General features: G+C 56.7%; 46 protein-coding genes and 5 pseudogenes (1 of these 51 running past the window's edge). 19 read left to right on the forward strand and 32 right to left on the reverse strand.

All coding sequences use genetic code 11. The annotated features are described in order from the left end of the window. The 9 genes and pseudogenes from COO59_RS18155 to COO59_RS18195 form a co-directional block, all read right to left on the reverse strand. On the reverse strand, positions 1-463 hold a 463-nt coding region (locus COO59_RS18155), incomplete at its 3' end, for a contractile injection system protein, VgrG/Pvc8 family (protein WP_276308279.1). 400 nt (positions 464-863) lie between these two features. Continuing rightward, positions 864-2,296: pseudogene (locus tag COO59_RS18160) on the reverse strand (YchO/YchP family invasin). A 117-nt stretch (positions 2,297-2,413) separates the two neighbouring features. Continuing rightward, entirely contained in the window at positions 2,414-3,238 is an 825-nt protein-coding gene (cobA, locus tag COO59_RS18165) for a uroporphyrinogen-III C-methyltransferase (protein ID WP_103061135.1), read from the reverse strand. Beyond that, positions 3,235-5,877, reverse strand: a complete 2,643-nt coding sequence (locus COO59_RS18170; protein ID WP_103061136.1) for a nitrate reductase — start codon at positions 5,875-5,877, stop codon at positions 3,235-3,237. The genes cobA and COO59_RS18170 overlap by 4 nt, the downstream gene beginning before the upstream one ends. Further along, entirely contained in the window at positions 5,874-9,962 is a 4,089-nt protein-coding gene (gene nirB / locus COO59_RS18175) for a nitrite reductase large subunit NirB (RefSeq protein ID WP_103061137.1), read from the reverse strand. The genes COO59_RS18170 and nirB overlap by 4 nt, the downstream gene beginning before the upstream one ends. Before the next feature lie 10 nt (positions 9,963-9,972). Continuing rightward, positions 9,973-10,761: an ABC transporter ATP-binding protein gene (locus COO59_RS18180; RefSeq protein WP_103061138.1), complete on the reverse strand. Its 789-nt coding sequence runs from the start codon at positions 10,759-10,761 to the stop codon at positions 9,973-9,975. A gap of 11 nt (positions 10,762-10,772) precedes the next feature. Continuing rightward, positions 10,773-11,648 carry a nitrate ABC transporter permease gene (gene ntrB / locus COO59_RS18185; protein ID WP_103061139.1) on the reverse strand — a complete coding sequence of 292 codons (876 nt, stop codon included), beginning with the start codon at positions 11,646-11,648 and terminating at the stop codon, positions 10,773-10,775. Continuing rightward, positions 11,645-12,910 carry a CmpA/NrtA family ABC transporter substrate-binding protein gene (locus COO59_RS18190; protein WP_103061140.1) on the reverse strand — a complete coding sequence of 422 codons (1,266 nt, stop codon included), beginning with the start codon at positions 12,908-12,910 and terminating at the stop codon, positions 11,645-11,647. The genes ntrB and COO59_RS18190 overlap by 4 nt, the downstream gene beginning before the upstream one ends. Before the next feature lie 240 nt (positions 12,911-13,150). Beyond that, complete coding sequence (locus tag COO59_RS18195) at positions 13,151-14,398, reverse strand: nitrate- and nitrite sensing domain-containing protein (RefSeq protein ID WP_240614161.1); 1,248 nt, start codon at positions 14,396-14,398, stop codon at positions 13,151-13,153. A 166-nt stretch (positions 14,399-14,564) separates the two neighbouring features. On the opposite strand from COO59_RS18195, the gene COO59_RS18200 reads away from it, so the two are divergent. From COO59_RS18200 to COO59_RS18240, 9 genes are all read left to right on the forward strand, one after another. Next, complete coding sequence (locus COO59_RS18200; protein WP_103061141.1) at positions 14,565-16,352, forward strand: methyl-accepting chemotaxis protein; 1,788 nt, start codon at positions 14,565-14,567, stop codon at positions 16,350-16,352. A gap of 412 nt (positions 16,353-16,764) precedes the next feature. After that, a complete protein-coding gene (locus tag COO59_RS18205) occupies positions 16,765-17,220 on the forward strand; it encodes an SH3 domain-containing protein (RefSeq protein WP_103061179.1) in 456 nt (151 codons plus the stop codon). 85 nt (positions 17,221-17,305) lie between these two features. Continuing rightward, positions 17,306-18,526: a type IVB secretion system protein IcmH/DotU gene (gene icmH / locus COO59_RS18210; protein WP_103061142.1), complete on the forward strand. Its 1,221-nt coding sequence runs from the start codon at positions 17,306-17,308 to the stop codon at positions 18,524-18,526. Then, positions 18,526-20,640 carry a type VI secretion system membrane subunit TssM gene (gene tssM / locus COO59_RS18215; protein WP_103061143.1) on the forward strand — a complete coding sequence of 705 codons (2,115 nt, stop codon included), beginning with the start codon at positions 18,526-18,528 and terminating at the stop codon, positions 20,638-20,640. The genes icmH and tssM overlap by 1 nt, the downstream gene beginning before the upstream one ends. A gap of 10 nt (positions 20,641-20,650) precedes the next feature. Continuing rightward, positions 20,651-21,346 carry a type VI secretion system-associated protein TagF gene (gene tagF, locus COO59_RS18220; RefSeq protein ID WP_103061144.1) on the forward strand — a complete coding sequence of 232 codons (696 nt, stop codon included), beginning with the start codon at positions 20,651-20,653 and terminating at the stop codon, positions 21,344-21,346. 36 nt (positions 21,347-21,382) lie between these two features. After that, entirely contained in the window at positions 21,383-22,546 is a 1,164-nt protein-coding gene (gene tagH, locus COO59_RS18225; protein WP_103061145.1) for a type VI secretion system-associated FHA domain protein TagH, read from the forward strand. Next, a complete protein-coding gene (locus tag COO59_RS18230) occupies positions 22,543-23,316 on the forward strand; it encodes a PP2C family protein-serine/threonine phosphatase (RefSeq protein ID WP_103061146.1) in 774 nt (257 codons plus the stop codon). Before tagH ends, COO59_RS18230 begins: the two co-directional genes overlap by 4 nt. A 107-nt stretch (positions 23,317-23,423) precedes the next feature. Next, positions 23,424-24,431, forward strand: a complete 1,008-nt coding sequence (locus tag COO59_RS18235) for a hypothetical protein (protein WP_103061180.1) — start codon at positions 23,424-23,426, stop codon at positions 24,429-24,431. 54 nt (positions 24,432-24,485) lie between these two features. Next, positions 24,486-25,904 (forward strand): serine/threonine protein kinase, encoded by a 1,419-nt coding sequence (locus tag COO59_RS18240; protein ID WP_103061147.1) that lies wholly within the window; start codon positions 24,486-24,488, stop codon positions 25,902-25,904. A gap of 10 nt (positions 25,905-25,914) precedes the next feature. Here the strand turns inward: COO59_RS18240 and COO59_RS18245 are convergent, their stop codons facing one another. Continuing rightward, a complete protein-coding gene (locus COO59_RS18245; protein WP_103061148.1) occupies positions 25,915-26,592 on the reverse strand; it encodes a gamma-glutamylcyclotransferase in 678 nt (225 codons plus the stop codon). Between the two features lie 298 nt (positions 26,593-26,890). Continuing rightward, complete coding sequence (gene chaB / locus COO59_RS18250) at positions 26,891-27,121, reverse strand: putative cation transport regulator ChaB (protein WP_103061149.1); 231 nt, start codon at positions 27,119-27,121, stop codon at positions 26,891-26,893. Positions 27,122-27,514: 393 nt separating this feature from the next. Here chaB and chaA point away from each other — a divergent pair, with 393 nt between their 5' ends. Further along, positions 27,515-28,612 (forward strand): sodium-potassium/proton antiporter ChaA, encoded by a 1,098-nt coding sequence (chaA, locus tag COO59_RS18255; RefSeq protein WP_103061150.1) that lies wholly within the window; start codon positions 27,515-27,517, stop codon positions 28,610-28,612. 222 nt (positions 28,613-28,834) lie between these two features. Here chaA and COO59_RS18260 read toward each other — a convergent pair whose 3' ends face one another. Further along, entirely contained in the window at positions 28,835-30,205 is a 1,371-nt protein-coding gene (locus COO59_RS18260; protein ID WP_103061151.1) for a di-heme oxidoreductase family protein, read from the reverse strand. A 4-nt stretch (positions 30,206-30,209) separates the two neighbouring features. Next, complete coding sequence (locus COO59_RS18265) at positions 30,210-31,547, reverse strand: ABC transporter substrate-binding protein (protein ID WP_103061152.1); 1,338 nt, start codon at positions 31,545-31,547, stop codon at positions 30,210-30,212. 435 nt (positions 31,548-31,982) lie between these two features. Here COO59_RS18265 and COO59_RS18270 point away from each other — a divergent pair, with 435 nt between their 5' ends. Next, positions 31,983-34,049 (forward strand): TonB-dependent receptor plug domain-containing protein, encoded by a 2,067-nt coding sequence (locus tag COO59_RS18270; RefSeq protein WP_103061153.1) that lies wholly within the window; start codon positions 31,983-31,985, stop codon positions 34,047-34,049. 47 nt (positions 34,050-34,096) lie between these two features. Here the strand turns inward: COO59_RS18270 and tkt are convergent, their stop codons facing one another. From tkt to pdxA, 7 genes are all read right to left on the reverse strand, one after another. Continuing rightward, positions 34,097-36,100, reverse strand: coding sequence for a transketolase (tkt, locus tag COO59_RS18275; protein ID WP_103061154.1), 2,004 nt, complete (start codon positions 36,098-36,100; stop codon positions 34,097-34,099). Positions 36,101-36,118: 18 nt separating this feature from the next. Beyond that, positions 36,119-37,069, reverse strand: coding sequence for a transaldolase (gene tal / locus COO59_RS18280; protein ID WP_103061155.1), 951 nt, complete (start codon positions 37,067-37,069; stop codon positions 36,119-36,121). A gap of 30 nt (positions 37,070-37,099) precedes the next feature. Further along, positions 37,100-37,558 (reverse strand): RpiB/LacA/LacB family sugar-phosphate isomerase, encoded by a 459-nt coding sequence (locus COO59_RS18285; RefSeq protein WP_103061156.1) that lies wholly within the window; start codon positions 37,556-37,558, stop codon positions 37,100-37,102. A 39-nt stretch (positions 37,559-37,597) separates the two neighbouring features. Beyond that, positions 37,598-37,972 (reverse strand): PTS glucitol/sorbitol transporter subunit IIA, encoded by a 375-nt coding sequence (locus tag COO59_RS18290; protein WP_103061157.1) that lies wholly within the window; start codon positions 37,970-37,972, stop codon positions 37,598-37,600. A 1-nt stretch (position 37,973) separates the two neighbouring features. Then, complete coding sequence (locus tag COO59_RS18295; RefSeq protein ID WP_103061158.1) at positions 37,974-38,990, reverse strand: 2-keto-3-deoxygluconate permease; 1,017 nt, start codon at positions 38,988-38,990, stop codon at positions 37,974-37,976. A gap of 94 nt (positions 38,991-39,084) precedes the next feature. After that, entirely contained in the window at positions 39,085-40,800 is a 1,716-nt protein-coding gene (locus COO59_RS18300) for a four-carbon acid sugar kinase family protein (RefSeq protein WP_103061159.1), read from the reverse strand. 36 nt (positions 40,801-40,836) lie between these two features. Then, positions 40,837-41,844, reverse strand: a complete 1,008-nt coding sequence (gene pdxA, locus COO59_RS18305) for a 4-hydroxythreonine-4-phosphate dehydrogenase PdxA (protein ID WP_103061160.1) — start codon at positions 41,842-41,844, stop codon at positions 40,837-40,839. 244 nt (positions 41,845-42,088) lie between these two features. Between pdxA and COO59_RS18310 the strand changes: the two genes are divergently transcribed. Both COO59_RS18310 and COO59_RS18315 read left to right on the forward strand, forming a co-directional pair. Further along, positions 42,089-42,883 carry a triose-phosphate isomerase gene (locus tag COO59_RS18310; protein ID WP_103061161.1) on the forward strand — a complete coding sequence of 265 codons (795 nt, stop codon included), beginning with the start codon at positions 42,089-42,091 and terminating at the stop codon, positions 42,881-42,883. A gap of 35 nt (positions 42,884-42,918) precedes the next feature. Continuing rightward, positions 42,919-43,881, forward strand: coding sequence for a sugar-binding transcriptional regulator (locus COO59_RS18315; protein WP_103061162.1), 963 nt, complete (start codon positions 42,919-42,921; stop codon positions 43,879-43,881). A gap of 325 nt (positions 43,882-44,206) precedes the next feature. On the opposite strand, the pseudogene COO59_RS21690 reads toward COO59_RS18315, so the two are convergent. The 10 genes and pseudogenes from COO59_RS21690 to hemA form a co-directional block, all read right to left on the reverse strand. Then, positions 44,207-44,434: pseudogene (locus COO59_RS21690) on the reverse strand (integrase core domain-containing protein); the annotation flags it as partial. Further along, positions 44,416-44,652: pseudogene (locus COO59_RS21695) on the reverse strand (transposase); the annotation flags it as partial. The pseudogenes COO59_RS21690 and COO59_RS21695, both read right to left, overlap by 19 nt. 388 nt (positions 44,653-45,040) lie before the next feature. After that, a pseudogene (locus tag COO59_RS18330) lies at positions 45,041-45,568 on the reverse strand (DUF2778 domain-containing protein). Positions 45,569-45,698: 130 nt separating this feature from the next. Further along, positions 45,699-45,839: pseudogene (locus COO59_RS18335) on the reverse strand (IS21 family transposase); the annotation flags it as partial. Between the two features lie 205 nt (positions 45,840-46,044). Continuing rightward, positions 46,045-46,899 carry a 3-deoxy-8-phosphooctulonate synthase gene (gene kdsA, locus COO59_RS18340; RefSeq protein WP_103061181.1) on the reverse strand — a complete coding sequence of 285 codons (855 nt, stop codon included), beginning with the start codon at positions 46,897-46,899 and terminating at the stop codon, positions 46,045-46,047. A gap of 35 nt (positions 46,900-46,934) precedes the next feature. Beyond that, on the reverse strand, positions 46,935-47,744 hold the full coding sequence (gene sirB1 / locus COO59_RS18345) for an invasion regulator SirB1 (RefSeq protein WP_103061164.1): 810 nt from the start codon (positions 47,742-47,744) through the stop codon (positions 46,935-46,937). Then, complete coding sequence (locus tag COO59_RS18350) at positions 47,741-48,139, reverse strand: SirB2 family protein (RefSeq protein ID WP_103061165.1); 399 nt, start codon at positions 48,137-48,139, stop codon at positions 47,741-47,743. Before COO59_RS18350 ends, sirB1 begins: the two co-directional genes overlap by 4 nt. Before the next feature lie 13 nt (positions 48,140-48,152). Next, entirely contained in the window at positions 48,153-48,980 is an 828-nt protein-coding gene (gene prmC, locus COO59_RS18355) for a peptide chain release factor N(5)-glutamine methyltransferase (RefSeq protein ID WP_103061166.1), read from the reverse strand. Then, positions 48,980-50,062, reverse strand: a complete 1,083-nt coding sequence (prfA, locus tag COO59_RS18360) for a peptide chain release factor 1 (protein ID WP_103061167.1) — start codon at positions 50,060-50,062, stop codon at positions 48,980-48,982. Before prfA ends, prmC begins: the two co-directional genes overlap by 1 nt. Before the next feature lie 36 nt (positions 50,063-50,098). Continuing rightward, complete coding sequence (hemA, locus tag COO59_RS18365; RefSeq protein ID WP_103061168.1) at positions 50,099-51,355, reverse strand: glutamyl-tRNA reductase; 1,257 nt, start codon at positions 51,353-51,355, stop codon at positions 50,099-50,101. Positions 51,356-51,577: 222 nt separating this feature from the next. On the opposite strand from hemA, the gene lolB reads away from it, so the two are divergent. The 4 genes from lolB (at position 51,578) to COO59_RS18385 (ending at position 55,513) form a co-directional block, all read left to right on the forward strand. Beyond that, complete coding sequence (gene lolB / locus COO59_RS18370) at positions 51,578-52,195, forward strand: lipoprotein insertase outer membrane protein LolB (protein WP_103061182.1); 618 nt, start codon at positions 51,578-51,580, stop codon at positions 52,193-52,195. After that, the gene (gene ispE, locus COO59_RS18375) at positions 52,192-53,055 is read left to right on the forward strand and encodes a 4-(cytidine 5'-diphospho)-2-C-methyl-D-erythritol kinase (RefSeq protein WP_103061169.1); all 864 of its coding nucleotides are present in this window, start codon (positions 52,192-52,194) and stop codon (positions 53,053-53,055) included. The genes lolB and ispE overlap by 4 nt, the downstream gene beginning before the upstream one ends. Before the next feature lie 135 nt (positions 53,056-53,190). Next, on the forward strand, positions 53,191-54,138 hold the full coding sequence (gene prs, locus COO59_RS18380) for a ribose-phosphate diphosphokinase (RefSeq protein WP_103061170.1): 948 nt from the start codon (positions 53,191-53,193) through the stop codon (positions 54,136-54,138). Positions 54,139-54,355: 217 nt separating this feature from the next. Beyond that, a complete protein-coding gene (locus COO59_RS18385; protein ID WP_103061171.1) occupies positions 54,356-55,513 on the forward strand; it encodes a GGDEF domain-containing protein in 1,158 nt (385 codons plus the stop codon). Here COO59_RS18385 and ychH read toward each other — a convergent pair. After that, positions 55,510-55,797, reverse strand: coding sequence for a stress-induced protein YchH (ychH, locus tag COO59_RS18390; protein WP_103061172.1), 288 nt, complete (start codon positions 55,795-55,797; stop codon positions 55,510-55,512). The two genes, COO59_RS18385 and ychH, sit on opposite strands and share 4 nt — an antisense overlap. A 249-nt stretch (positions 55,798-56,046) precedes the next feature. On the opposite strand from ychH, the gene pth reads away from it, so the two are divergent. Then, a complete protein-coding gene (gene pth / locus COO59_RS18395; protein ID WP_103061173.1) occupies positions 56,047-56,634 on the forward strand; it encodes an aminoacyl-tRNA hydrolase in 588 nt (195 codons plus the stop codon). A 16-nt stretch (positions 56,635-56,650) separates the two neighbouring features. Here pth and COO59_RS18400 read toward each other — a convergent pair whose 3' ends face one another. Then, on the reverse strand, positions 56,651-57,343 hold the full coding sequence (locus COO59_RS18400) for an EAL domain-containing protein (protein ID WP_240614162.1): 693 nt from the start codon (positions 57,341-57,343) through the stop codon (positions 56,651-56,653). Positions 57,344-57,559: 216 nt separating this feature from the next. Here COO59_RS18400 and ychF point away from each other — a divergent pair, with 216 nt between their 5' ends. Next, positions 57,560-57,671, forward strand: the 5' portion of a protein-coding gene (gene ychF / locus COO59_RS18405; RefSeq protein ID WP_103061174.1) for a redox-regulated ATPase YchF. 980 nt of this gene lie beyond the right edge of the window; 112 of the gene's 1,092 nt are visible here — the first part of the coding sequence; the start codon lies at positions 57,560-57,562; the stop codon falls past the right edge of the window.

Genomic DNA, 57,671 nt, shown 5'->3' on the forward strand with positions numbered 1-57,671 from the left:
TGAAGGCGAAGCTGCTCTCCTGGTACTGCACGCAGTACTCCCACGCCCGGTAGCTGCCGCTCAGCCGGTCCTCCACCTGCACCCCGTACTCCGCCAGCAGCCGGTGGATTATCTGCACCGCCGTCTGCCCCTGGAAGATGCGCGAGTTCCTGTCGCGCTTCATCGGCCACAGGTCCGGCTCCACGGTCAGCTCGTACACCGCGTAGCGCGTGCCGCCCAGCTCCTCGCTGTGTACCGCCACCCGGGTAATTTTGCCGTTGATGTGCCGCGTGCCCGCCAGAAACTTCCCGGTGGGGATAGCCAGCGTCAGCGGCTGGCCCAGCAGGGCGTGCCGGTCGGCGCGGGCGTCGGTGCCCAGCAGCGTGACGGTGAGCGCAAAGGGGTACGACAGCGCCTCGCGGCCCTTCAGCTTCCAGAAAAGCAACCCCTCCTGCGGGAGCCGGGCGGTAATACGTTCAGTCATAGGCGAGTTCCGTTCTCAGCGAGGCCCGCTGCGGCGGGCGATAATAATAATGAAATAAGAATAGAGCCAGAGTTTATCAGACGTAAGACCTGAGAAAATAACAAAATAGTGAGTTAAACAGGACCATCGCCTGCCATAGTTGAAATATTTTGCTTATTACGCGCTACCGTATTACCGCCAGTAAGTCCAGCCAAAGCGCCCACGGCTTTATCACATGCATCCTATTCTGCAATAGTACCGTCATCGCGCGTGAACCAGCCAATATCCGAATTGAGGAAGGTTCTTAAGGCCGCCAGGAAGCGGTGGCTTTTTATCAGGCAATTTCCCCGCCTTGCCAGGCAGGCAGGCAGGCAGGCAGGCAGGGATTGTTCCTGTCCGGCTCCGATCCGCAACAGCGCAATCAGGGCGCCATTACGTCAAAACGTTGGGTATCGGCCGACTGCAGCGACATCGGCGGCGTTAGCTGCAGCGTTATCCAGTTAGAGGTCACGCGCTGCTGCTTGTTGTCCTCCAGCGTCACCGACAGCCGATACTGATTGCTGGCACCGGGGGTGTTATCCCAGGCAGGCATAATCACTGTCCACCCCTGCGGGCTGCGGTTATTCGGCGGCGGCGTCAGGCTCAGCGCCTGCGTATCGCCCTGCCAGCTGACGGCGGTAATCTCATTGGCGGCGCGGATCTGCAGTTTCAGCGTCAGCGCCTCACCTGAACTGAGCCGCCACGGCGGCGTGGCCAAAAATACCGACAGCGTTTTGCGCTGGCGGAACTCCAGCACCGGGGTATTATTGCGCTCAACCAAATCGTAGCGGCTGCCGCGCAGCGATCGCGCCCCGGCAACATTGTTGGCGGAAAGCTGCTTGCTCAGCGCCACGCCGGGACGATAGTTAATCTGCATGCCCAGCTGATCCTGCGACTGACCGCTTTCGCCCGCTTTATGCGAGGCGGTAAACGTCAGCAGCGGCACCGGCGTGTAATTAACCCCTACCTTCACCGCCGTCGGGTTTTTCTCCAGGCTGCCGCTATTGAACAAATCGACCTCATCGCCCAGATATTGCTCCCAGGTTACCGATACGCCCAGCTGGCGATAAAACGGCAAATAACCCTGGGTAGTAATATCGTAGCCGCGCGCCATGCGATTTTGCTGGCTACTGCTGTTGCGCCAACCGCTCAGCGGCGCATAGTAATTTGCCGAAAGGCGCAGGAAATTACTCCAGGCTTCGGTGCCGAGCGAGGCGCGCTGTAGCCCTGAATCTAACTGACGATCGACCAGCGCGTTATAGCCCAGCAGCCAGTTACCGGCAACCCAACGCTGGCCCAGCCCGGCATTGCCCACCAGCCCTTCATCGGTTTGCGTCACGCCCAGCTGCGAAAAGGTCAGATACTGATAGTTATCCTGCCACGGCGTAAGCAGCTGGCCGCCGCTGCCGATAAAATTACCCTCATATCCACCTGGAGCGACAGCTGCGCCGTGCCGTAGGGAGAAAGCAGCGACTGCCCTTCATTTACCAGCCGATCGGTTACCTCATCGCGCAGATGATTAAACGCCCAGACGCCCGCCTGTTGCCCAAACGACACGTCGCTGGTGTTGTTGCTGGCTTCGCCGATGCTTTTGGCGATCTGCGCCAGACGCGTTGAAAAGGCATCTTCTGACGAGACGTCGCCGCCAAGGCTGGGAAGCGCCTGCTGCATAGCGCTAAAACGCGCTGGATCGTCAAAGGGAGCGTCGGGCACGCTGCCTGCCGACTGAAACGCCCCGGCGTCAGGGATCAGCAGTGGCGTGCCGAGTAACAGCAGAATAAAAGTGGATAAGGTAAATCGATGCGTTAATACCATAGCTGCGTCAAGGTTAGCTTAGCCTGTCATGACCCGCGGTCAGGAAAAGAAAAGTAACCCTGATCTTAGCATAATTGTGAATTGGATCATGAATTTCCGCCTGAGGCCGTCGCTGGCTTAGCCGGACTGCTGCGCGTCCGACAGCCCTTCCGCCGCGTCCTCCGTCGTCGGGCGATACAGCGTTACCACCTCGCCCACGATAATCAGCGAGGGTGACTGCGGCTGATATTGCGCGATGGTTGCCGCCAGCGTCGCCAGCGTGGCGATCAATACGCGCTGGTCATGCCGCGTCCCGCGCTCAACCACGGCAACCGGCGTATCGGCGGCGCGCCCGTGCCGACAAAGCTGAAGGCTTAGCTCGGCGCTCCAGGTGAGCCCCATATAGAATACCAGCGTCTGGCTGGCATCCTGCAGGCTTTCCCAGGCGAGCTGCGGCTTGCCCTCTTTGCCATGACCGGTAATAAAACGCACCGACTGCGCCATTTCCCGGTGCGTCAGCGGGATGCCGCAGGCGGCGGCACAGCCGGTAGCGGCGGTAATACCAGGCACGATCTGACAGGCAATGCCTGCGGCCTGCAGCTGCTGCATCTCTTCACCGCCGCGGCCAAAAATAAAGGGATCGCCGCCCTTGAGCCGTACCACATTGCGCCCGCTGCGGGCTAAATCCACCAGCAGCTGGCTAATCTGGTGCTGTTTCATGCCGTGAAAGCCCGGCGTTTTGCCTGCGTCGAGCGCCAGCGTGCTGGCGGGGATCAGCGCCAGCACCTCCTCACTAACCAGACGATCGTAAACCACCACGTCCGCCTCGCCGAGCAACCGCAGCGCCTTAAGCGTTAATAACCCGGCATCGCCCGGCCCGGCCCCCACCAGCCAGACGCTGCCCTGCGGCTGGCTAACGCTGCCGCTTAAAAGCTTGTTCAGTGCAGGTAACCGCTGCGTCATACTGACCTCCCGCTTACCGCCTCAGCCTGCTGAGGGGCATATTGTTCAATAAGTTTTTTCAGCTCCGGCAGGCAGGAGCCGCAGTTAGTCCCGCACTTCAGCTGCTGCCCCAGCGCCGCACAGGTCAACGCGCCCTGGCGAATCGCGGCGGCAATTTGCTGTTCTCCCGTGCCGAAACAGCTGCAGACGGTTTTCCCGCGCGTTTCGCCCTGTACGGCACGCCCCGCCAGCAGCGCAAAACGCGACGCCGACGAGGCGGGCGGCTGCTGAAAGGCGGCGACGATCGAGACATCATCAAGCACCGGACGGCGCGCGGCGGCGTAAAAGGCGAGCTTAACCTCGCCCTGATGCCAGGCGACCAGATGATAAAAAGCCCGATCGTCGCCCGCCTGCTGCAGCGTCCATTCAGGTTGTAGCAGCGCCTGCAGCCAGCGACGCGGATCGCCCTGATGCGCCAGCGTAAAGCGGGTAATCCCGTCCGCTACCGGTACGCGGCACCACCAGCAGAGCGGCGCAAGAGTGACGTTGTCACGAACAAACAGCGCTCCCTGCCAGTCGCTGTGCCAGGGCTGAATGCGTACCGGCGTCTGTTTGCTTTCCGGCTGGCCGGAATGCGGGCAGCGCCAGGGCGCCACCAGCCGATCGACATTGCCCTCGGCGCAGTACTGCTGGTTCCAGTGCATCGGCACAAACAGCGTACCCGGCGTTTGATCTTCCGTCAGGCTGGCGCGGGCAATCATCCAGCCGTGCCGCGACTGAATACGCACCAGCGCATCGGGCCAGATGCCGTGGCGCAGCGCGTCGTCAGGATGCAGCGCGATAAAGGGTTCGGAATAGTGCTGCAGCAGGCGCGGCACCAGGCCGGTGCGCGTCATGGTATGCCACTGATCGCGAATACGGCCGGTATTCATCATCAGCGGCCAGCGGCGGCTGGCCGCGACGCGCGGTCCGGCAGGCGCTACCGGCAGCAGACGCGCTTTGCCGTCAGGATGATAAAAGCGGCGCGTGCTGAACAGCCGGGCGCACCCCTGCGGAAAGTCGGCGTTTACCGGCCACTGTACCGGCTGCAGGCGATCCCATTCATCGTTGCTGAGCTGCGCCAGTCCACTAATATCAAAAGCGCGCCGTCCGTTATTTTCAAAGCCGGAAAGCGCGGCATGTTCGCGGAATATTTCCGCCGGATGCTGCCAGCTGAAGGCTGCTGCGTAGCCCAGCCGCTGCGCCACCTGCGCCAGAATCCACCAGTCTGGCCGCGCCTCGCCCTGCGGCGGCACAAAGGCGCGCTGGCGCGAAATGCGGCGCTCAGAGTTGGTGACCGTCCCGTTTTTCTCCCCCCAGGCCTGCGCCGGCAGCAGAATATCGGCAAAAGCGCTGGTATCGGTGGCGCGCATTACCTCTGAGACGATAACCAGCTCGCAGCGCTGCAGCGCCTGCGCAACGGCGTTGCCATCCGGCAGCGAGACCGCCGGATTGGTGCCCATAATCCAGACCGCTTTCACCTCGCCGCGGCCAATCGCCTGAAACAGATCGACCGCCTTCAGGCCCGGCTGCGTCGCCACCCGATCGCTGTGCCAGAAGCGCTGTAAACGATCGATATTCTCCGGGGTAAAATCCATCTGCGCCGCCAGCTGGTTTGCCAGCCCGCCTGCTTCGCGTCCGCCCATGGCGTTTGGCTGACCGGTCAGGGAAAAAGGGCCGCTGCCTGGTTGGCCGATTTTGCCGCTAAACAGGTGGGCATTCAGGATAGCGTTGCACTTATCGCTGCCGCTGGAGGACTGGTTAATGCCCATGCACCACAGCGTCAGCACCCGCTGATGCTCAGCAAACAGGCCATAAAACCGTTCTACCTCGCTCTGCGGCAGCTGACACGCCCGCGCCACGCGTTCGGGCGTCCAGTCGGCGGCGGCAGCCAGCGTTTCCCGTACCTGAGCCAGCTGCGGCAGCATGGCGCTATCGCCATAGCCGCCCTGCGCCAGCCAGCGTAACAGTCCGTTAAACAGCGCGCCGTCGCTGCCCGGACTGAGCGGCAGATGCAGATCGGCCAGATCGCAGCTGGCGCTGCGACGCGGATCGATAACGACGACGCGCAGCGCCGGATTCTGCTGTTTCGCCTGCACCAGCCGCTGATACGCGACCGGATGCGTCCAGGCCGCATTGGAGCCGACCAGCACGATAACCCCGGCGTGCGTAAAATCTTCATAACAGCAGGGAACCGCATCAGCGCCCAGCGCACGCTTATAGCCGGTTACCGCCGAGGCCATACACAGGCGCGAATTGGTATCGATATTGCCGCTGCCGAGAAAGCCTTTCATCAGCTTATTGGCAACGTAATAATCCTCGGTCAGCAACTGGCCGGATGCGTAAAACGCCACGGCGTCAGGACCGTGCCGCTGAATAATCGCCTGCAACCGTTCGGCCACGCTATCCAGCGCCGTCTGCCAGGAGACGCGACGCCCGGCGACCTGCGGCCACAGCAGACGGCCCGCAGGCGTAAGGGTTTCTCCCAGCGCCGCGCCCTTCACGCACAGGCGGCCCGCATTGGCCGGATGATGGGCGTCGCCGCAAACGCGCCAGCCCTGCGCGTCCGCGTTGACTTCCACGCCGCAGCCGACGCCGCAGTAAGGACAGGTGGTTTTCATGACGCCGCCGCCACGCTCAGCTTGCCCACCGCCAGCGGCTCGCTGCCGACCAGCACCCGTCCGGCAACGATACGTACCGGCCAGCAGCGCAGCTGTAGATCCGGCCGATCGAGCGCGATGCCGTCACGCAACCGAAAACGCTGCTTATAGAGCGGTGAAATCACCATCGGCTCGCCTGCGGCATCGCCCAGAATACCGCGCGACATCACGCTGGCGGAGGTGTCGGGTTCGTTATCATCCAGCGCATAGATACGATCGGCCAGACGGAACAGCGCGATGCGCTGGCCGCCAAGCCGCGCACCGATGCCCGCCTGCGGCGGAATAGCCTCCAGCGCGCAAATATCGTTCCAGGGTTCGTGCGGCAGCGGCAGGATCGCTGTCTGCGGCGCGTTTGCCGGACGGATTTGACCGCGCTCCAGCTGCCACTGCAGCGTTTCATCCTGCTCATCGCTGTTCAGCGTGGCGCGGAACAGCCGCAGCCGATCCGGCGACGCCAGCGTGGTGCGCCATTCACACTGCCAGCTGTCGACAACCTGCTGCATTTCCCGCTCCAGTTCCGCCCCAATGCCAAGGCTGTCGTGGATAACCACCTCACGCAGATATTCCAGCCCGCCCTCCAGGTTATCCATCCAGACGCTGGTGCGCTGCAGGCGATCGGCGGTGCGTATATAGAACATCAGCAGGCGATCGACATAGCGGATTAAGGTCTGCTCATCCAGATCGCCGGCGAACAGGTCGGCATGGCGCGGCTTCATGCCGCCGTTGCCGCAGACATAAAGGTTCCAGCCGTTTTCAGTGGCGATCACGCCAATATCTTTGCTCTGCGCCTCGGCACATTCGCGGGTACAGCCGGAAACCGCCATTTTGATTTTATGCGGCGCGCGCAGCCCCTTATAGCGATTCTCCAGCTGAATGGCGAAGCCGGTAGAATCCTGTACGCCATAGCGACACCAGCTGCTGCCGACGCACGATTTAACCGTACGCAGCGACTTACCGTAGGCGTGGCCGGTTTCAAACCCGGCGTCGAGCAACGCCTGCCAGATGGCGGGCAGCTGGTCCAGCGCCGCGCCGAACAGATCGATACGCTGACCGCCGGTAATTTTGCTGTAGAGATTGAAGCGTGCGGCCACCTGACCGATGGCAATCAGCCCCTGCGGCGTGATCTCACCGCCGGGAATACGCGGCACCACCGAGTAGCTGCCGTCTTTCTGAATATTGGCAAAGTAACGATCGTTGGTCTCCTGAAGCGGCAGATGCGGCGGCTTCAGCAGATAATCATTCCAGCAGGAGGCCAGAATCGAGGCGGCCAGCGGCTTGCAGATCTCGCAGCCGTGACCGCGCCCGTGCAGCGCCAGCAGCTGTTCAAAGGTTTTGATTTGGCCAGTGCGCACCAGATGATAAAGCTGCTGACGTGAATAAGCGAAGTGTTCGCAAACGTCTTTCTTTACCTCAACGCCCTGCGCTGCCAGCTGATGATCCATTACCTGCTTTACCAGCGCGCTACAGCCGCCGCAGCCGGTAGCGGCTTTGGTACAGCTTTTCAGCGTAGCCATATCGCCGCAGCCGCTGCTGACCGCGCGGCAAATGTCGCCTTTGCTGACGTTATGACAGGAGCAAATTTGCGCGCTTTCCGGCAGCGCCGCCACGCCCGGCGCTTTTGCGGACGCGCCGACAGAGCGCGGCAGGATCAGGTGTTCCGGCTGGGGCAGCAGCGGAATATCATTAAGCATCATCTGCTGCAGTTCGCTGTATTCGCTGCTATCGCCCACCAGCACCGCGCCCAGCAGCCGTTTGCCATCGGCGGAAACCACGATTTTCTTGTAAATGGCCTGCGGGCCGTTGGTCCAGTGATAGCTCTGGCTGCCCTCGCTACGGCCATGGGCATCGCCCAGCGAGGCCACCTCCACGCCCAACAGCTTCAGTTTGGTACTCATATCCGCGCCGGTGAAGGCGGCGTTTTCATCCGCCAGTCGGCTGGCCAGCACCCGCGCCATCTGATAGCCCGGTGCGACCAGGCCGAATATCTGGCCCTGCCACAGCGCACATTCACCAATCGCCGCAATGGCCGGATCGCTGGTGATACAGCCATCGTCAATCACAATACCGCCACGCGGCCCCAGCGTGAGCCCGGCCTCGCGCGCCAGCTCATCACGCGGGCGGATCCCGGCGGAAAACAGAATCAGATCGCTGTGCAGCGTGCTGCCATCGGCAAAGTGCAGCCGCAGCGAGCCATTCTCCAGCGTTTCAATCTGTCGCGTTTCGGTGCCGGTCAGCACCGTGACGCCAAGCGCTTCGATTTTACGCCGCAGCATCTGCGCGCCGCCGTCATCCAGCTGCACCGCCATCAGGCGCGGGGCAAATTCCACCACGTGCGTTTCCAGACCCAGCGTTCTCAGCGCGCTGGCCGCTTCCAGCCCCAGCAGGCCGCCGCCGATGACCACGCCGCGTCTGGCGCTGGCGGCGCGCGCTCTGATGGCGTCGAGATCGGTTAAGGTGCGATAAACAAAACAGTTGGCCGCGTCAAAGCCGGGAATCGGCGGTACGAACGCGTAAGAGCCGGTGGCGAGCACCAGCCGGTCCCAGGCCATTTCACGTCCGCTGTCATCGCGCACGCAGCGCCGCTGTGGATCGATGTGGGTGATTTTTTCGTGACAACGTAACTCAATATCATGGCTGGCAAAAAAATCTTCACCAGCCAGCGACAGCGCCTGCGCATCGCGGCCGGAAAAGTAGTCGGATAGATGTACGCGATCGTAGGCACTGTGCGGCTCCTCACCGTAGACCACCAGCTGATAGCGCAGATGCAGCTGCTTGTGTACCAGCTGTTCAAGAAAATAGTGGCCAACCATGCCGTGACCTATTACCACCATAACCGGTTTGTTCATCGCTTTACTCTCCGCAGCCTCAGGCTGCCTGTCGTGATGGGTGAAGCCAAACAGCGCGCCCTCTGTTACCGGGGCGCCGCGTTGCAGATGGTGCAGCAGCGAGGCTGCCGCTGAGGTATCGCCATACAGGATCGCGCCGGTCAGCCTGCCGTCGCGCAGTACCAGCCGCCGATAGTGCTGACTGAGCGGATCGCTGGCGGTCAGCGAACGGCTACCGGGCGCTGTGCCGGTCTCACCGACGCTAAAAATGTCGATGCCGGTCACTTTCAGCCGGGTTCCCTGCGCCCGGTAGTGAAAGTCAGCAATGGGAGAATCGGCCAGCTGATGCGCCAGTACTTCCGCCTGCGCCAGGCACGGCGCCAGCAGGCCAAAGGTTTCGCCGTCAATTTCGCAGCACTCACCCAACGCCCAAATATCCGGCAGCGCGCTACGCAGCTGACGATCGACCAGAATGCCCTGACCGCAGGGAATATTGGCGGCACGCGCCACGGCGATGGCTGGCCTGACGCCGACGGCAATAATCACCTGCGCCGCCGGCAGCGTTTCTCCGCAGGCCAGTGTGACACTGTCACTGTTAATGCGAACGATGCCCGACGCCAGGCAGCAGCGGATGCCGCGCTGATACAGCGCCTGCGCCAGCAGGCCGCCGGCGGTTTCATCCAGCTGGCGATCCAACAACCAGCCGTGACGATGAACCAGCGTGACGTCACGACCCCGCAAACGCAGCGCTGCCGCCGCTTCAATCCCCAGCAGACCGCCGCCCAGCACCGCTACCGGCCCATCAAGCACCAGCATACGTTCAACGTCGCGCAACGTGCGGAAGCCGCCGACGTGCGGCAGCTCAATGCCGGGGATTGCGGGCAGCACCGGTTCGGCGCCGGTCGCAAATACCAGCCGATCCCAGCTCAGGGTGCGCCTTTCCGTGGACAGGCGGCGCTGCTGAACCTCCACCGCCACGACCCTTTCTCCCGCCAGCAGCCGGATGCCCTGCTGCTGATACCATTCCGGCGCATGGATAAGCGCCTCCTGAAAGCGTTTTTCACCGCCCAGTACCGGCGACAGCTGAATACGGTTGTAGTTGCCCTGCGCCTCGCTGCCGATCACCGTGATGCGATAGCGTCCGGGCGCCAGCTGCAGCAGGGTTTCCACCATCCGCATCCCCGCCATACCGTTACCGATAACCACCAGATGTTCAGGCATTGCTGACTCCTCAGGCCGCGTGGCGCTGTTTTTCATACAGAAAATGCAGGATTTGCTGGCGCAGATGGTGATAGCGCGGCTCGTCGGCCAGCGCCACGCGCGAACGCGGGCGCGGCAGATCGATGGTCAGGATCTCGCCCAGCGTCGCCGCCGGGCCGTTGGTCATCATCAGCACCCGATCCGACAGCAGCACCGCCTCGTCAACGTCATGAGTAATCAGTACGATGGTGGTGTTCAGCTCCTGCTGAATACGCATCACGCTGTCCTGTAAATGGGCGCGCGTCAGGGCATCCAGCGCGCCGAACGGCTCATCCATCAGCAGGACGCGCGGTTTCATCGCCAGCGCGCGGGCAATGCCAACGCGCTGTTTCATGCCGCCCGACAGCTCCGCCGGTCGCTTATCGGCCGCATGGCTCATCTGCACCCGCGCCAGGTTATGCTCAATCCACTCACGCCGCTCCGCCCGGCTCATGCTGTGCTGAAACACCTGATCTACCGCCAGCGCCACGTTGTCCTGCGCCGACAGCCACGGCAGCAGCGAGTGATTCTGAAAAACCATAGCCCGTTCCGGGCCGGGTCCGGCAATCTCCCGGTTATCGCACAGCAGCACGCCGTCGCCGGGCAGCGTCAGTCCGGCGATAAGGTTAAGCAGCGTCGATTTACCGCAGCCGGAATGCCCAATCAGCGTGAGGGTTTCCCCGGCGCGCACGTCAAAGGAGACGTTGTCCAGCGCCAGAAATTCGCCCCCGGCGGTATGAAAACGCTGGCTGACGTTTTGCACCTGAATAATATTTTGCATGGCGTAACCCCTTATTTTTCCCAGCTGAAACGACGCGCCAGCAGCATGAGTCCCTGCTCCAGCAGCAGGCCCACCACGCCGATAATAAAAATGGCGATCAGAATGTTTTCTACGTTGAGGTTGTTCCACTCGTTCCAGATCCAGAAGCCGATGCCCAGCCCGCCGGTCAGCATTTCAGCGGCGACGATCACCAGCCAGGCGATGCCAATCGACAGGCGCACGCCGGTCAGCACCGCAGGCAGCACCGCCGGAAACAGAATTTTGCGCATGATGGTCCATTCAGAAAGCTTCAGTATCCGCGCTACGTTGAGGTAATCCTGCGGGATACGCTGTACGCCTTCGGCGGTATTGATGATCATCGGCCAGATCGAGCAGATAAAAATGGTCCAGCTGGAGGCGGGTTCGGCTCGCTGAAACAGCAGCAGGCCAATCGGCAGCCAGGCCAGCGGGCTGACCGGGCGCAACAGCGCAATCAGCGGATTGAACATATCGGCCAGAAAACGAAAGCGCCCGATCAGGAAACCCGCCGGGATGCCCGCCAGCGCCGCCAGGCCGAAGCCCACCGCGACGCGCGTCAGCGAGGCGATAATGTTCCAGCCGATCCCCTGATCATTAGGGCCGCCGTTATAAAAGGGATGGGCAAACAGCGTCAGCGCCGCCTGTCCGGTACTCAGCGGCGTGGGAAAGCCGCTGCTGTTCAGCGCCGCGATCTGCCAGACGCCGAGCAACAGCAGCAGGCCGCAGCAAAGCGGGATTAACCGCTTCAGTAGCGCGTTAAACGGCCAGCGACGACGACGCGGGCGCGGCGATGCGGGCGGCAACAGGATGACTTCCGCCACGGCGGGCGCTTTTTCCACGGTCGGCACGATCTGAGCTTCATTCTTCATGCGGGTTCTCCTCGGCGTTTAATGGCGAAATCGGTAGCCCAGGCGGCAGGATTGCTGCCGTCCCAGACCCTGCCGTCGATCAGCGTGCTGCGCCGCATCTCACTCTGCGGCACCACGATATTGCCGACCGCGCTGGCGGCCTGGCGGTAAACCTCGGTGCGGTTAATGGCGCGCGCCACCGCGTGATAATCGGGCTGCTGTTTCAGCAGGCCCCAGCGCTGCAACTGGGTTAAAAACCACATGCCATCCGACAGCCAGGGAAAGCTCACTTCGCCGTCGCGGAAAAATTGCATGCCGTGCGCATCCTGCCAGCGGTGGCCCAGGCCATCCTGATACTGGCCGAGCATTCGTCCGGTAATGGTGTCCGCCTGGGTATTGAGCCAGGCGCGCCCGGCAATCGCCCGCGCGGTTTCCCGGCGGTTATCGTCTGAGGCATCGATCCAGCGGGCGGCTTCCAGCACCGCTGCGGTCAGGGCGCGGGCGGTATGGGGATTGTCATTCACCCACTGCGCGCGCGTGGCCAGGATTTTTTCCGGATGATCCGGCCAGACCTGCTGGCTGGTCACGGCGGTATAGCCGACATTCTCGCTGATGGCGCGCTGATTCCACGGCTCGCCCACGCAGAAGCCGCTCAAATTGCCGATTTTCATATTCATCACCATCTGCGGCGGCGGCACTACCAGCAGGCGCAGGTCGCGGAAGGGATCGATACCCACGCTGGCCAGCCAGTAATAAAGCCACATGGCGTGGGTGCCGGTGGGAAAGGTATGCGCAAAGCGATAGGTTCCCGGCTCGCTGGCAGCCACCCGCTGTTGCAGGCTGCTGCCGTCGATGACGCCCTGCGTCCTGAGCTGGTTGGATAGCGTAATCGCCTGGCCGTTGTTGTTCAGCGTCATCAGATTCGCCATCGCCTGTTGCTTACCGGCAATGCCGAGATGCAGCCCATAAATCATGCTGTACAAGGCGTGGGCGGCATCCAGCTCGCCGGAGGCCAGCTTATCGCGCACCGCAGCCCAGCTCGCCTCTTTCGACGGCTGCAGGCTGATGCCATGCTTTTTATCGAACCCTTTTAAAGCCGCCATTACTATCGGGGCGCAGTCGGTAAGCGGGATAAAGCCGACGCGCACCTGCGGTTTTTCCGGCGCATCAGAACCGGCAGCCCAGACCGCATTGCGTAACCCCGGCACCAGCCAGCTGCCCGCAGCCAGGGCGCTGCCGACGAGAAAACGACGACGTGACGATATAAAACGCGCGTTGCTCATTCTGTGGTTCCTGAAAAAAAGAATAAAAAAAGGCGTCTGTCGCATGGGCTGAAAGCCTGCGACCGGACGCCTTTATCCAAAGCACTCGTTTCACCGCCGTTGGCGAAACAAATGCGTAAGTTTTATTAAATTATTGCAAACAGCGTGCCAGTTTCTTTAAGCCGTCTGGCGCGGCTTTTACGCGCGTAAGCGCCTGCTGGCGCACTCTGCTGTGACATATCACGCACGCTGATTGTGCAGCTACCTGGTTTGAGGTAGCGAGAAGGCCGCAGCCACTTCCACCATCGCCCGCGCAATCTCGCCGACCCGCTTATTTTGATCCATCGCCATTTTGCGCAGCGTATGCCAGGCCTGCTGTTCATCGCACTGATGATGCTGCATTAATAGCGCTTTGGCGCGATCGATCTGTTTGCGCTCCGCCAGCGCGGCGTGCATCGCCGCCAGCTCGTCGCTCTGCGCCTGCAGGCGCTGGGCCTGATTCTCTATCAGCGCTAACAGCGAACGCCCCAGCTGTGGCGCAATCCCGGCGACATCCAGCGCGCCGCCCTCCTCCAGCCAGGGCGCATCCGCTACATACAGGTTGTAGCCCAGCGGCTGCCAGCAGGCCTCCGTCGGCGGCGCGGCGTTTGCCGCTTCCAGCTGAGCGATACCGTGACGACAAACCTGCATCACCTGCTGCCGGAGACGTGCTTCTATCTGCTTCATCCCATCCAGCCGCTCGCTGATCAGCCGAAACCAGTGCTGCGCATTGACACCGCGCGGGTTCATCCCGCTACAGGCGATGCGCCGCAGCTTTTCTGTCTCCTGTCCCGCTTCGGCGATGGCGCGCCAGGCCTGCAGGCTGCCCTCATCGGCAAACTGGCAGAAGGTGCTGAAACTACGATCCTGACACTCCAGCAGCGTTATCAGCTGCTGACGATCCGCTTTGCTGAACGCTCCGGCGGCAAACCCCGCCGCGCCGGTTGCCCGCTCCTGCCCGGCCAGCTCTTTGCCCTGCATAAAGCTGAACAGAGCGAGCAGCGCCCGCGACATGCTGTGGCTGGCGTTATCCGCCGCCTCGAATATCAGATGCAGCAGATGCCGTATCAGTTCGCTGAACTGCTGCATCGCTTCGGCATGGGGCAGCTGACGACGCTGTACCTGTGCACGCAGCGCCTCCAGCCCGCTTAGCGCCTGCAGCGCCAGCGCCACGCGGCCGTAAAGGCGACCGGCGGCGGCACGCTCTTCCGGCCCCGGCAGCTGCACCAGCATAGCGCTCAACGCCTCATCGACCTCGTGTTGCCGCGTGGCCAAATGCGGCGGCGTCAGTCTGGTATCGGTACACAGCCAAAGCGTGGATATACCGCGCTCGCGCTGTAAGGCATGAATTAATGCGCTAATCGCATCCAGCAACGCCTCGCTATTTAACAGTTCCTGCAACGCTAGCCGCTCGTTTTCCCGTGACGCTGACAGATAACGCCAGGCATAACCGGTGGTGTTTTGCATCATCGTTCGCCCCGTAAACACTATCCCGTCAAAGATTAAGCAAACTACGTGCCGCTTATTTCAACGGCGCCGCCATAGTTTTTACTTATATTTTGCGCCTACGCCTCAAGTTGTGCGCGCGCCTAACCGATACCCGATAAATCCCATTCCCGTTCATTGAGGCTCCACCATGCTCTCTTCCATTCGTGCCCGTATTGTCGCTATTACTACCGCCTGCGTAGTGGTGGCGTTAATGATTAACGCCACGCTGAACTATCTGGTAACGGAAAAATATAATCAGCAGACCATCAGCAGCACGCTGAAAGCGGCGGTCGATAGCCATAACGCCGCGATTGCCGAATGGGTTAACGGTAAATCCACCATGATCGCCTCGCTGCAGGCGGCGGCGCTGAGCGCCGATCCGGTCCCGGCGTTCCGGCAGATTGCGGCGGCGGGCGGCTTTACCAACGTGTATGCCGGCTATGCCAGCAAAGTGGCGAAATTTTCCGACGCGGCCGGCATTCCCCCTGATTTTGATCCGACGGGTCGCCCGTGGTATTTGCAGGCGCAGGCGGCCGGAAAACCGGTGGTGACGCCGCCCTATGTCGATGTCGCCAGCGGCAAGCTGGTAGTGGCCTTCGCCGTTCCGGTGTTACAGAACGGCACGCTGCAGGCGGTGCTGTCCGGCGACGTGGCGATGGACAACGTGGTGGCGAACGTAGGCTCAATTCACCCTACGCCCGCCAGCAGCGGTCTGCTGATCGATAAAAAAGGCATGATTGTGACCACCAGCGATGCGAAAATGGCCCTGAAACCGGTGAAAACGTTGCTGCCGGATCTCGACGTATCCGCCCTGCTGAGCAGCGACACGCCGGTAGCGGCGCAGCTGAACGGCGTGGATAAGCTGCTGCTGGCGAAGCCGGTCAGCGGCACCGACTGGTATCTGGTGGTGGCGCTGGATCGCGCGGAAGCTTACGCCGGTATGCATTCGCTGCTTTCCGCCTCGGCGGTTTCGCTGATCCTGCTGGTATTCGTCGCCGCGCTGACGATCGGCCTGCTGACTGGCGCCCTGATGCGTCGCCTGCTGTCGATTCGTGATGCGATGCGCGCGATCGGCTCTGGCGATAATGATCTGACCCAGCGCCTGCCGGTCAACGGTAATGATGAGGTCTCGCAAATCGCCAGCGCCTTTAACGCCTTTACCGATAAGCTGGCGACGGTGATGACGCAGCTGCGGGACGCCAGCGCCTCGGTGCAGGTGGCAGCCAATGAGATTGCTACCGGCAACGCCGATCTTTCCGGGCGTACCGGGCAGGCGGCCAATAATCTGCGCGAAACGGTAAGCGCGATGGATACGATTAGCCAGTCGGTAACCCAGTCAACCCAGTCGGCGATACAGGCTAATCAGCAGGCGGCCTCCGCTTCTGAAGCCGCACGACACGGCGGCGAAGTGGTTTCCAGCGTGATCGCGACCATGGAAACCATCGAACAGGCCTCCGGCAAAATCGGCGATATTATCAGCGTGATCGACGGCATCGCCTTCCAGACCAATATTCTGGCGCTGAACGCAGCGGTCGAGGCCGCGCGCGCCGGCGAACAGGGACGTGGTTTCGCGGTGGTTGCCGGTGAAGTGCGTAATCTGGCGCAGCGCAGCGCGCAGGCGGCGAAAGAGATCAAAACCCTGATCGACAGCACGACTCAAAGCGTGGCGACCGGCTCGCGCTATGTGCGGATGGCGGGCGAAAGCATGAATATTATCGTCAGCAGCGTTGCCAGCGTTTCTGACATTATGGAGGGTATTACGCTGGCCAGTGAAACCCAGCTGCACGGTATTCAGGGCGTCCATTTAGCGATTGGCAAACTGGATGAAATGGTGCAGCAGAACGCCGAACTGGTGGTGGAATCGACCGCCGCCGCCGACGCGCTGAAGTTTCAGGCCAACGAACTGGCCGATACCGCAGGTCACTTCCGTCTGTAAATTCTGAAATACGTCGCCTGACGGTGATTTAACACCGTCGGGCGAGGTCGCTCTCCCGTCCCATTTTCTTCTTTTGCGCGTTGCATTAAGCCTGCGCCATGCCTGCTTTGCTGACTATACTTGCCACATACCGCTCTGATACCGCCGCAGGGCGATGACGCACGGCGACGAATAACATGAGAAACAGACCCGCGCAATGGTTTGAAATCTCAAAAGTGTCAGGTAGACTGAGCCTGGTTTTATCTTTCTGTAAATCTGAGCAATTTTTCCAGCCAGCCGCGTCACAGAACGGCAAGCGTCAGGCTTGCCCGCCGCGTCTCTGCGCTACACGCTCTGGCTTTTGTCCAGATAATCTGATGAGATCGTGAGGATCAAAGTGAAAATTCGTTTCGCGCTGACATTACTCGCTGTTATGACCGTTGCTGGCTGTAAACCACCCGCACCGCCCGTCAATGACGACACGCTGGTCAGCAGCACCGTCAACGGCGTGACGCTGGTGCATCGTCATGCGGTCAGTGCGCCCGGCGAGTTTACGCCGGTTGATGAGAGCTATCGCGCACTGTACGACGCATCGGTTATGACGACGCCCGACTACGGCGGCAAAGTGGTGCGCTATCTGGAAAACGGCAAGCCTTTCCAGGTGCTTGGCAAGGTAGAAAATGACTGGCTGGCGATCGCCGAGCCGGATGACACGCAGCTTATCGGCTATGTGCCGATGAAGGCCGGAGTGCCCAGCGTTCGCTATGAGCAGACGCTGCGCAACGATCGCCCGCGTCCGCGCCGCGCCAGTAAGCAGGTGTGTGTCGATGTCGGCGGCACCAGTAAAGCCTGCCGCAAAGCCAATACCGCCACCTGGATCCTTGATTAAGCTACGCCTGCCGGCGCATAACCCGGCAGGAACTCTCGGTTACTGCTGAAAATGGGATATTTTCGGTCTGGAATAATGTGATTCAATGACGCCTGTAGATACTGCCCGTGAAGCACACAGCACGAGCACGGATAATATATTACTGGCAGCGGCCTCCCCGCTGTTGAATACCATTGTGCATATTCGTATGGCTGCCACGCATGACGATCCGGCCGGGTTACGCCTGCAGCTGGTGGAAGAGGTGCGTCAGTTTGAAAACCGCTGCAAACAGGCTGGCCTGCCGTTTGAAACCATTATCGGCGCCCGCTACTGTCTTTGCAGCACGCTGGACGAAGCGGCGGCGCAAACCCCGTGGGGCATTCGCGGCGTCTGGTCGGGCAACGGCCTGCTGGTTACCTTCCATAACGAAAGCTGGGGCGGCGAAAAGTTTTTCCAGCTGCTCTCCCGTCTGTCGCAAATGCCGACGCAGCATCTGGCGCTGCTGGAGGTGATTCATTATTGTCTGCTGCTGGGTTATGAAGGCCGCTATCGCGGCATGGAGAATGGCCGTCAGCAGCGCGATACTCTACGCACCCGCCTTGGACAGCTGATTGCCGAAACTCGCCAGAACATCGATGCGCCCGCCAGCGTGACGGTGGAAGCCAGGCCGCTGACCAGCCAGTTCTGGCGACCGCCGGTGCCGCTCTGGAGCTGTTTGCTTATTACCGCGTTAATTGCCAGCCTGATTTATAGCGGGCTTAACTGGCGGCTGGGCAGCCAGGCTGAGCCGCTGCTGCGCGCCATCTATCAGGCGCCGCTGCCTGAAGTGACGTTGTCACGCGGAGCGGCGACGCCGCAGTCATTACTTAATTTACGCCAGCGCTTAAGCGATGTGCTGGCCGCCGGTCAGCTGGAAGTCACCGATGGCCCCTTCGGCAGCAAAATTATTCTGCCCGCCGCTAAACTTTTCGAACCGGACGCGACCGTGCTGAACAGCTCTGGGCGGGCATTGCTGATGCGCGTTGCCGCCGCGGTACAGGATATTAAAGGCACCCTGCTGGTTTCGGCCTATACCGATAATCGCACACCGCGCGATAACCGCTTCCCGTCCAGCTATGAGTATTCTCTGGCGCGGGCGAAAGCGATTAGCGCCCTGCTCAATCAGCAGCTGACGCCCGGCCATCAGGTTAAGGCCGAGGGACGCGGCGATAGCGAGCCGCTGCTGCCGAACGACAGCGAAGAGAATCGCGCCCGCAATCGACGTATCGAAATTACGCTGTTCGCCGCGCCAGCCCCGGCGAACCCTGCGCCAAAGGAGAAGCCGTAATGAAGAAAGTATGGCCCCCCTTGCTTGCCAGTCGCCTGGCCTGGGGCTTTATCGGCATCAGCGCCTTTGCCTGTCTGGTCTGGATTATCGGCCCGCTGTTGATCGTTAACGATTCGCGCCCGCTGGAGCCGGTGTTTAATCGCCAGCTGGTGATTGGGCTCGGCTATTTTTTCTGGATCCTGATGCAGCTGATCCCCCGGCTGTATAACGCCTGGTTTAATAATCGTCTGCTGACCAATCTGCAGCAGCAGGTGGTGCTCGATCCGGCGGAGCAGCAGGCAACTGAAAGCATGCTCACCGATCGCTTTAACGAAGCCATTACCCTGCTGAAGAAAGCGCAGTTTGGCCGGAAACGTCACGGCAGCCGCTGGCAGCGCTACAGCGCGCCGTGGCTCTATCAGCTGCCGTGGTACATGATTGTCGGCGCGCCGGGCGCCGGTAAGACCACCGCCTTGCTGAACTCCGGGCTGGAGTTTCCTTTAACCGATAGCCTCGGCAAAAGCGCCGTGCGCGGCATTGGCGGCACGCGCCACTGCGACTGGTGGTTTACCGATCGCGCCGTGCTGCTGGATACCGCAGGACGTTACACCCTGCAGGAGAGCCAGCGCGCCCGTGACGCCAGCGAATGGCAAACTTTTATCGCCCTGCTGAAACGCTACCGGGCGCGCCAGCCGATTAACGGCGTGATTATGACCATCAGCGTTGCCGACCTGCTCAGCGATGCCGCCGAGGCGCGTTATGCGCAGGCCACCGCCCTGCGTCAGCGTATGCAGGAGCTGCATCAGCAGACCGGAATCCATTTTCCGGTCTATATCATGGTGACGAAAACCGATTTGCTGAAAGGCTTTATGGACTATTTCGCGACGCTGGATAAGCAGCAGCGCGATCGTATCTGGGGATTTACCTTCCCCTGGGAGCCGAACCGCGACGGCAGCTATCCGCTCAACGGCCACTTTGAACAGCAGTTTACCCTGTTGCAGCAGCAGCTACAGCGCGATGTGGCGCACCGGATGGAGCAGCAGAACGAACTGATACAGCGCGCCGATTGCTTCCTGTTTCCGCAGGAGTTCGCCTCGCTGCGTCCGCTGCTGGCGGAGTATCTGGATATTGTTTTTTCTCCCGTCGATGGCGCGGTCGCCTGGTCGCCGCGCGGCCTGTTCTTTACCAGCGGCACGCAGGAAGGTCTGCCGTTCGATCGCATTATGGGACAGCTAACGCGCAAGCTGCAGCTGCCGCGCACCGGCGAACACTCCATTGCCGCCTGGGATAGCGTTAACCGCGCCGCGCCGATCCCCGGCAATAAAGGGCAAAGCTATTTTATTCGCCATCTGCTTAGCGATCTGATTTTTGAAGAAAGCGGACTGGCTGGCAGCGATCGTCGCTGGGAAGATCGTAATCGCCTGCTGCACTGGACCGCCTACGGCGCGATGGCCGCCGGGCTGCTGCTGGCCTGCGGCCTGTGGTTTACCAGCTACCTGCAAAACCAGCACTATCTGCAGCAGATTGCGCAGCGCGTTCCGCCGTTGACACATCAGGGCGAGGAACTTGCCCGGCAAAACGCCGGCACCATTTTCGATCTGCTACCCTATTTGAATGGCCTGGTGAAGTTGCCGCAGGTAGCGAGTTTTTCTCTGGATAGCCCGCCGCTCAGCATGCGCGCTGGGCTGTATCGCGGCGATCAGATTAGCGACGCCGCCTGGGTGCTGTATCAGAACGCCCTGAAGTCGCTGCTGTTACCGCGCGTTGCCCAGGAAATTACGCGGATTTTAGGCAGTGATAAAGGCGATGACAGCGAATTTAGCCGTAATGCCCTGCGTGCTTATCAAATGCTTTATCAGCCGCGCAACTACGACGGAGAATTCCTGCGCGGCTGGTTGATGCAAAACTTACAGCGTACCCTGCCGGCGAACGTCACCACGCACGATCTTCAGCAGCTTGACTGGCACCTTAGCCAGCTGCTGGACCGGCAGATTCAGTCGTCGCCCTTCGCTCGCGACAACGCATTAATTATGCGCAAGCTGGCGGCCAGCCTGGCGAATTCGGCGCCGGACGGCAGGCAGTTTGCGACAGCGTCCGCAGGAATAACGCAGCGAGCGGGCAATCGGCATCAATGAGGTAACGGTTATGGCGGAGAGAGTAGCCCCCGGCTGGTATGGAAAGCTACCGGTTACCGGCGATTTCCTGCAGCGGCGGCTGTCGGATAGTCTGGTCACCGGCTGGTCCAACTGGTTTCACCAGGGGATCACCCAGTGGCACCAGCAAAAGGTGACCGCTGACGCCTTCCTGCGCGCGCCGGTGTGGAACTTTATTATTCCGGTTACGCCCGGCTTTCAACGTATCCAGATGGGCTGTCTGCTGCCCTCGCGCGATCGCGTTGGCCGCAGCTGGCCGCTGGTGGCGGTGAAAACTTTTACCCCTGAGCAGTGGCATCCGGCGCAGCTGATTATCGCCGGCGACTGGTATCGTCAGCTGGGCAGCGGTTTATTGCAGGCGGTGCGCGAGCCGCAGCCGGTCGATACGCTGGAGCAATATCTGCTGGCGTTGTCCCCGCTGCCGGAGCCGGAAAAGCAGCGATCCGCCATTATGGACGTTATCGGCTATCAGGATCTGCCCTGCACGTTAAGCTGGCGCGAAGTCGCCGACCGCTTTAACCCGCAACATTTTATCAGCTACTGGTGGAGCAACCGCTGCGACGGATTTCCTCACGCCACGCACAAGCACAGCGGCATTTTAAATGCGCAGCTTTTTTCCCTGCTGTTTAACCCGGCCGCAGGCGCGCCACCGGGACGTAACGGCCTTTATCCACCGATGTTTGAGTAGTGCCTTTTGTCCCGACTTTTTGATGCAGGAATCATCATGCGATTTACCATTGTGCAACAGACAGGCGTGCCCCATCAGACGGTCGATTTTTTACCTCCCGGCGGAACCATTGGCCGCAGTCAGGATAACGACTTGATCCTGCCGGATGAAGCGCGTGCTATTTCTCGCCTGCAGGCGGTGGTTCATATTTCCGCGCAGGGTGAATGTCGATTGACCAATCGCGGCAGCGTAACCAGCGTGGTGTTAAACGGACGCCCGCTGGATCGCGACAGTCAGGTTCCGCTGCAGCACGGCGATACCCTGACCATTGGCGAGTATCAAATTGAAGTGAGCGATCCGCGCCATGAAACCACCAGCGAGAATCAGGCCAGCCGCTTTGATCCGCTCTCGCTGTTTCAACAGAACGCCCTTGCCAACGATCCGCTGGGTATTTCGCAATATGACGCGTCGCCGGTGGTCACCACCACGCTGGAGCCCGCCGCCGACAGCGGTTCCAGCCGTACAAACGCGCACAGCAGCGCCCGGCTGGATATTGATCCGCTGCCGCGCGATCACAGCGAGCGCGCGGAAAGCGCGGCGCCCTGCAGCGATGCTCGGCTGATTCAGGCGCTGCTGGACGGTATGGGGCTGGATAACCACGGCGAGGAAGGGTTGTCCGAAGAACAGATGCGTATGACGGGCCGGATGCTGAGCCTGTTCTCCCAGGGCACGGTCGCGCTGCTTTCTTCACGCTCTATACTCAAGCGCGGAGTTAAGGCCGAAATAACCATGATCCTGAATGAAGCCAACAATCCGTTTAAGATTTTGCCGTCGGGTAAAACGGTGCTGATGCAGATGTATCAGAGCCAGATGCCCGGCTTTATGCAGCCGGAACAGGCGGTACGCGATGCGCTGGTCGATTTACAGGCGCATCAGCTCGGCATGATTGCCGGTATCCGGGCCATTATCGCTGCCATGCTGCAGTCGTTTAATCCGCAGCGGCTGGAGGATAATGCGCGTCAGGATGGTCAGCTGCCGAAAATGCGCTTTACGGCGCATCGTAAGGCGGCGCTGTGGGACTACTTTATGCGCAGCTACCAGCGCACCGCCGGTGAGCTGGAAGATGACTTCCACTCGCTGTTCGGTGAAGCCTTTTTGCACGCCTATGATATGGAAGTGAACCAGTATAAAGACTCTCAGACGCAAATGGAGAACGAATGAATATCGCCTTTGCCATTACCTCGCAACAGGGCGAGCGCACAAACAATCAGGATCGGGTAGGTCATCTGCTGACCGAACAAAACGCCTGCTTTGCGGTGTGTGATGGTGTGGCTGGCCTGCCCGGCGGCGAACAGGCGGCGCGCATCGCCTGCGATACGCTGCTGGATGCGCTGGCGTCTCAGGCGTTCACCGTTCAGGAAAGCCGTCAGGCCATTGAAAAAAGCGATCGCGCCATTCGTGAAGCGCAGCAGATAAATCCGAAATTACAGCGCATGAGCACGACCCTCGCCGCGCTGTTTATCGACAGGACACAGCAGCTGGCATGGTGGGCGCACGCTGGCGACAGCCGCATTTATCATTTCCGGCGCGGCTATCTGAAACAGATGACGCGCGACCATAGCCTGGCGCAGCGAATGAAGGATGCAGGTTATGAAAATACCGGCATTAACAGCAATTTACTTTATAATGCGCTCGGTGCTGAAACGATGCGCGAGGTCAGTTACAGCGAGGTGATTACGCTTGAGGACGGCGATGCCTTTCTGGTGTGCAGCGACGGCTTTTGGCTGCAGCTGGCGACCGCCGAGATGGAGCAGGCGCTGCGCATGGTGAACAGCTGCGAGGAGTGGCTAACACTGATGCAGCAGGCCATCGACAGAGCCCGCAAAAAAGATAACCTGAGCGCCGTCGCCGTTTGGGTCGGTTCGCCGCAGGAGACGACATTATTACAGTCACTGACTGATTCGGCACGCCTGTTGCCGCCGCGCGATTAATTTCAAGGAGCGTTATGAGATTGCTGACCAAGTGCCTGCGCCGGGCGTCCAGCCCGATCGTAAAGACGCATAAAACGTCGTCCCTGACAGAGAGTTCTGCGCCGTCCATGACGCGGGACGCGTTACTGCGCTGCCAGAACGCCCTGCGGGCTGGCCGTGAAGCGGTAAAATACTGGCTGCCCGGCTTTATCGCGCTTTTAATGGCTTCTGCCGCCAACGCAGAAAATTATCGCGTCGTTTATTCCCCCAGCATGGCGCTGGAGGTTTTTATCGATAATGTCGCCAGCAATGCGCCGCAGGACTGGTGTAAGGATACGCTGCATCTGCGCATTGTTTCCGGCGAAAGCAAAGATTCGACGGTATTAACCACCTTTTTGCCCCGCGTCGGTACGCTGCTGGCCAATCAGTGCGGCAAATTACAGGAGCTGCCGTGGGAGATGATGGATAATCAGGGCGCAGCGCTGGCCAGCGGAACCGCGGTAAAAGCGCAAAACTGGCGGCCCATCGTTACCGCCGACGCCACCGCGACGGCAAACGCCAATAATGCCGCTCCGCTCGATCTTTCTCGCCCCGCCAACAGCGAACCGCTGCAGCACTTTGAACTGCCGGGCGGCTGCCATTTTCGCACCTGGTGGGATGATAACGGCCAGTCGCTGTTTATCCCTGATAATCGCAACCTGAGCTGCTCGACCGAGGGCTGGCTGGAAGGCGCCAGCGAGTTAACGCTGGTCAGCGACGGCAAAAGCGAGCCGGTTGCGGTGAATTTCTGGCAGGGCTACCCGCTGATCGGCCTGAAACCGGACAGCGCCACGTTAAGCGTGGTCAATATCAATAATCAGCGCATGGTGGTGACCAACGCCAGTGCAGAAGAGAGCTGGCTCATCCTGCCATTTGATAACCATCGGCATGTCTGGCAATTCAGCGGGACGCTGCTGGTAAAAATGGATAAAGGCGCGGCCCAGGATCTTACGGCGGTCAGAGCGCGCGTTAACGCGGTGCGTAAAGCCTGGTCAGGTATGTTGCCCGCCAAACAAAAGATAACCGTTATGCTGGTGGATGCGCTGCATCCCGACCTCGCCGATCCGGCGATTGGCGCATACCGCACCTTAAATTAAACGCAGGCGCGTGCCTGCAGTAAACAGGCCGTAAACGCTCAGAGAGTGGTAACTATGTCGGCAAATGAAGAACAGAATACGGTGGCTGGCGCCCTCCCGGCAGGTCATCGGTTCAATGAATTTGAAATCAAGGATGTGATTGGCGGCGGCGGTTTTGGCATTGTCTACCGCGCGTGGGATCATTTGCTGGAACGAACCATCGCCATTAAAGAGTATATGCCGGCGTCGCTGGCGATACGTAATGACGATCTTTCGCTTGGCCTGCGCAGCGAGCGATTCAGCAAACTGTTTAACGCCGGGCTGAGTAGCTTTATTCAGGAAGCCCGTCTGCTGGCGCGCTTTAATCATCCCGGACTGCTGCATGTGCTGCGTTTCTGGGAAGAGAACGGCACCGCCTATATGGGTACGCTCTGGTATAGCGGCATGTCGCTAAAGGCGTGGCAGCAGCAGCATCCCGATACCATTAACGAAGAGTGGATACGTCAGCTGCTGCCTCCGCTGTTTGGCGCGATTGGCACCATTCATCAGGCGGGCTATCTGCATCGTGATATTGCGCTGGATAATATCCAGATTCAGGAAAATCAGCTGCCGGTGCTGCTTGATTTTGGCTCAGCGCGCAAGGAGATCGGCAACCTTTCCGATGAAACGGAAATTATGCTGAAGCCTGGCTACGCGCCTATTGAGCAGTACAGCGAAGAGACCGATAACGATCAGGGCCCGTGGACCGATATTTATGCGCTGGGCGCGGTGCTGCATACGCTGATAATCGGCAGCCCGCCGCCAGCCAGCGTAGTGCGCTGTATCGAGGATCACTATCAGCCGCTGGCGCAGCGTCAGCCCGCAGGCTATTCCCTGTCGCTGCTGCACGCCGTCGATTGCGCCCTGATGATGAAACCGTCCGATCGTCCGCAGACGATTGATGAACTGGCGACGCTTATTTCTCTGCCGGTCAGCGATGTACAGCAGCTGGTAAGCGCGGTGAACGCAGCCCAGGAAAAAGAGCCGGAAATGGCAGCCACGCCGGAGCCGGTGGTGCTGGCGGTGAATCACGGCGCCGCCAGCGCCGAGCCGCTAACGCCGCGCGCGCCGCGTCGTCTTTCACTGCCGTTAATCTTGCTGAGCGGCGGCGCGTTGCTGGCGGTGATTGCTATTACCGTTCTGGTGAACAGCAGCGGCGATAAGCAGACCACTACCGCCAGCGAGAGCAGCGCGACAACCGACGCGGCGCAACCCCAGCCCCAGGGCAGCGGCCCGACGATGGCAACGGTTTATCTCCGCCTGCACAGTAACGAAACGGTCAGTCTGAACGGGGAAACCCTGGACGTGAAGCCGAGCAATAACGGCTATGCGGCGCTTAATCTGGCCGCAGGCCATTATCTGATTGAAGTACAGCAAGAGGATGGCGTACACAGTCAGCAGCTGGATATTAATCGCGCCGGAACCTGGCTTATTAATCCGACGCGCAGTAAATAATCCGCTCAGGTTAGCCCTGTAAGCTGTGATGCGAGATCTGAAGTTCTCGTACCTGTCTGGCCAGATCGGACAGCGCGGTATCTTCCATACCGCGCTGGTGCAGCTCCTGCGCCAGGGAAAACAGGTACTGTGCGTTAGTGCCCAGCGGCCCGCTGGCACAGGCGATCAGCGGCGCGATAGTTTTTGCGCAGGTATCCGCTTCATATAAGGGATGGCGCGGGTCCATAATAAACACCAGCGCCGTCACCCGCCGACCATCCTTCAGCGTCAGCTCGCGCCAGCTGGGTAAATAGCAACCGGTAACCATTTCACGCTTCCACAACAGCTCCAGCTCTTCATGCAGGCGGTCATCCGGCAGACGAAAAGCGAGCCCGCTGGTCGTGCCGCCCTCTTTTAACGCCAGCATCCGTCCGGGCTGCTGCGCCGTTCCGCGCCCTGCGGTTAACCGCAGACAAAAAGCGCGATGCCAGCCCGGCAGCGTTGCCGCCGCCACCTCTTCCGCGTCAAAAACCGGGTTCCACATCAGCGAGCCGTAACCAAAAATCCATACCGGGCTGTTATCGGGCCGACAGGCCAGTGTCGCTGCCAGCGATGCCGCGCGCTGTTCACTGGTCCATAACAGCGACGCTTCAATTTCGCCAAAAGCAGTTTTACAGTCTGCTTTTAATAAAAATTCGCGTGTTAACAACCTTACCTCCTCAGTCTTACCTGCCTTTTCTCTGTCGAACCGCTTACCTTTCAGCAGCCGATCACCTCAGCCCTGCTGTCGTTTCGTCAGATTAAAAGACCTTATTCATTTGCGCAAACGCCTGCAAGCGTGAAGCCGATCACATAAGAAGGCGTTGTTATAAAAAGCATCGGCGGCTCAGGAGAAGACTTGAGTGATTTAAGGGGAATTTTTGCAGCAGATGATCCTGCTCACGATGGGAAGCGGGCTGATAGCGGATATTGGCCGGGCGCGCGACGCTGCATGCCCGGCGGTTAGCTTATTTTTTAGGATGCCACTTATCGTCATCACCCTTTTCATATTTACTTTTTACCGCTGCCCACGCCACCTTATGTGCGACTTCCTCACGCGATTCGTCGCCCCGGCGTTCCTTTTTATCCTCATATTCATCCCAGGCGCTGTTAAAGGCCGCCTGATAAATTTGCTGGGCATGAGCAGGCAAAACATTCTTAACGTTATCTGGCAGAGAAGCGGTCGTTTTATAAGGCATATTTCCTCCTGTTATCTTCAGATTAAGTGTGGCCTGGCGTTGTTTTTTGCGCAAATCGTACAAGAAAAAGCGCTATCACTGCTTAGCGGCGCAAAAGCGCTATAACTATTACTCTGGCGGAGGTTTTTACGGTTAAATTTCTTTTTTAATTATATACTCGTTGATTTAATTCAATGTTTTTTATCAAATTATAGTGAATATGTCGTGATAATTTAACGTTATAGCGCTATTTATGACAACAGGTAAAATAAAGTAAAAAAGCATGCGCATTTTTTCCGAATCACTACACTATTGGCGCTGGTAAAAATCATAACAGCGCTTAATCTTTAGAGGCTCACCATTGGGTTTCTGTAATAAGGGATGTACCGATAAGACAGGAGAATAATATTGCCTATGGGTACGCACGACAGCAAGAAAACCCGCCATACCGAATATTCACTCTTTTTTCCTCTGGCTGCGCTGATTATATTATGGCTGTACGGTAGCGCGGATACGTTGCCGCTGGTGGTCTCTATTAATCTGTTAGCGCTGGTGGGGATCCTCTGTAGCGCGTTTAGCGTAGTACGTCATGCAGATGTACTGGCACACCGGCTGGGAGAGCCCTACGGCTCGTTGATTTTGAGCCTGTCGGTGGTGATTCTGGAGGTCAGCTTAATCTCTGCGCTGATGGCAACCGGCGGCGCAGCGCCTGCGTTGATGCGCGATACGCTTTATTCGATCATCATGATTGTCACTGCCGGGCTGGTGGGTTTTGCGCTGCTGTTGGGCGGACGCAAATTCGCCACGCAGTATGTTAATCTCGCCGGGGTAAAGCAGTATCTGATTGCCATTTTCCCGCTGGCGATCCTGGTGCTGGTGTTTCCCAACGCGTTGCCGAACGGCAATTTCACCACCGCCCAGTCACTGATTATTTCCGCAATTTCTGCCGCCATGTATGGCGTTTTCCTGCTGATCCAAACCAAGACGCATCAGAGCCTGTTTATCTATGAGCACGAAGATGAAGGCGATGATGACGATCCGCATCACGGTAAACCTTCAGCGCACAGCAGCCTGTGGCATACCCTCTGGCTTTTGATTCATCTGGTGGCGGTGATAAGCGTCACTAAAATGAATGCCGGCCCGCTGGGGCATTTACTGGCGGAGCTGAATGCGCCTAAGCAGTTCACCGGCTTTCTGGTGGCGCTGTTGATTTTATCGCCGGAAGGCCTGGGCGCGATCAGGGCGGTGTTGGCGAATCAGGTTCAGCGCGCAATGAATCTGTTTTTCGGTTCGGTGCTGGCGACTATCTCGTTGACGGTGCCAACGGTAACGCTGATCGCCGCGCTTACCGGCCAGCAACTGGTTTTCGGCCTGGAGCCGCCGCATATGGTGGTGATGGGCGCGGTGCTGATCCTGTGTAATATTTCGTTTTCTACCGGCCGCACCAATGTGCTGAACGGCTCCGCGCATCTGGCGTTGTTTATTGGCTATCTGATGACGATTATGCTGTAACCGGGGACTGAAAGGCCCCGTGTCGGTGGTTTGATTCCGGGTTCGGACAGCAAAATTTAGTTTCACGGCGTCCCTGGGAGCCATGAAAATTTAAAAAATCAGGGAATTAAGCAAACCTGATGGTGCTGCAAAGTTCCGTCAGGCTTTTTAACATCCGGCATTTTGGGGCTTAACTGGAGGTTTGACAAAAGGCTAAAAGCCTATACGAGTCCGCCGTATCAGCTACAGCGACAGCAGAAAGCTGATAACCGCTTCGCGATCCGCTTTGCTGAGATCCTCAAAACGAATCCGGGCATCCTGCGCTTCACCATCGTGCCACAAAATAGCTTCCAGAGGATTTCTTGCCCGGCCATCATGCAATAGCCTCGTATGCTCGTTAATTTTTTCCAGTAGCCCCATTCCCCACAGAGGCGGAGTACGCCACTGGCGAGCGCTGGCTATTCCGTCAGGTCGCCCGTCAGCCAGCCCTTCCCCCATATCGTGCACCAGCAGATCGGTATAAGGATGAATGATCTGCCCTGCCAGCGCGGGAAACGCCGGAAAATCTCCCGTCTTCAACGAAGAGCGGTGGCAACTTGCGCAGCCAATTTCAGTAAACAGTTCCTCGCCATGCTTTACGACTGGCGTATCAACATCACGCCGGGCAGGAACAGCCAGCATATAATGATACAGCGCCATTTTATCCAGCGTTTCATTACTCAGTTCAGGATGCGTATCTGCTTTCTGGGCGATGCAGGCCGTCTGGGCAGGCGGGCAGTTAGGTTCCGGGAACAGCGGTGTTGTGATGCCCATATCCCCCAGGAGCGCGGCGGCAATCTGCTGGCGAACGGTCGGCTGGTTAGCTTTCCAGCCGAATCGCCCCAGTACACTACGCTGCTTTGCCACATCCCATACGCGGTTTGCTGTACCCGCAACGCCGCGCCCCTCCCGACGCTGTTCATCAGCTATAGCCATGATCTCTGCCTCAGGCACTGCCTCCAGCAGGCCAAGCCCATACAGCACGCTGGCGACACGAAGCGATGTCATTACTGCATTATCCAGCGGCCCCCAGGCAAGCTTGTGGAAGGTGACCTGCGGATGGCGAAGCTCAACAATAGTTCCATCTGGTAATGTCTTATTCAGACTCATCCATTCAATACGGGCTTCACCTTCACCTGGCACACCGGGTACGCCGAATTCATTTAACTGATCGCCATAGTGAGGCTCAGGCCGGGGGGCGCCGAAGGTATCCAGGCCCGGCACAGAAAGACGTACTAACATACTGCGCATTGGCTCGCCGTACAGTTCAGGAGGCTGCCCGCGCCCGTTATGAGGATGACAGGAAATGCAGGAAGGACGGTTATAGGTTGGCCCTAGCCCTGCCACGTCAGGATTCAGGGAAGGTGAAACAACCCACGTCTGGCGCACAAAACCACGTCCGGAACTAACAGCACGTTGCTGCGCCGCTGCAATCTTCTCCCAGACTATCTCTTCATAAGAGGCACGATCCTGATGGAACGTGGTGAAATCTCCTCCCGCCTTTTCAACTGCAGAACAGATGTGGGCTACGCTGCCACCAAGTGCGCAAATCAGCAAATAAGCACTTTTTTTCATGGAATTACCTGTTCTTGTAGGGTTCTAACAACTGACGCGCTTCAGCCATGCGGGCAGTCAGGTCAGTAATCCATTGATTCTCTATCTGTGTCCGGGTTGCTGAGGTTGACTTCTCCGCTTTTTCAGTAAAAGCAAAAGTCTGGCGCAAAACGCTATCCTTCTGTTCAGAATCGCTCAGCAACGGCGTGGTAAGCAGCTCCCGTGCACGCTGCACATCGGGTTCAGCACCCAGCCCCGCGTTTTCTGCCATATGTAACGTTTTCCATAGCGCGACCTGCCGATGGTGAAAACGTACCAGCGTGATATCGAACAGAGCGGATACCAGCCCGCGTCGCTCGCGCCCAACACTGGCGTTATAGCCAAAACTATCCCTGGTAAAAGGGTTTACAGCCAGATCGGGAAGCGCTCTGTAGAGCGCAGGGCGTACCGGAAGGCGATGAATGTCAGGGTGTAACAATAATTTTTGCCCCTCTTCAGAGAGGGTAAAATTAACAAATTCGCGGGCGGTTTCAGGATGCGGTGCTTTGGCGAAGATAGCGATATGAGCCGGGTTATAAACTGTCCGGGGAGGATAGGAAAAACTGATTTTCCCGCTGCCGTTCGTTCCTGAAGCGACAGATACAAAAAAATCCATGGTCATACGCGCAGCGATTTCGCCTGTAGCCACCGGATCTTTACCGTCAGGAAGAGAAGTCCGATTAAAGACCGCGTTACCGGCAATTTCTGACAGAATCGCCCAACCTTTTTCCCAACCGTAACCTTGCAGGATAGCTTCATACAGTACCGGAGCAAACCCTACGCTACCGGGGATCGGCATTTGTACTTTATTTGCATAGGGGATCGCTGCCAGATCGGCCCAGTCTTGGGGAGGCAGCAAACCCAGCGCCTTTACGGCGTCAGGGTTATAGGCGATGCCATACCCCGCCAGTTCAAATGCAGCATAGTAATCATCGGGATCGGAAATCAACACGCCGCCAATGTCACGCGGTAGCGCTTTACGCTCAAGGTCAAGCCTGGCCAGCCGATTGTCCCGTCGCAGCATGGCAAAATTACCTGGCGCTGGCGTCCAGTAGACATCAATGCCTGCACCACCAGTCTGGATAAAGTGATAGTACGCGTCTTCACCGTGACGCCACAGAATCTCTACTCGCTTCCCAGGATAAGCGCGTTCAAACGCCGCCTGAAAGCGAGTGGAAACCTCTTCCGCGTAGCTGGTCAGTACAACTACCCGGTCATCACTATTGTTCGCCTGAGCAAGAGGATAAACATTCAATATCAGCAGGAATGCCACGAAACCCAATAATTTCCAGTTATATATTTTGCCTGTTTTATTATATTGCATAGTAGTACTCGCTTTTAACAAACAATTCACAATTCCGCCTGGCCCTGTCAATAAACTATTTCTGCACTCACAATAATAATATTACCGGTTAGAAATCAGCACTTCACACTATGGAAAATAGAGCCCTGTCATTTATCGTAATATATATGACTATATAACGAAATTCGTTTTTGCAAAACAGTAATCCCAGGCAAAAACATAATAAAAAACGGGAGTTACCGATGCAGTGAGATCGCAGAGAACTTTTACCTGGATACCGTTTGCATCCTCTTTTTACAAACTAACAGAGATATTTATAACCTGTTGACATTACAGAAGACTCTCTTTACCCTTCCATCGTTATGTATTTTTATACATAACGTTTTAATTCTCAATATTTATTAATAAATAAACAGCCATCGCGCAGAAAGTAAATTTTAAATATCTGGAGAACCCGTGAAAGCCAAACTGGTAACCAAGCGAAAACATACACCCCACGTCAGGCGGCCTGTTATTTTAGGAATATTCATCGCTTCAACCACTACCTTTTATATTCCAGCAAGCGGCGCGCAGGAAATAAATGAAAAAACAGCAAAAGAGAGCAAAGATGATGAAGATAATAAAAATAATGCCGACGCCATTTTTCAACTGGGAACTATGACCGTTTACGGTCAAACACCTTCACCAGCAGATGCTCTGGAAAGCCAGATTGACTCTTCAACAATAACGTTACTGGAAAAAAAGAACGTTGCTGAAGCACTCTCTATGACGCCAGGTATTACCTTCGTTCCGGGAACGGGTGGACGCAATGAATCCTTTGCCCTGGTTCGCGGTTTTGGTAGCCTCGCGGTTCCTGTTTATATTGACGGCGTTCCCGCATACGTTCCTTACGATGGCAACCTGGATTTATCACGTTTTACAACGGCAGATGTAGCCAGTATTCACGTAGCTAAAGGCTACAGCTCAGTGCTTTATGGCCCCAATGCCATCGGCGGGGCTATTAATATTCTGTCTCGTAAACCCGTAGAGCCTTTTGAGGGAGACGTTACTCTTGGCGCTTTTACCGGTAATGGTAAAGAAGCCAGCTTTAACCTGGGCACACGTCAGGATAAGTGGTACACCCAGATAGGTGCTTCCCGGCTGGAACGCGACTATTACAAGATGGCCAAAAGCTACGAAAACACAAAACGACGAAACTATCGCGTAGAGGATTGGAAAGTCAGCGCCAAACTGGGCTACACGCCTAATGATACCGACGAATATACTCTCGGCTATCAGCGCCAGGAGGCAGAAAAAGGTTATGCCCCTCATGCTGAGGGTTATTCCGGTACTTCATGGCGTTGGCCAAAATGGAATCGGGAAACATTTTTCGCCGTCTCCAGTATGCGCATCGGTGAATCTTCTTATATCAAGCCACGTCTGTTTTACGACAAATTTGATAACAGTCTTCTTATACCGCGTTATAACGGAGATGCCAGCAATTACGATGATTATTCATGGGGAGGTAGCCTTGAATTAGGAAGCGATATTATTACCGACAATAGTCTGAAAGGCGTGGTGCATTACAAGCTTGATAACCATCGTGAGATGATGATCCGCCAGGGATCTGGCCAAATATATGACGATCATGCCTATGAAGACAGGAATATATCTTTCGGGCTGGAGGATACCTGGCACATCGCACCACAATGGGATTTACAGTTTGGTCTGTCCTGGGATCGCCGCGAAACAAGAAAAGCGGAAACGGTCAAAGAAGCCCTGATTACCGTGGAGAGCTGGAACCCACAAATCGGCCTGTTCTGTAAATTGAGTGAAGAGCATAATTTCCACGCAACGATAGCGCGCAAGTCACGTATGCCATCAATTAAGGAACGCTTTTCTGTTCATATGGCCGACGATCGTGTAGCTATCCCTAACCCTGGACTGAAGGCCGAACAGGCGATGCATTACGAGGTGGGTTACCAGGGATTGATCTTTGACGCCACTCAGCTAACGGCCAACCTCTTCTATAGCCGCATTGACGATAAAATAGAGTCGCAGATTTATAACAAGGGAGATTACCCAGGCTATCCGGGGCAGTCAGTGCGGCAGGCAATCAATGTTAAGGGCGTGGTTGAGCGTAAAGGGGTTGAACTTGGCATTAACAGCTATGTAAATGAGATGCTGTCAATCGGTGCGGAGTATACTTATATCCAAATCAAAGAACTGGATAACCCCGGCAACCATTTGACCGATATTCCGCGCCATTCAGGTAGTCTGTACGCAGATATTCACCCAATCTCCTGGCTCAGTGTGATCCCCTCTGTCGAAGCGAATTCGTCTCGCTACATTAATCAACAAGGGGACAAGTTGGCGGGCTTCGTGTTAACCAACCTTAAATTTAGCCTCACTCCACCCACTCTGCCTGAAGTCAGCGTTAATATTGGTGTCAACAACCTGTTTAATAGCGATGCGCGATATCGCGACACAGAATATCCTGCGGATGGTCGTAGCTACTATGGCAATGTACGTATTACCTTCTAAGATAACGGCCTTCCCGCCAGAGAACAGCGAGGGGCCGGATTTTAAAATTACAACAGTGACTTAGCTTTGGCGACAACGTTGTCAACGGTGAAGCCAAATTGTTTAAACAGCAGTTCCGCCGGCGCCGACTCGCCGAAAACGCTCATACCGACAATCGCCCCATGCAGGCCCACATATTTAAACCAGTAGTCGGCGATGCCCGCTTCTACTGCAACACGCGCAGTCACGGCTTTCGGCAGTACGGCTTCACGGTAAGCGGCATCCTGCTTGTCAAACGCGTCGGTAGAGGGAATAGAGACCACGCGCGCCTTCACGCCCTCGGCCGTCAGTTTGTCCCACGCGGCAACCGCCAGCTCAACTTCCGAGCCGGTAGCAATGAAGATCAGCTCCGGCTGGCCCACGCAATCTTTCAGCACGTAGCCGCCGCGGGCGATGTTCGCCAGCTGCTCTTCAGTACGCTGCTGCTGCGCCAGGTTCTGGCGGGAAAGGATCAGCGCGGTCGGGCCGTCCTGACGCTCAATGGCATATTTCCACGCCACCGCAGATTCCACCTGGTCACACGGACGCCAGCTGCTCATGTTCGGGGTCATGCGCAGGGAAGCCACCTGCTCTACCGGCTGGTGAGTCGGGCCGTCTTCACCCAGGCCGATGGAGTCGTGAGTGTAGACCATTACCTGACGCTGTTTCATCAGCGCCGCCATTCGCACCGCGTTACGGGCATATTCCACGAACATCAGGAAAGTGGCGGTGTACGGCAGAAAGCCGCCGTGCAGAGAGATACCGTTGGCGATAGCGGTCATACCGAACTCGCGCACGCCGTAATGGATGTAGTTACCCGCGGTATCTTCGTTGATGGCTTTCGAGCCGGACCACAGAGTCAGGTTCGATGGCGCGAGATCTGCGGAGCCGCCGAGGAATTCCGGCAGCAGCGGACCGAAGGCTTCAATGGCGTTCTGCGACGCTTTACGGCTGGCGATTTTCGCCGGGTTCGCCTGCAGCTTCTCGATGTACGCCTGCGCATGGCTGGAAAAATCCGTGGGTAATTCGCCCTTCATCCGGCGGGTAAACTCGGCGGCCAGCTCCGGGAACGCCTGCGCGTAGGCCGCGAACCTCTCGTTCCAGGCAGACTCTTTTGCCTGACCGGCTTCTTGCGCATCCCACCGGGCGTAGATGTCAGACGGGATTTCGAATGCCGGGTATTTCCAGCCCAGCGCTTCGCGGGTCAGCGCGATTTCTGCATCGCCCAGCGGCGCGCCGTGCGATTCGTGCGAGCCCTGTTTGTTCGGCGAACCGAAACCGATAATGGTTTTGCACATCAGCAGGGAGGGTTTATCGGTCACCGCGCGGGCTTCTTCTGTTGCGCGTTTGATAGCGTCGGCATCGTGACCGTCAACGCCGCGCACCACGTGCCAGCCGTAAGCCTCAAAACGGGCAGCGGTATCGTCGGTGAACCAGCCTGCAATATGACCGTCAATGGAGATGCCGTTGTCATCATAGAATGCCACCAGTTTACCCAGCTTCAGCGTCCCGGCCAGCGAGCAGACCTCGTGCGAGATGCCTTCCATCATGCAGCCGTCGCCCATAAAGACATAGGTAAAATGATCCACGATGCCGTGGCCCGGACGGTTAAACTGCGCCGCCAGGGTTTTCTCGGCGACCGCCATCCCGACCGCGTTAGCGATCCCCTGCCCCAGCGGGCCGGTAGTGGTTTCCACGCCGGGAGTGTAGCCCACTTCCGGGTGGCCTGGCGTTTTCGAATGCAGCTGGCGGAAGCTCTGCAAATCGTTAAGCGAGACCTCATAGCCCGTCAGGTGCAGCAGGCTGTAGATCAGCATCGAGCCGTGACCGTTGGAGAGAACAAAGCGGTCGCGATCGGCCCACGCCGGGTTGTTCGGGTTGTGGTTGAGGAAATCCCGCCACAGGACTTCCGCAATGTCCGCCATTCCCATCGGTGCGCCGGGGTGGCCGGAATTCGCTTTCTGCACCGCATCCATCGACAGCGCGCGCAGCGCGTTGGCGCACAGGCGGCGGGTAATATTCGTCGTGCTCATCAATACGTTCCCCACTCCTTACAGCATCTGTCGAATCTGGTTTTCCAGCTTCACCTGATCGACGGCAAACAGCCGGATGCCTTCCGCCAGTTTTTCGACCGCCATCGGGTCCTGATGATGTTCCCAGAGGAACTCCGCCTGGGTCAGCGGGCTGGGGCGGGTTTCCGTCACGCAGCCGGGTTCCAGCTGGCGGCTCAGCGCATCGCCGCAGGCGGCCAGTTCATCCAGCAGCGCCGGAGAGAGAGTCAGCCGATCGCATCCCGCCAGCGCCTGGATCTGCTCAATGCGGCGGAAGCTGGCGCCCATCACTACGGTGCCGTAGCCGTGAGACTTATAGTACTGGTAAATCCGGCGTACCGACTCAACGCCGGGGTCGCGGTCAGCCTGGTATTCTGCCTGCGGCTGATTCTTCTGATACCAGTCGTAAATCCGGCCGACAAACGGCGAGATTAAAAAGACGCCCGCTTCGGCACAGGCCCGCGCCTGGGCGAAAGAGAACAGTAGGGTCAGGTTGCAGTTGATCCCGCTCTGCTCCAGCTCTTCCGCCGCGCGGATACCTTCCCAGGTAGCGGCGAGCTTAATTAAAATGCGCTCCGGCCCGATGCCGTTTTTCTCGTACAGCTGGATAAGCTTGCGCGCCTTCGACACGCACATGCCGCGATCCCAGGCGAACCGCGCATCCACTTCGGTGGAGATACGCCCCGGCACGTGGCGCAGCACTTCCGTACCAATATCCACCGCCACCTGATCGCAGGCGTTGATCAGCTGCGTTTCTGCGCTGCCACCCTGACGGCGGGCCTTGCCGATGGCGTCGGCGATAAGCGGCTGGTACTGGGGCAGCCGCGCGGCCTTCAGCACCAGCGAAGGGTTGGTGGTGGCGTCCTGAGGAGCGAATTTTTTAATGGATTCGATATCGCCGGTATCGGCCACAACCGTCGTGTATTTTTTCAGTTCGTCTAGCTGGCTCATAGTCTGTTCCTTCTGTTGCGCCGGCGGAAACTAGTCTCTGGCATGCTGGAGTTCGTAATAATCGATACGCTCCACTTTTGGCGCAGAGCCGCCGCCTTCATATTCGGACTCCAGCCATGCCTGAATAATCTTTTTCCCTAATTCCGGGCCAATAACGCGCGCGCCGAGGGTAATAATTTGCGCATTGTTGCTTTTACGCGCCCGCTCGGCGGAGAAGGTATCGTGGCACTGGGCGGCGCGCACGCCGGGCACTTTATTCGCCACAATGCTCATGCCAATGCCGGTGCCGCAAATTAAAATCCCGCGGTCGTGCTCTCCTTGCTTAATCGACATCGCGACCGCATGGGCAACATCCGGGTATACCATACTGCCCTGACGTTTATCGCTGCTGTAATCTGCGACGTTAATTCCCAGCCCATTTAAATAGGCGACGATAGCATCGCGGAAAGCATAGGCGGCATCATCCGCACCAATAGCGATTGTTTTCATGATAGTTTCCTTAAATTAGCAGTACGTTTTAATTCAGTTTTAATTTAATGCCGGGTAGAAAGAAATTCGGTCGCCAGGTTGGATAGCGTGCGGCGGGTTTCCGCTCAGGTGAACCGTACCGGGTAATTCGGCAGCCAAGGCTCCATCAAAACTTAAGGTAATATGCCCAAGCAGTTTTAAATTAACCGTTGCCACACGCCCCACCGCCGTCACCCGATATATATCCTCATTGATTTTCATTATTTGTCCGGGCGACAATTCCGCAGTCAGCTCACTTCCCTGGTGTACGGCGCAATACATCGCCATATCGTCAGGAACGGAATCAGCAAATAAAATCAGTTTCTGTTCCCCCAGATAATCTTTGACATATTCCCCAACCGCCGTGATAAGTAAAGAATATACAGAGACAGGCATATTATTTATTCTCTTTAGCGGCAGCTGAAGTTAATGCTACCTTTTCTTTACTCTCTTCTTTCGCCGGTGCTACTACCGGGAGGCGTTTTTTCAAACGTTTATCAAACCAGGCCACCAGAATCGGCGCGGTAATCATGGTAATGATGCTCGCCGTCGCCAGCTGCGCCGTGGCGGCGTCAACGTATATCATCAGAGAAGGGTCCGCCTGGGCTACCATCGCCGGAGTTAACGCGGAGCTTGCAGCGGTGGTGCCGAGCGCGGCTCCCAGCGCCGTTTTCTTTTTCAGAAACAGGTTGTAGACGAAGTAGAACACGATCCCGGTCATCGCGGAGATAATGCCGAGCAGGATGCCGGAGAGCCCGGCGGTAAAGACCGTATTGATACTGGAGTTCGCGCCGATAGCAAACGACATAAGGATGATAATTAGCGGCTGAGCGGCAGCGCATAACTGCTTGAAGCGTTCATCAAGGTTACCCCACAGCATACCGATCAGCAGAGGGATTAGCATCGACAGCAGCGCGGCGAAAGGAATATTGGCCAGCCCGCTGACGCCCAGCACCATCATCGTGACGAATGGGCCGTCTTTAACGCAAAATATTGAAATCGCCCCGGCATCGCTGGCATCGCCGTAGTTACTGCACAGGGCGATATACAGGGAGCTGTTCGAGCTGGTTAAGCAGGCGATCAATGCCAGCATCGAAATACCGAGAAAACCATTCGGGCCAAACAGCGCCCCGGCCACCCACACGGCCAGCGCACCCGCCAGACATTTAAGAAACAGTAGCACCGCGCCTTTATATAATGGCAACCCCGCCTGACGAATATTAATAGAGGTGCCGCAAACCAGCAGAAATATTCCCATCATCGCGCTGGAGCCAACTTTAAACAGCGCCGTAGTCGGCCCGCCAATACTTAAAACCTGTGGAGCAAAGGTATTAATAAGAATCGCCACCATTAACGGAATAATAATTAAACCGCCTGGCACCTTATTCATCTTTTCAAGTATATTTATGTTCATAGGGTAACTCATAAAGTATGATTGAACAGAGGTAACGACGCAATACCACCCGGACGACAATTACGCCGCATTGAGTTATAGTCCTTCAGGGTTATTACCGTGCTTCTTTATAAATTCGTTCGACAATCGTACTTATAATATCTTCCGGGCCGGTTAGTCCCCCTTTTCCGACGCAAATCAGGCCTGCATAATCACCGCCAATGATTCGTACCATATCCGTTTGCGGAATAACGTAATCAATCATTTCAATACCGCTAGCGCCGAGCTCCTTAAGCACATTGACCATGGTATCGCCACCGGTCATATACAGACCTTTAATTTCGTCGCCGGCGCAGTTAAGCACCTCACGCACGATACGGCCCAATCCCTGGTTAATATTTTCCGCCGCCTCGCCGTGCGCCAGGCCAAATCGCTGCTCTTCTTCCTGCAGGTCCAGCAGCCGTCCGGTTAAGGCCGACTCAAAAACGAATAACGCATTTTGCTGTTCCGGCACGCACTGCCGGGCATATTGCGCCACGCGATTGACTTCAATTTCGGCGGCGTTTTTCTTATCCACCAGCAGTTCGGCATCAACCGGAATATGGCAAACGCGATCGTCATTGGCGATCAGATGCTGGAGCTGCTTTTTAGTGACCGGCGTAGCGCTGCCGGCAACCACCAGAATGGATCCACGCTGGCTTTCGGCCGCTGCCAACGTGGGCGCATTATTACGCGCTTCCCGCATCAGGTCGCGACGCACCGCCAGCCGCTCGGTAAACGGACCAGGATCGACCGCCAGCACGTTCCAGTTCAAAGCAACTACGGCGCCGGCAATGGCATCGACATCCTCAACGGTAATCGCGTCCACGACGATAACCCGTACGCCGCGCTGCTGCTGAGCCTGTAAATCCTGCTGTATCTGCTCCTCACCTTTCATCACCGAAGCCAGCGCGACATGGCCGACCTGATGATGAGTTTGCGCCGCCAGCAGCCCCGGAACCCACGACTCGGTTACAGGCGTACGCACGTCGCGCGCCACATCGGTCCGCGACAGCGCGACGGAATCAATCACCGAATAGCCGCCGACGAGGATCCGGCGCGATTGCGGCATCGCCGGGACGACGACCGCGACGGTTTCCAGCGGCAGCTGCTCCAGCATGGCGTCGATTTCAAAACCAATACCGCCGCGCAGGGTGGTGTCGATACGCTTGGTAAAGTAGTGCGCACCGCGCGCCTGCAATTGCTTAACCGCCGCGCTGACCTGCTGCTGCGCCTCCGCTTTCGGCAATGGACGACTGTCGCTGCTGACCACCATCGCCGGATATTCAACCTCATTGCGGGCAAACGATTCGGTATCGAAAAAGGCGGCGGTTTTTAAGCCGCTGCGCGCCAGCAGGACGCCAACGGTAGTGGCGCCGGTGAGATCGTCAGCGACGATACCCAGTTTGCCCCCCTCGCCCTGCGGCCAGACCATTTCGATGCAGGCCGGCGTGACGCCGGAAACATATATTCCTTCGTGAATAAATTCTGCCAGCGGCCCGCTTTTGCCGGTCGGATGTAAATTGATCGTTGGAATGCCGCGTTTCGAATAGAGACCGCAGCGCAGCGTACCGCCGCAGTCGATTACCATCAGGCCAATTTCCTCTTCCGGCGGTTCGCCGTTTTTAAACACATCGACGGACGGCCAGCCGGTTAGTTCACTCAGACGCTCAACTACCGGGGGACAAATCCCCCCGGTGATATAAGCAATCTTTTTCGCCTGGCTAATATTAATGGTCAGCGGCCCGCCCCAGCCTTTACTGCCCTTGCTAATCAACAGATGTTTTTCCATTTCTCTGTCCTTTTTGATTCGCATTAACGTCAGCGATTATTGATGTTTCATTTTCCAGTAGCGCACGGCCACCAGCGTGGACTCCAGCATGCTGACTGTGCCCGCTTTACCCGTACCGGCAATATCAAAAGCCGTACCGTGATCGACGGAACTGCGCATAAACGGCAACCCGAAAGTGATGGTGATAGAGCGTTCGAAGTCGAGCGTTTTGCAGGCGATATGCCCCTGATCGTGATACAGAGAGAGGATCGCGTCGTAGCGGCCCTGCTTACCCAGATGGAACACGGAATCTGCCGGTACCGGCCCGATGGCGTTGATGCCCATCGCCTGCGCCGCCTTCACCGCCGGAATCAGATTGTCGGCTTCTTCATGACCAAACAGGCCGTTGTCGGAGCCGTGCGGGTTCAGCGCAGCCACCGCGATGCGCGGGTTTTTAATATTGAGCGCGGTAAATTCATGGTGGATCTGCTGTACGCAGGCCAGCACGCGCTCTTTGTTGGCGTAATCGCAGGCATCTTTAAGCGCCATATGACGGCTAACGAAGAAGACGCGCAGGTTATGAACATGGAACATCGTCAGGCCGTAATCAGACTGCGTTTCCACCTGATAAATTTCGGTATGTCCCGGTAATTTACAGCCTGCCAGTTTGATCGCCTCTTTATGGATAGGCGCGGTGGAAACCACATCGATCAGGCCCGCCTTGCCCAGCTCGATCGATTTCATCACGTAGTCCAGCGACATTTGTCCGGCAAGCTTCTGTACTTTGCCCCATTCGATGCTCTCGCAGTCATAATCGCCGGCTTCCAGTATGTCCAGCGTGCCCCAGCTAAAGCGGGCTTCGTGCGGATGGGAAATTTTATTTATCGCGAAATCACATCCCATGATCTTCATCGCTCTGGCGATAATCGGGACCGAGCCAATCAAAAAAGGTTTGCACTCGTCGTAGACGCTTTTGTCCATCATCGTCGCGACCGTAATCTCCGGGCCGATCCCGGCAGGATCGCCAATGGTAATTGCGACAACGGGTTTCTTCTCTTGTGACATCGTGGGCCTCTCATAGTGGAAATCAGACTTGTTCATATGATCTAGTGTTAATCATATGAGCAGAACATTACCTGATGATCGCGCGGTTATTAGTGATACTTGTCACATAAAAAAGCCAATATGATTATTTTATAAAAAAACGTGATCCAACATATGTTCATACAGTGATAAAAAGTTCAATCTTGCATACCAGCAATCGCCCTTTCACTACAACTTATTGATTCACTTAGCATGGAGAACAGAAATGAAACCGATTTGGTTAGGGACCAGCTGGAAAATGAACAAACCGCTGTCGGAAGCCAGAGCGTGGTGCGAGACCCTGGCGCAGCGGCTGCCTGACGTTATCCATCCAGCAATTCAGCCGTTCGTTATCCCGCCTTTTACCGCCATTCAGCTGGTCAGCCGTTATATGCAGCAGCACCAGCTTCCCTGCCTGACCGGCGCGCAAAATATGCATGAAGCGGAAAACGGAGCCTGGACCGGAGAGATCTCTGCCGCCATGCTGGCAGAGACCGGCGCGACCCTGGTTGAACTCGGTCACTCGGAACGACGCGGCGCCTTCAACGAAACCGACGCCGCCATTAACAAAAAGGTGCATAGCGCGCTGCGCCACGGCCTGCGCCCGCTCGTCTGCATTGGCGATAGCGCCGACGAAAAGCGCTGGCAGGTTTCACGCGAAACCGTGGTGCGGCAGATGAAAATCGCTCTGCACGGCTTAAGCGAGCAGCAAGTTTTACAGACGCTGGTCGCCTATGAACCGGTGTGGGCCATTGGCGAACACGGTATCCCGGCAACACCGGAGCAGGCTGGAGAGATCCACCACGCCCTGCGCCAGGCGCTTTGCGAAACCTTCGGCGTGGAAACCGGACAGCGTATTCCCCTGCTCTATGGCGGTAGCGTCAATCGGCTAAATGCCGTAGAGCTACTCCATCAGGATGATATTGATGGGCTGTTTATTGGCCGCGCGGCATGGGATGCCAACGGTTATTGCGACATTGTTCAACGTGTTACACAGGAATTTATTCTTCAGGCGCAGTAATATTAGGAAGACATCAGAGATGGAAACACCAAGCGATGACTGAACAAGACTCAGATTATGCCCTGCTAACTGAAATTGCCGTGGCCTATTACGATCAAGAACAGACTCAGGAAGAGATAGCGAAACGCTTCGGCATTTCGCGCATCAAGGTTGGACGATTGCTGAAGAAAGCTCGTCAGGAAGGGATTGTCGAGATCAGCGTGAAATATCACCCGGTTTTCAGTTCACAGATAGAGCAGCAGTTTATTTCTCATTTTGGCATCAAGCGCGCGCTTATCGCCCTGGATCATCACGATGAGGATGAACAACGTCAGCAGGTGGCGGCGCTGGTCAGCAATTATCTGGCTGGCGTTTTGAAAAACGACATGACCGTTACCGTTGGTCAGGGACGCAACGTCGCCGCCGTCGCCAGTCACGTGGGGATCTTTCCAGAGCGCAACTGCCGCTTCATTTGCGGCATCGGCGGGACGAAGCGTGATAATCAGCTGATCGATGCCGACCACATTAGCCGTAATCTGGCGCGCAAATTCAACGGCTTTAGCGAAACCCTCTATGCCCCGGCCTATGTCGAAACGCCGGAGCTGCGCTCGGCGTTTATGCAAAACCGGCTGATCAAAGCGACGCTGGAACAGGCGAGCAAAGCGGATGTGGCGATCATCGGTCTTGGCGATATGAATGAAAACAGCTTTATGGTTCAGCTAGGCTGGTTCACGCCGCAGGAAATCGCTACCGCGCGTCAGGAACAGGGCGTGGTGGGCGATCTCGCGGGCTATAGCTTTTTCAATATTCATGGCAAACCGGTCGATACGGTTATGAACGATCGGGTCATTGGTCTGAGCCTTGAGCAACTGCGCACCATCCCCTGCGTGATTGCCATCGCTTCGGAAAGCACCAAAGCGACCGCTATCCTTGGCGCCCTGCGTACCGGTGTTATCGACGTGCTGGCGACCAGCGCGTCCAACGCCCGGACGGTGATTAATATGCAAAAAGCGTTGTAACACAGGGTCGCTGGCGCGGCCCTGTCTGCAGTTATCGTTAGCTTAACGCGCTTAGCAGGCTGGCAAGCTGTTAACGCGCAAGCGCGGCTTAGCCTTAACCACCATAAAAGAAGCCTTCTTTCATCATTCTTCAGGAAGCATCGGTCATCTGTGCAAAAAATTCATTTAGCGATGAAAATCTTTTATTCTTTATACGTTACGTTTTCTTTTGAGGATCTGGTTACGTTGATGCCATACAGACGCGCGACATGAGACACGGACATGCCGGGTTCCATTTCTTTCTGAAGAATGGCCATTTTTTCCTGAGGGGCGCACCGATGCCGCCGCTCACGACCTGATAACACTTCAACCCTCTATTTGTAAGCCGGTATTCTTCCAGCGTCAGGTTGTTCAGGGACTGGTGAGGGCGTTCACGGTTATATTCGTGTAACCACCTCTCTGTATTTTCCCGTACTTCATTCAGCGTTCGGAACAGGTAAAAATCGAGTATTTCTGTCCGGTATGTCCGGTTAAATCTTTCGATAAAGGCATTCTGGCACGGCATTCCAGTCTCAGGTCAGCAAACATCTGCTTCCGACGGCGGTTCTCATCTTCAGGGTCTTTTATCTTTTTAATATCAGAAGCTTCCATACCACCATATTTAGACTTCCAGTTGTAGCAGGTGGCTTCAGTGATACCGGCCTCGCGGCAGACATCTTTCACGGTTCGTCCGGCTTCAACCGACTTAATCACGGTGATGATCTGATGCTCAGTAAAACGGGCCTTACGCATAGCGATCTCCTTCATTGGCAATATGAGTATGCCGGAAGATCTCTGAATGTGAATGGGACGATTATGCGGGGTACTTACAGTATTACGACGGGAATATTTTTTCATGGATAGCTGGGAAAGATCGCACGTAAGAGAACCGGGCTAAGCCCGGTTATTTCACTTCGACTTATTGAGTTTTCTCTCTATTAGCCGAACCGTAATCTGGTAGCCAATTATAGTGACTGAAGTACAGCCGAGCAGCAACGAGATGCCTACAAATCCTTCTACGTCATGTTCTCCAAAGAAACTAGCCGCTTTGATCCAAAATTCTCGCTCACCGGCAGTAACAGGAGAAGAGGGACGAGCCAGAAGAAATGTCAGTAGAAAAATCCCAACCCCAAGAAGGATTCTAAACCCCGTTGGGACACGTCGAATTATCATTCAGGATCACCTCAATCGTACCATATGACATCAAGCCATTGGCCAGTCTCACTTGCGGAGTCGAAATTAATGCCTGCCGAATAACCATAAAATCAGTTCTGTGCTGAAGGGTTATACAACCTAATGATACCCCCAGAGGCCCTGGCGGATGCAGTCGAAAGTTTCCTCTCTCGACACCGTTAATCCATGTGTAATCATCAATTTTTCCGTCATCTCGATACAGGGCAAACCATTCCTATTTGATAACCGGCGTCGGAGTTGGCCATGAATAAAAATCATGAAGGTCTGTGCGGATCATCCCCTTCCAGCCTCCAGTTGGCCTTTTGACGATGTAATAGCGACCACCGGGAATTGGGCCATTATTGGGTATTCCTACGCAGCCTGCTCGGTTACGATATTGAGCATTACCTGAATAAGCCATAAATGTACCGACGCCATAGATCAACAAAGGGCTGAAGTCGGCACCATTAACAACAAATTTTCCTTGTAAAGACATTTGGCCAAGTTCCTTTTTCGTTAGTTCCATAAACGATAAAAAAATTCTAACACACCAAAGTCTTATTGTTTGTGCGGTTTTAAAAGTGGCACGATGCTCTCTAACTGCTCGATAGTCACATGTCCAGCAATCGGATGGTTTCATGCTTCCGCTGATTGGCCACATCGTACAGCCAGCGCAGGCCATAACGGCTTGCGATTTCAACGTCAACGGTGCCCCCCATTGGATACAGACGCGTCATTAACGGGATATAGAAACTATTACGGGTGTAGACGGGATACTTACACCACCAGTAAGTCGTCCCTGTAAACATCTCATCTCATCATGCCATCCATATTTAGAGCTCTTCCGGCATGGGTTTCTTCAGGCTATAGCCTTACAGGAGCAATCACCACCTCCACAGAAGATGGTTTATGGCTGGCAATAAAAAAGCAGCGGTTTGGCCGCTGCTTTTTTTAATCCTGAAGGCTTCGCGATTATTTGCTGGTGTCCAGCGCCGGGAAGCTTTTTACCAGATCATCGATAGCTTTCATCTGTACCAGGAACGGCTCCAGCTTGTCCAGCGGCAGCGCGGACGGGCCGTCGCATTTCGCATTAGCCGGATCCGGATGCGCTTCGATAAACAGACCCGCGATGCCTACCGCCATCCCGGCGCGCGCCAGCTCAGCGACCTGTGCACGACGGCCGCCGGACGCGGCGCCAAACGGATCGCGCGTTTGCAGCGCGTGGGTCACGTCAAAGATCACCGGGCTGTTGTTAGAGACTCTCTTCATTACGTTGAAGCCCAGCATATCAACAACCAGATTGTCATAACCAAAGTTAGCGCCGCGATCGCACAGAATAACTTTGTCGTTACCGCCTTCGGCAAACTTCTCGACGATGTTGCCCATCTGACCCGGGCTGACGAACTGCGGCTTCTTCACATTAATCACCGCGCCGGTTTTCGCCATCGCTTCAACCAGATCGGTCTGACGCGCCAGAAACGCAGGCAGCTGGATCACATCCACTACGTCCGCGACCGGCTGCGCCTGTGAAGCATCGTGTACGTCGGTAATGATTTTTACGCCGAACGTTTGCTTCAGCTCCTGGAAAATTTTCATGCCCTCTTCCAGGCCGGGACCACGATAGGAGTGAATAGATGAACGGTTAGCTTTATCAAAAGAGGCTTTGAAAACGTAAGGGATACCCAGCTTGTTGGTCACGGTAACGTAGTGTTCGCAGATGCGCATCGCCAGATCGCGCGACTCCAGTACGTTCATTCCACCAAAGAGTACAAACGGCAGATCGTTGGCGACCTGAATATCACCGATACTGACAACTTTTTCTTTCATGCCTTCGCCTTTTTTCATTGAATGGCTACCGCCGCTTAGTGCAGCGTCACCTGTTTCTGTTCTATTGCGTGAATCTGAACTTTAATCATTTCGCTAACCGGATCTTCCGGGCATTGTTCGACAAAATAGTTCAGATCGGTCAGGGCAACGTGTTCGCAGTCAAGCTGCGCATAGATCAGACCACGGTCGCGAATTTCATACGGATCGTCCGGATCGATTTCCAGCAGCAGGTTGCAGACGTTAAGCGCCAGCTCCATACGCTTTTCTTCCATCAGCGCGGTTTTCAACGTATCCAGCATTTTGCGGATAACGGTTGACGACTCCGCCTCATCCAGATCTTCATCATACAGTTCCGCCGTTGGGCTGATATTGCCTTTCAGCCAGACCTCCAGGGTATGTTCGCTGAGCGTGTCACCGTTAAACGGATTGATCAGCCACATCTCGCCATCCATCCAGTCGGCGCGTAAAATCAACTGCGTCGGGAAAATAACCGGCATAAGCGGCAGCTCCAGCTGATGCGCAATATGCAACAGCACCACGCCCAGCGATACCGCCGTTCCCCGACGCGTATTCAGTACGTTGTCCAGCCAGAGCACGTCGGAAAGCTTATAGACGCCGCTGGCGCCGCCGAATTTCCACTTTTTATAGAATAGCTCCAGCAGCTTTTCCAGCTGAAAATCGGGCCCTTTTACCGTCGAAACGTAGTCGCGCGCTTCCTCAACCAGCGCCTGCAGCTGCGCGTTAACCGCGTCTGTCGGGAAATCGTTGCGGATAGCGCGTGAGGTGGCGATCACCGCTTCACACAGCGGCGCTTCGCTAAAATCTATATTCGTTACTGATGTCATACAATCCCCAAAAGCGGCAGTTTGGTTACGGCCAGCTTAATAATGATGCCCAGCACCGCCAGCGCCACGATAAAGGCAATCCAGCGTACTTTAGCCTCACGCGGGCGACGGCCAAAAGCCACTACGCCCAGGGCGACATAGATAATAACGCCAAACAGCTTTTCCGTCAGCCAGGAACCCTGCGGCGTAAACGGATAAAAGTGCGTAATCATCACCAGGCTTATCCCGGTGATAAACAGCAACGTATCATTAATATGCGGCACAATGCGCACCCAGCGCTGCGACATGATGGCTGAACCACGCTGCAGCCAGAAAAAACGCAGAATAAACAGCAGCGCCGTCACGGCGACGGTGAGCAGATGCAGATGTTTAATCACGCCATAATAAGCGGCCATGATGCTCTCCCTGTTAATAGTTGGCTAAAGTCACGCGATCGTGACCCGCGTAGTCCTGGCAGGTCTCTATTGCCTGATAATCATGGGCAGACAGGATAGTACGCACTGCCGCTCCCTGTTGCCAGCCATGCTCAAGCATTATTGCCCCTTCCGGCAGCAGATAATGCCGGGCCGCCGTTGCAATATGTCGAATATCGGCCAGCCCCTGTTCTTCCGCGACCAGCGCGCTAAGCGGCTCAAAGCGCACGTCACCCTGCTGTAAGTGAACGTCGGCGGCATCAATATAAGGGGGATTGCTGACAATCAGCGCAAACTTTTTGCCGTCCAGCGCGCTGAACCAGTCGCTGAGTAAAAAGGAGACGTTAGCGATCTGCAGCTTGTGCGCGTTGTGCTGCGCCAGCTGTACCGCTTCCGCCACCCGATCGACGCCGATAACCCGGCAATCGGGCCGCTCGCTGGCAATGGCCAGCGCCACCGCGCCGGTGCCGGTGCCGAGATCAAGAATATCAACCGCGCGCTCAGGCAGACGCGCCAGCGCCTGTTCAACCAGAATTTCAGTATCGGGACGCGGGATTAAGGTGACCGGCGAAACGGTGAGCGGCAGCGACCAGAACTCACGCTCGCCGGTCAGATGCGCCACCGGCTCGCCGCGGGCACGCCGGGCGATCAGCGCGTTGAGCTGCGCCAGCTGTGCAGCGTCCAGCGGCGTCTCATCAAACGCCATTAGCCAGCTGCGCGATTTTCCCGTGACAAAAGAGAGCAACACTTCGGCATCGCGCTTCGGGCTTTCGCCGCCGCACAGCGTGGCGCAGGCGGCCTTTAACCAGCTGCGAATCTCCATTAATCCTGCCCGGCAAGCGCAGCCAGCTGATCGGCCTGATGCTCCTGCACAATCGGTTCGATCAAGGTATCCAGCTTGCCTTCCATCACCTCGTCCAGACGGTAGATCGTCAGGTTAATGCGATGGTCGGTCACGCGCCCCTGCGGGAAGTTATAGGTACGGATACGATCGGAGCGATCGCCGCTGCCTAACAGGTTGCGACGCGTGGAGGCCTCCTGCTCATGACGTCGGGCCATTTCAGCGGCATGAATACGCGCGCCCAGCACCGACAGCGCCTTGGCTTTGTTTTTATGCTGCGAACGTTCGTCCTGACACTCCACCACGATGCCGGTGGGCAAGTGGGTGATACGAATGGCCGAGTCGGTGGTGTTTACGTGCTGACCACCGGCGCCCGACGAGCGGAAAGTATCAATTTTCAGATCGGACGGATTAATATCGGGCAGCTCCGCTTCCGGCAGTACCGGCATCACCGCAACGGTACAGGCGGAGGTATGGATACGCCCCTGGGATTCGGTTTCCGGCACGCGCTGCACGCGATGCCCGCCCGATTCAAACTTCAGCCTGCCGTAAGCGCCTTCGCCGCTAACGCGAGCAATCATCTCTTTATAACCGCCGTGCTCGCCTTCGTTAGCGCTAATCACCTCAACGCGCCAGCGGCGCGATTCGGCGAAGCGGCTATACATACGGAACAGATCGCCGGCAAAAATAGCCGCCTCATCACCGCCCGCGCCCGCGCGGACTTCTACAAAGCAATCGCGCTCGTCGTCCGGATCTTTCGGCAGCAGCAATACCTGTAGCTGCTGTTCCAGCTCTTCGCTCTGCGCACGTGCGGTTTTCAGTTCGTCCATTGCCATATCGCGCATTTCCGCGTCGCTGAGCATCTGCTCTGCGGTAGCAATATCTTCCTGTACCTGCTGCCACTGACGGAAGCATTTGCTGACGTCGGTAAGCTGGGCATATTCGCGCGACAGCGCACGGAAACGCTCCTGCTCGGCGATGACGCTGGCATCGCCAAGCATCGCTTCCACTTCTTCGTGGCGCTCCTGCAAGGCTTCCAGTTTGGCAACAATAGAAGTCTTCATCTGGTATGGTTTACCCTGTATTGGTGTGGGATTGTTCTAGTCCAGCCCAAGGCTTTCACGCAGGATCTGCAGGCGCTCAACGTCGCCGTCGCGTGCAGCCTGCTGCAGGGATTTAGTAGGGGCGTGAATCAGCCGGTTGGTCAGTTTATGAGCCAGGTCCTGCAGCACTTCCTGCGCATCCGCGCCCTGCTGCAACGCGGCCAGCGCTTTCGCTTCCAGCTCAGCGCGTATCTGAGCAGCCTGTTCACGGTAGTCTCGAATGGTCTCGACCGCGCCCTGAGCGCGCAGCCAGGCCATAAATTCATTGCTTTCCTGAGCGACGATGGTTTCGGCCTGCACTGCCGCCGCCTTACGCTGGGCCATATTATTTTCAATAATCGCCTGCAGGTCATCGACGCTGTAAAGGTAAGCGTTAGCGAGCTTGCCGACTTCCGGCTCGACATCGCGCGGTACGGCAATATCCACCAGCAGCATCGGCTGATTGCGGCGCGCCTTCAGCGCCCGCTCGACCATACTGCGACCGATAATCGGCAGCGGACTGGCGGTGGAGCTGATAATAATATCCGCCTCCGCCAGACGGCTATCAATATCCGCCAGGCCGATCACTTCCGCGCCGACTTCATCCGCCAGCAGCTGTGCACGCTCGCGGGTGCGGTTAGCGATAATCAGTTTTTTCACGTGATGTTCGCGCAGATGGCGCGCCGCCAGTTCGATGGTTTCGCCCGCGCCGACCAACAGCACGTTAACGGTAGAGAGCGATTCAAAGATCTGGCGAGCCAGCGTGCAGGCGGCAAAGGCAACAGAAACGGCGCTGGCGCCAATATCGGTTTCGGTGCGCACGCGTTTGGCAACGGAAAACGTTTTCTGGAACATGCGCTCCAGTTCGCTGGAGAGCGAATGGCCGCGCTGAGAATCGGCAAAGGCTTTTTTCACCTGGCCGAGGATCTGTGGTTCGCCGAGCACCAGCGAGTCCAGCCCGCTGGCGACGCGCATCAGATGGCTAACCGCCTCATTGTCATGATGCCAGTAGAGGCTTTTACGCACCTCGTCTTCACGCAGGTTGTGGTATTCACACAGCCATTGCACCAGACGTTCATGCAGGTTTTCCTGCTGCTCTACGCTAAGATAGAGTTCAGTACGGTTACAGGTAGACAGCACAACGCCTCCCTGCACCATCGGCTGCGCCAGCAGGCTGTTTAAAGCCTTATCCAGCGTATCCGGCGAGAAGGTAACTCGTTCGCGTAAGGCAACGGGTGCCGTTTTATGATTTATTCCGAGGGCCAGCAGCGTCATGGTGAATCAGATCGGGTTATCCCAATATTGTTGGGGTTTTATGAGGCGCATTCTACAAGATGCGTGAGATCATGAAAAGCCATACAAAGACTATGACTGTAATAAGATATAGCTGATAAGACTGAATTTGGGTAATTCGACGTTGACGGGTAGCAGGTGAATGATTAGCGTTACTCGTTTGGCTCTAAAAAGTGTGTCTGAGGAGATGACCCGGTGTTTGATCTGTTTATCCGCCGCCCTTTGCGGCTGCTTCCCCTTGCCAGCGTACTGCTGGCGGCCTGTACCATCAATAAACCACAAGGCCCCGGTCAGAGTCCCACCTCTTTGCAGTGGCAGCAACACCAGCAGGCGGTACAAAAAATCACCCGCTATCAAACGCGCGGTGCTTTCGCCTGGCTTTCTGACCAGCAAAAGGTCTATGCGCGCTTTAACTGGCAGCAAACCGCATCTGACCGCTATCGCTTGTTGCTGACCAACCCGCTCGGCAGCACCGAACTGCAGCTGGATGCGCAGGGCTCAACGGTGCAGCTGGTGGATAACAAAGGCAAACGCTACGTCAGCAACGATGCTGAAAAAATGATCTCGCAGCTGACCGGCATGGATATTCCGCTGGCGAACCTGCGTCAGTGGATGCTCGGCCTGCCGGGAGACGCCACCGATTTTACCCTGGACGAGCAATATCAGCTGCGCACGCTAAGCTACAGCCGCAACGGGCAACGGTGGAATGTCACGATTCAGGGCTATGACAACAAGGTTACCCCGGCGTTGCCTGCCAGCATTGAGCTAAAACAGGGCGATAAACGTATCAAACTGCGCATGGATAGCTGGACCGTACAATGATCACCACCTGGCCCGCACCGGCGAAGCTAAACCTGTTTCTCTATATCACCGGCCGTCGTCCTGACGGCTACCACAATCTGCAGACGCTGTTTCAGTTTCTCGATTATGGCGACAGCCTGCAAATTACGCCGCAGCCGCACGGCGAGATTCGTTTATTAACGCCGGTTCCCGGCGTGGCGGATGAGGATAACCTTATCGTGCGCGCCGCACGGCTGCTGATGCGCGCCTGCGCCGATCGCGGCACGCTGCCGGCGCAGGCCGGCGCGGATATTGCCATTGATAAGCGTTTGCCGATGGGCGGCGGACTGGGCGGCGGTTCTTCCAACGCCGCTACGGTACTGGTCGCGCTTAATCATCTGTGGAATACCGGGCTGGAAACCGAGGCGCTGTGCGCGCTGGGTCTGCAGCTGGGCGCCGATGTTCCGGTCTTCGTGCGCGGCCACGCGGCCTTTGCCGAGGGCGTAGGCGAAGCGCTGCAGCCCGCCGCGCCGACGGAAAAATGGTATCTGGTGGCGCACCCTGGCGTGTCCGTTCCTACCCCGCTCGTGTTTAACGATCCTGAACTGACGCGTAATTCGCCGGTACGCTCATTTGATGCGCTGTTACAGGCTCCTTTCAGCAATGATTGTGAGACAGTCGTAAGAAAACGTTTTCGCGAGGTTGATGCGCTTGTTTCCTGGCTGCTAGAATACGCGCCGTCGCGCCTGACAGGAACCGGCGCTTGTGTGTTTGCAGAATTCGACACCGAGTCCGCTGCCCGTCAGGTGCTTGAGCTGGCCCCGAACTGGATGCAGGGATTCGTGGCGCAAGGCGTAAACCTTTCGCCTCTTCACCGCATTCTTTCAGGGCACCTGGCGTGAAGTGACAGTGTCACCCTGTTCCTGATGCTGCACAGAACGCTTTAATACACCCGTATGCACGCATGCGACGGATATAGCGCGCCCGTTGCCGTCCGCTGTGTGCATTCTCTGGACGCAAAGCCTGAGGTTCTTCTCGTGCCTGATATGAAGCTTTTTGCTGGTAACGCCACCCCGGAACTAGCACAACGTATTGCCAACCGCCTTTACACCAGCCTGGGCGACGCCGCCGTCGGTCGTTTCAGCGATGGTGAAGTGAGCGTACAAATCAATGAAAATGTACGCGGTGGTGATATTTTCATCATCCAGTCCACCTGTGCCCCTACCAACGACAACCTGATGGAGCTGGTTGTAATGGTAGACGCGCTGCGTCGCGCTTCCGCTGGTCGTATTACCGCTGTAATTCCCTACTTTGGCTATGCTCGTCAGGACCGTCGCGTTCGTTCAGCGCGCGTGCCGATTACCGCTAAAGTGGTTGCGGATTTCCTTTCCAGCGTCGGCGTTGACCGCGTGCTGACAGTGGACCTGCACGCAGAACAGATCCAGGGCTTCTTCGACGTTCCGGTTGATAACGTGTTCGGTAGCCCGATTTTGCTGGAAGATATGCTGCAGATTGGTCTGGAGAACCCGATTGTGGTTTCCCCGGACATTGGCGGCGTCGTACGCGCCCGCGCCATCGCTAAACTGCTTAACGATACCGATATGGCCATTATCGATAAACGTCGTCCGCGCGCTAACGTTTCTCAGGTTATGCATATTATTGGTGACGTGGCAGGCCGCGACTGCGTACTGGTTGACGATATGATTGATACCGGCGGCACGCTGTGTAAAGCGGCCGAAGCGCTGAAAGAGCGCGGTGCCAAACGGGTCTTCGCCTATGCAACCCATCCGATTTTCTCTGGCAACGCGGCGGAAAACCTGCGTCACTCAGTTATTGATGAAGTTGTGGTTTGCGATACCATCCCGCTGGCCGACGAGATCAAGGCGCTGCCTATTGTGCGTACCCTGACGCTTTCAGGCATGTTGGCTGAAGCGATTCGCCGTATCAGTAATGAAGAGTCCATTTCCGCGATGTTTGAACATTAATCGCTGATATATTGAAAACCGGGCTCATGCCCGGTTTTTTTTATCTAACTCTTTGCGCCATCTGCAGATAAGCCTGCCGCCCGTATAGCTAATCCCACGATCGTTCGTTCGCAAAACGCGTAATGTTACCGGCACTCTCTTTTACCGCTGCGTTAAGCGCTTTTTACAACCGGCGAGTCGTGATATTTTGCTGCGGTTTTTTATGGGGAAGCTCTTTATGGCGCTTGATGTCTACACCCTGTTTATCTGTGAACTCTATGTGCTGGGCTTTCTGAGCATCATTATGATTTTTGCCTGGAGCGGCGCGCACTACGATCGGGTGCTGGGGTTTACTACCATAGCAATTATCGCCACTATGGCCTCGGTATGGCTCGGCAGCCTGCGGAGCCACGGCCATTTGTTTCTTCCTGTGGCGGTGGGCAATACGCTGGTGATGCTGGCCTATGGCATGTGGCTGAACGCCTTTCGCGTTTTTGCCGGGCTTCGCCCAGGGCCTGGCTGGTTATTTGGTGCGCTGCTTTGGGCGCTGCTCTGCTGCTTTCCTTCGTTTTTTTACTCCATGCCGAAGCGTATTATGGTGAGCTGCCTGCTGTGCATCAGCTATACCGTCGCGTTGATTACCCTGCTTACCCGCTCACGCGCCTGCCTGCAGATCACCTTCTGGCCAGCGCAGCAGCTGCTGTGCTTGCATCTGATTTTTCATCTCTCGCGCATGTGTTTCGACAGCGGCTCGTCCGGCCACGGCGCGATGGGCAACAGCCCTTTTGCCAGCTATGTAATTCTGGAGTCAACGCTGTTTGTGATTGGCCTGACCTTCACCATTCTGGCCATGGTTAATGAGCGCACACAGATACGCTATAAACAGGCTTCGCTGCGCGATCCGCTTACCGGCGTCTGGAACCGACGTGGATTGTTTGCCCAGGTGGGGATGGCCGAGAAAAAAAGCCTGCAGAAACAGCTCCCCCTTGTCGCTTTGGTGTTCGACCTGGATCATTTTAAAAACATTAACGACCGGTATGGTCATAACCAGGGCGATCGGGTGCTGCTTGATTTTTGCCGCGTCGTGGAGAAGGTTCTGCCTGCGGAATGCACGTTTTCCCGGCTGGGCGGCGAGGAATTTGCCGCGTTTTTTGTTGGCGATGTGCAGAAAGCGCAGAGTCTGTGCGAAGATATTCGGCTGCTGGCGATGATTTCTCGCCCGGATAATATTGAATATACGGTGAGTATTGGCATTGCCGCCGGCAGAACCCACAGTTTTTCAACGTTAATGATGATGGCTGATAAAGCGCTCTATGAGGCTAAAGCGGACGGACGCAACCGTATTGAAATGACCTCAGCGCCGCAGGCCGCGACGCTGGATAAACTTAAGCTTTAATGGGTGTGGGGGCGATGATGTGAGGCGCGACGGCAGCGCTGATCGCCGCAGTGGCGCAGCCAGTAATAGCGATCTGCCACCTTTTCGCGACCGCTAATACGTGCGCCAACCAGCCACAGCAGCGCGCCGATAAAAATACAGAGGATCGCGACGGGTGTTAATACGGCAGGCAACTGGAGCTTCGGCAGTTGGTTAAGTACCGCATAACCGATCCCCACAATCATGGTCAGTAATCCAAGACCCATCAGGCCATTACCTGCAATCATTGCGCTTTTACGTTTCATTCCCTGCCTCCTCTTTTTGGCTACCCAGCACATACTGTTAAATCACCATAAGCTTAGGAGATGATCCATCCGCTCGTTGCGTACACGATCACACATTTTAACTACTGTTTGATAAATCTTATCGATAACCTGCTGTATTTATATAGAAAAGGTATTATTACCTGGCGCAACTAAAAGCGCCGCCCGCTTTGTATTCTGACCGGCAGGCCGCTACACTATCGCCCTTCGGTTTTTAGCAGGAAATACACCGTGAGTGAGATTAAGCTGATTGTTGGCCTTGCCAACCCTGGCGCCGAATACGCCGCAACGCGCCATAACGCTGGCGCCTGGTATGTGGATTTGCTTGCAGAGCGCCATAATCAGTCCCTGAAAGAAGAGAGTAAATTTTTTGGCTATACCGCGCGGCTCAACCTGGCGGGGAAAGATGTACGCCTGCTGGTGCCGACCACTTTTATGAACCTGAGCGGTAAAGCGGTGGCGGCGATGGCGACTTTCTATCGCATCGCGCCCGAAGAGATTCTGGTGGCCCATGATGAGCTGGATTTGCCGCCAGGCGTGGCGAAGTTCAAGCTGGGCGGCGGACATGGCGGTCATAACGGCCTGAAAGATATTATTAGCAAGCTGGGAAACAATCCCAACTTTCATCGCCTGCGCATCGGCATCGGTCATCCGGGCGATCGTAATAAGGTGGTGGGTTTTGTGCTGGGTAAACCGCCAGCCTCTGAGCAAACGCTGATCGATAATGCGGTTGATGAAGCGGCCCGCTGTACGGAAGTCTGGTTAAAGGACGATTTGCTGAAGGCGATGAACCGCCTGCATAGTTACAAGGCGAGTTAATGTTATGCCTGCCGCGCTAATCCGGCAGGCCGCCGATTTCACTGAGCGGCAGCGGCGCGTACAGATAGTTCTGCAACGCCCAAACGCCCTGCTGCTCCAGCATTGTCCGCTGCGCCTCATCCGCCACGCCATCGACAATCAGCCGGTTGGTCATTTGCATAATCTGCCGCAGCAGCACGATAAACATCGATTTATGCACGTTTTCGGCGAAGAAACGCCGGTCCAGCCTGACCGCTTCAAATATATGGCTTTGCACCGCATTCAGGTTGGCGTAGCCAGCCCCAAGATCGCTCAGCCATAAAATATTCAGCTGTTCGCTCAGCGTTCTTATTAATGGGTTATTGATTCCATCATGCAGATTGGGGAACGCTTCGGATAACGACAGCCGTAAAAAAGGCAGATGATGCAGAATATGGCGAATAAATGCCGACTCGGTGACCCGCTGCGCCAGCGTAAAATCCAGCGTAATACAGCAAAGCCACTGGCGCTGACGCAGCAAGGCGGACATGCTTTCCAGGCTCAGCAGCTGTTGAATTAACAGCTCTTCCCGCTGCGCCGTAGGCAGGCTGTTCAGCTTCAGCCGACCGACCTCGCCGCGATATGCGTCCGACTGCGGCTCATCATAATGCAGATCAAGCGCAACGATACGCCCGGCAGGCGTATGCAGCACATCGCACATTATTTCCAGCGGCTGTTGCGGCTTGCTCATATAAAACTGGTTGCGCCTCCCGCCTCTCGTTACGTCTCGTTCTTATTATTAGCAACAATCAGCACAATTGCAGATTTAAAACGCTTTTTCCCGCAGGCCAGGCATGAAATCAGCCGCATCCGGGCCATAATTACGTGTATAATAGCGGCAAATTTTTCATGTCATTACCGGCAACGGTTATTGTCCGGTTATCTCAGCAATTAAGGTGATTCAAACATGGGATTCAAATGCGGTATCGTGGGCCTGCCTAACGTGGGTAAATCCACTCTGTTCAATGCGTTAACCAAAGCGGGCATCGAAGCAGCGAACTTCCCGTTCTGTACCATTG

The organism is Mixta theicola (assembly GCF_002895925.1).
Classification (GTDB): Bacteria; Pseudomonadota; Gammaproteobacteria; order Enterobacterales; family Enterobacteriaceae; genus Mixta; species Mixta theicola.

Excerpts from the sequence above, each read along its gene's own strand:
- nirB (WP_103061137.1), bottom strand. The coding sequence starts at position 9,962 with ATGCCTGAACATCTGGTGGTTATCGGTAACGGTATGGCGGGGATGCGG.
- COO59_RS18205 (WP_103061179.1), top strand. The coding sequence starts at position 16,765 with ATGACCGTTGCTGGCTGTAAACCACCCGCACCGCCCGTCAATGACGAC.
- COO59_RS18190 (WP_103061140.1), bottom strand. The coding sequence starts at position 12,910 with ATGAGCAACGCGCGTTTTATATCGTCACGTCGTCGTTTTCTCGTCGGC.
- ntrB (WP_103061139.1), bottom strand. The coding sequence starts at position 11,648 with ATGAAGAATGAAGCTCAGATCGTGCCGACCGTGGAAAAAGCGCCCGCC.
- COO59_RS18240 (WP_103061147.1), top strand. The coding sequence starts at position 24,486 with ATGTCGGCAAATGAAGAACAGAATACGGTGGCTGGCGCCCTCCCGGCA.
- chaB (WP_103061149.1), bottom strand. The coding sequence starts at position 27,121 with ATGCCTTATAAAACGACCGCTTCTCTGCCAGATAACGTTAAGAATGTT.
- prfA (WP_103061167.1), bottom strand. The coding sequence starts at position 50,062 with ATGAAGACTTCTATTGTTGCCAAACTGGAAGCCTTGCAGGAGCGCCAC.
- COO59_RS18260 (WP_103061151.1), bottom strand. The coding sequence starts at position 30,205 with ATGAAAAAAAGTGCTTATTTGCTGATTTGCGCACTTGGTGGCAGCGTA.
- COO59_RS18315 (WP_103061162.1), top strand. The coding sequence starts at position 42,919 with ATGACTGAACAAGACTCAGATTATGCCCTGCTAACTGAAATTGCCGTG.
- tssM (WP_103061143.1), top strand. The coding sequence starts at position 18,526 with ATGAAGAAAGTATGGCCCCCCTTGCTTGCCAGTCGCCTGGCCTGGGGC.
- COO59_RS18265 (WP_103061152.1), bottom strand. The coding sequence starts at position 31,547 with ATGCAATATAATAAAACAGGCAAAATATATAACTGGAAATTATTGGGT.
- icmH (WP_103061142.1), top strand. The coding sequence starts at position 17,306 with ATGACGCCTGTAGATACTGCCCGTGAAGCACACAGCACGAGCACGGAT.
- COO59_RS18200 (WP_103061141.1), top strand. The coding sequence starts at position 14,565 with ATGCTCTCTTCCATTCGTGCCCGTATTGTCGCTATTACTACCGCCTGC.
- COO59_RS18385 (WP_103061171.1), top strand. The coding sequence starts at position 54,356 with ATGGCGCTTGATGTCTACACCCTGTTTATCTGTGAACTCTATGTGCTG.
- COO59_RS18290 (WP_103061157.1), bottom strand. The coding sequence starts at position 37,972 with ATGCCTGTCTCTGTATATTCTTTACTTATCACGGCGGTTGGGGAATAT.
- COO59_RS18285 (WP_103061156.1), bottom strand. The coding sequence starts at position 37,558 with ATGAAAACAATCGCTATTGGTGCGGATGATGCCGCCTATGCTTTCCGC.
- ispE (WP_103061169.1), top strand. The coding sequence starts at position 52,192 with ATGATCACCACCTGGCCCGCACCGGCGAAGCTAAACCTGTTTCTCTAT.
- cobA (WP_103061135.1), bottom strand. The coding sequence starts at position 3,238 with ATGACGCAGCGGTTACCTGCACTGAACAAGCTTTTAAGCGGCAGCGTT.
- COO59_RS18230 (WP_103061146.1), top strand. The coding sequence starts at position 22,543 with ATGAATATCGCCTTTGCCATTACCTCGCAACAGGGCGAGCGCACAAAC.
- COO59_RS18400 (WP_240614162.1), bottom strand. The coding sequence starts at position 57,343 with ATGAGCAAGCCGCAACAGCCGCTGGAAATAATGTGCGATGTGCTGCAT.
- COO59_RS18180 (WP_103061138.1), bottom strand. The coding sequence starts at position 10,761 with ATGCAAAATATTATTCAGGTGCAAAACGTCAGCCAGCGTTTTCATACC.
- sirB1 (WP_103061164.1), bottom strand. The coding sequence starts at position 47,744 with ATGACATCAGTAACGAATATAGATTTTAGCGAAGCGCCGCTGTGTGAA.
- tagH (WP_103061145.1), top strand. The coding sequence starts at position 21,383 with ATGCGATTTACCATTGTGCAACAGACAGGCGTGCCCCATCAGACGGTC.
- chaA (WP_103061150.1), top strand. The coding sequence starts at position 27,515 with ATGGGTACGCACGACAGCAAGAAAACCCGCCATACCGAATATTCACTC.
- prmC (WP_103061166.1), bottom strand. The coding sequence starts at position 48,980 with ATGGAGATTCGCAGCTGGTTAAAGGCCGCCTGCGCCACGCTGTGCGGC.
- ychH (WP_103061172.1), bottom strand. The coding sequence starts at position 55,797 with ATGAAACGTAAAAGCGCAATGATTGCAGGTAATGGCCTGATGGGTCTT.
- COO59_RS18310 (WP_103061161.1), top strand. The coding sequence starts at position 42,089 with ATGAAACCGATTTGGTTAGGGACCAGCTGGAAAATGAACAAACCGCTG.
- COO59_RS18350 (WP_103061165.1), bottom strand. The coding sequence starts at position 48,139 with ATGGCCGCTTATTATGGCGTGATTAAACATCTGCATCTGCTCACCGTC.
- COO59_RS18195 (WP_240614161.1), bottom strand. The coding sequence starts at position 14,398 with ATGATGCAAAACACCACCGGTTATGCCTGGCGTTATCTGTCAGCGTCA.
- COO59_RS18235 (WP_103061180.1), top strand. The coding sequence starts at position 23,424 with ATGACGCGGGACGCGTTACTGCGCTGCCAGAACGCCCTGCGGGCTGGC.
- COO59_RS18170 (WP_103061136.1), bottom strand. The coding sequence starts at position 5,877 with ATGAAAACCACCTGTCCTTACTGCGGCGTCGGCTGCGGCGTGGAAGTC.
- pdxA (WP_103061160.1), bottom strand. The coding sequence starts at position 41,844 with ATGTCACAAGAGAAGAAACCCGTTGTCGCAATTACCATTGGCGATCCT.
- tkt (WP_103061154.1), bottom strand. The coding sequence starts at position 36,100 with ATGAGCACGACGAATATTACCCGCCGCCTGTGCGCCAACGCGCTGCGC.
- COO59_RS18300 (WP_103061159.1), bottom strand. The coding sequence starts at position 40,800 with ATGGAAAAACATCTGTTGATTAGCAAGGGCAGTAAAGGCTGGGGCGGG.
- hemA (WP_103061168.1), bottom strand. The coding sequence starts at position 51,355 with ATGACGCTGCTGGCCCTCGGAATAAATCATAAAACGGCACCCGTTGCC.
- kdsA (WP_103061181.1), bottom strand. The coding sequence starts at position 46,899 with ATGAAAGAAAAAGTTGTCAGTATCGGTGATATTCAGGTCGCCAACGAT.
- COO59_RS18295 (WP_103061158.1), bottom strand. The coding sequence starts at position 38,990 with ATGAACATAAATATACTTGAAAAGATGAATAAGGTGCCAGGCGGTTTA.
- tal (WP_103061155.1), bottom strand. The coding sequence starts at position 37,069 with ATGAGCCAGCTAGACGAACTGAAAAAATACACGACGGTTGTGGCCGAT.
- tagF (WP_103061144.1), top strand. The coding sequence starts at position 20,651 with ATGGCGGAGAGAGTAGCCCCCGGCTGGTATGGAAAGCTACCGGTTACC.